The organism is Aeromonas sp. QDB62 (assembly GCF_027705695.1).
In the GTDB taxonomy this organism is placed as follows: Bacteria; Pseudomonadota; Gammaproteobacteria; order Enterobacterales; family Aeromonadaceae; genus Aeromonas; species Aeromonas allosaccharophila.
The window spans coordinates 3,942-54,886 of the sequence record NZ_JAPDCD010000034.1; the positions used below are offsets into that span (position 1 = coordinate 3,942).

The following is a 50,945-nucleotide window of genomic DNA, read 5'->3' on the forward strand; positions in this document are numbered from 1 at the left end:
CTGAGGGAAGCAAACGCCGCAGCGCACCCCGAACGTTCAGGACGCCTTTCCCAGAGGCTTGTGCGACTGCGCATAATGTCCAGTGTTTATGTTTAGCGCTGCCGGCCTGCTAACCTGCGAAGCAGCAGGACGCCCGAAGGGGCGTTGAATATAAACCGCATTATGCGCAGCCGTGCGTAACCCCCATAACCCCCACCAAACAGCACCAGATAGACGTAGCTCGCCTTTCTTCGGAGGGGTAGGGACGTACACGCCCTGGGGGATGCGCTTGCGCGCCCCGGGGGCGGGGACGGCCCGACCCTCGGGGTCGGCGAAGCCACGAACTCTAACTGTGGCTTGGACTCCGAGAGCCGGACGCATACTGGGGCTAAGTTTTTAGTCTTTTCAGATGGTTAGCATACAAAACGGGGCAGGGAAGTTACTCACGACTGGTTAGAACTCTTGTGTTCGCGTTCTATCGCGCTCACAGCTTCCTCCATCCGGTTATCCAGTAGCCAGTTCACTATGTCGGACATCTTAATGATCCGTCCGCACTTCACACTTGTCTCGATCGCTTTCCTTTCCAGCTTCAAGCGTCTAGGCCCGCTGATTCGTACCGTTGTGTCTTCGCGTTGCTTTTTCATCAATCCTCACCTGATTTGGCTTCTTTCACGCAAGTCTACCCTATGTGTGTGTTTTGTGATCCTTGTGCTTGCATACCGCATGCGAACCGTCTATCATTTTTTCCAGCGCATGCGCGCATCACATAAATAAATCAGGCACGGGACGCCAAAACATGTACGACTTCTGGGAAATCCACATTCCTTTTCACGACCGGTTCTGCACTGTGCAGCGCGTTGGCGCTGGTGCATCCGACATCGTTGGAATGGTGGATCTCGAAGAGTGCGGGCGCCGAGGCTTACAGCTGGGCTCTAGAAGAGTCGAATTTGCAATAGACGGAGAGGGAACGCTCCATGACCTGTACCATCCCTGGGAGTCTCTCCCTTCAAGCTTCACTGACGTTGCCTGTAAGCTCCACCAAGCTCACCTCAAGCGCAGTTGGCCTTGCATTGCTATCAAAGCATCACCGGCTAAATTGCTGCAGGGTCACAACGTCTACGGGCCAGACTGTGCTGCTACTGGCATCCTCGAATTACTCGCGTCATTTCGTAGAGCCCTTCCCGAAGTTGCCGATATGCTCGACTTCGGATCTGCTCACATTCGCCGCGTAGACGTTACCTACTCCATCAAGCTCCCAGACGCTGAGACCATGGCCAACTGTTTGAGTGCCATTGGCCAGCTGTCACACCGCCACCTCCGTGCCGCCAAAGAAGCTGACTACGAGTCAACCATTTACTTCAACCGCCGCTCCCAAGACCAGCAGGATGCTGGCCGTAGCAAGGTTCTGGTGGTTTACGCCAAGCACAACGAGATGATCCATCAGCTGGAGCGTTTGCAGACTGCAGCACGCAAAGAGAAGACCAGCCGGTATAACTCGGTCATCGCCGCTCTGGCCTCGCCAGAACTGCAGGACTTCGCTACCAATCGCCTGCGCTTTGAAGGCCGTGGGCTCACTCGCTGGTTTGAGCAAAAGCAGATCCCGCGCAACGTGTGGCAATTCCTCGCTTGGGTGGCTGAGTTCGAGAAGAAAGAGGGCATGACGTTCTGCGAGTGGGCATGGCGTGACATGTTCAGCGACATGATGGCCGCGCTCGGGGATAGCAAGGTTCAGCTGACCCAAGACAACAAGGTTCAGAAGCTCCTGCGCGACATGTATGGAAGATGTAAACAGATTTCAAACCCTGACGGGTCATTCACCGACAAATGGAACTACACCCGTGCTGACCGGCTGATGATGTTCTATCGCTCCCTGGCTACCGAAGGTTGGGACAAAACCAAGCGCCTGACCGCCTCCAGCTCGTTCTATGACTCTGTGAAGGCGTTGCTGGATGTGGGCATCACCAAGGCTCAACTGCAGAACCTGCGCAACAAGAAAACCGCCAAGCTCCTGCACCTCATCAAGATGGATTTCAGCGCCCAACGTCCTGCCGGATACGTGGAGCCCGTTGGCACGGTCATGGACACCGCTCGCGATATGGCGAGCATCGGCGCTCTGTGTGGCAAGGACTTCGTGCAGCACCTGGGCGAATCCCGTGAGCAACTGATAGCCAAGGAGGTGAGTAGCATTACTGGCCTGTCAGTTGAGTCTGCCGGTTACTGTGTGTCCCATCTGGTCGCCGGTCGGCCAATCCGCCTCAATGGTGACGTTCTCGGCGTTTACGGTGATCAGGTTCACCTTGCCGTGTTTGACGATGGCACGTTCGAGCTGGTTCGCGGCAACGTGAACACCTATCGCGCAGAGAACAACCTCCCTGAACCTGAGCAAGCGCCCGTCTATGACGATGACCAGTTGGCCGCCGACTTTGCCGACTACCTGGGCGCTCCGCGCAACACTGAATTTGATGTCCGGTCACATGCTGATGTGGAACATCGCAAGCTTTCCATCGTGCTCGATTCGCTCCGCTCCGAACTGGCCGATGCCGAACAAGACCACGAGAAAATCCCGCAGGCCATCGCGCTGCGTGAACGTATTCGCCACATCAAAGCACGGTTAGACCGGCTTTGGTACTGGGCACATCAGGCCACCGACTCACGGGGCCGCACTATCAAAAGCGAGGAAGAGATATGGCAGGCATGAACATGGTTGTGAACGCCCTTCAGGTGCGTTTTGGCTCAATGGATGAGCCGGGCAAAGAGGCCTTTGACTGGGCCAATATGCACGTTATCGAGGATGAGCTGCAGATTGATAACGGCTTTGCCGGTGTGAACATCGGTAAGCTCCCGCTCGATACCTCCAACGGCAACAAGCTGGCTAAGGATCTGCACGCAGCAGCTCGCGCCGGTGGTGTTCTGCCTGGCCTTATCGAAGTTCAGTTCGCCCCCCAGTTGGGCATGAAGCAGACCAAGCTGCTCGTGGTCGGCTGGAAGCCGGTGAGCCAATCCGCTCACGCCAAGGTGTAGTTTCACCGCTCCTTGCCCATGGTCGGGGCAGGGGGTTTAACCAACCCTATAGGGAGATAAGACCATGGAAAATCAAAATCAAGCTGTTGCTCTGCTCAAAAAAATCGGTGCCACTGCTGTTGTGGCTACTGCGTCCGTTCCTGCCTTCGCTGCTGAGGGTGACATCGATGTGTCAGCAGTTCTGGCCGTTATCACCAAGGTCGGTACTGCTGCCGGTTTGATTGGTGTCGCCGTTCTGGGGATCTTGGCGGCAATCAAGGGATACAAGATGGTCCGTGCGGCCATGTAATAGCTCGGGGGTGTTGTATGTCATTTCAGTACAAAGGCGTCTGTTATAACACCCCCGAGTCAACGTTGGCCGCCATGGCCGCCGACATGTCAGGGGTAGGAACCGACCAGAACGGCAATCCTACCCCTTACTTTACCCAGGTCGAAGGCTCCTCCCTCAAGACCATATCCAGTACCGGAACGGTCGTTGTATCTACTCCCCAGCTTGTGAACTGCCAGATGATTACCGCCTATCAGGCCGGTGCAATCTGCATTGCTATCGGTGTTGTCTGGGCTATCGCATGGGCCTATCGAACCCTGGCTTCTTCAATGCACGTAGGGGGTGATGTATGACGCCCGAGGCCGTATATGTGTCCATCGCTATGCTGGGCATGTTTTTTATATTCTTCACGTCGAGGTAAACATGGTTACCAAATATAAGGCCGCCGTGTTTATCATCGCGGCCATGTTTTCGTCTATTGCTAGTGCGGCTTATACCACTATGACCCTTGAAGGCGTTAAGCAAGTTAATGGTGTTTGGACTGCCGCTGGCGTTGTCGATAACATGGGTTTTGTTAAAACAACTGGGCAATTAACTGTTACAGGAAAATCCATTTCAACCGCTGTTTCTCTGCCTGTTGATAGAGTTGCATCATCTGCCATATTACGCTCAACCTCTAAACTCCTCGGCCCTGTTGCGTTGGCCGCTGCGGCTTATGATGTTTATAACTGGATAGAATCCAGTCCAGATATATCAGTTCAAGATAATTCGTGGGTCTCAACTGTTATTGACACCACTGCTAGTGCAAATTCTATTTCCCTTGTTTACAATTACAACCGTGGTGGTCAGCTTTGCACTTCTTGTTCCATGTCTACTGCCATTCAAATTATTCAGGACTCACAATATAGTAGTGGCGCCTATGTTTATCGTCCATTTTCAGTTACTTCAGTTGGCCCTGCTGTTTATGAGAAAAATTTCAATCACTATAAAGTTGTATCCTCTTGCGTAATGAATAGCTCCAATTCAAATTGTGTCATTACTTCTTATTATTTGGCTAATCCTTATCTTTCTGGTGTGAATTCCGCATTCGAAGCTCTTGGGCTTGCCACTCTTGCTGTAATTGCCAATGGATTCAATAATATTCCTTCTTTAAAGGGGCAGCCTATTCCAATTGGTGGCCTCCAGTTTCCTCCATTTTCTGAATGGTCATCGGACCCTTATTTTAAAGATGGCAACTGGTATAGAGACCGCATGGATATTTCCCCTGCGCCTACGCCAACTCAGCCAAATAGGGTGAAAATTGATTTTGGTCCCGTTAAAGTTCAGGGCGCTACTGACCCTAATGTTGTTCCAGATACTGGTACAGCTGGCGGTAATGGTACAGCTCCACAACCCGAGAAAGAGAAGCCTACCTTCTGCGAGGCTAACCCCATGTCGATAGCCTGTGCTGAGATGGGGGGGCTCAAGGAGGAGAAGCTAGAGGTCGAGGAACGGCCTGTTGATGTCTCCTATACCCCGTGGGGTTCCTCAACGTCACAATGCCCCGCTGATAAGATCATTCCTCTTTGGGAGGGTCAGTCTATCTCTATCTCTTATTCGCCGGTCTGCCAGTTCGCTAGCCTGCTGCGTCCGCTGGTTATTGCGCTTGCCTTCGTGGCCGCTGGCTTCATTGTTGCAGGAATCACTCGCAAGGGGGCTGAATCATGAATATCGCTGCGTGGCTGTTATCCATTGCTGGCCCGATAGTAACTCGGGTTCTTATTCAGTTGGGAGTTGGTGTTGTTAGCTATGCGGCTGTTGTGGTCGCTGTAAATACGCTTATATCCAGAGCGCGGGGGAATTATGATAACCTGCCATCTGATATATTGCAGGTGTTCGCAATCGCGGGTTTCAATGACGCCTTTGGCATTGTTGTAGCTGCCATCATGGCCCGTTTATCAATCCAAGTTTGGAAGAGGTTTCAAATAAAATGATTACTTTGATAACAGGTGTCCCAGGTGGCGGAAAAACTCTCTACGCCGTAGACCAAATATTGCAACCAGAGGCTAAGGCAGGCCGTCAACTTTACGTTGATGGTATTCCTGACTTGCTGATACCTCATGAAGTAGCCCCTGACATGCTCGACTGGCCAGACTGGGCTCCCCAAGGTGCTCATTTGGTCGTTGATGAGGCCCAACGTATTTGGCGGCCAGAGTCAGCGGGCAAAGCGCCGCATCGTTCCATTGCTGAGTTTGAAACTCACCGGCACCGCGGCCTTGATTTCACAATAATCACCCAACACCCGAACCTTATTCACGCGAATATCCGCCGCTTGGTTGGTCGCCATATTCACGTGCGTAGAACCGCCCTCGGCGTAATGGTCTACGAGTGGAGCGAATGCAAGGCGAGTCCCGATACCGCATTCAAAACAGCACTTACGAAATTAAAATGGAAGCATCCAAAGCGCTCCTTTGGTTTATATAAGAGCGCCAGTATTCACCAACAGGTGAAATTCAGAATCCCGAAGGCTGTTTGGTTTATTGTGGTGCCCATCCTGCTGTCGCCGTTGATAGGGTGGGGGATCTACAAGGTATTCAGTGATGGGTTTGCCCCGCCAGTACCAGGAGCGCCTGTTGCAGCAGCTGCTGCACCTCAAACCAGTTCACCGTTCGCAATGTCGTCAACTGGTGAGGCTGGGGCAGGGGTTCAGACCGTACCGGCCGCCCCAGTTCGTGAGGTGAGGGAGGTTGATATCAGGGAAACCTTCATCCCGAGAGTGCAGGGGGAGCCGAACACGGCACCGGCCTATGACCACCTGCGCAACGTGGTCACAATGCCCGTTGTGGCCGCCTGTATCGCTGATGCTGACCGCTGCATGTGCTACACGCAGCAGATGACCAAGGTTGATATGAGCGATGACCAGTGCCGCGAGCGTGTGGCCCGTGGCACCTTCGACCCATACCGCGAGCCCGAACCCAGTAAGACCGATACCAGGACGCCAGTTCAGCAAGTCGAGTCTTGATGTTATCTCTCACCAGATGCCGATAACCCCATTTATCGGCATCTTTTTTATTGAATAATGTTTACACAATTCAAAGATGCGCTATAATGAATCATGTAAACGGAATTCAAACCAACGGGGTGATCAGATGGCAACTGCAACAGTAAACTTCGACTACAAGTCAGGCATCTTGGAAGGGTATGCAACCCGTACCGGCAATGACTTCTCCTGGTTCAAGGGGGATTGCAAGGTTGACGTATCCTGTGACGGCACCGACCTTGGCGAACTGCCGGTTCCCGCTGGTGCTACAGCTGTCCAGGTGAAGAAGCTGATCAAGGAGAGCCGTTATGTCTAATCGTGGCGGTGCTCGTGATGGCGCAGGCCGCCCCAAAGGCGAAGAGACCGTGATGGTCAGGGTTCCCAAGGGATGCTTGGATCAAGTCCGCTCTTTGATTTCTGTATACAAGACTACGGGGGAGCCTCCTGTCTTTCATGCTGTCCAGGGTGATGCCCACAAGCAGGTTCATATCCCGTTTCCTGATGTTTCTTCCCCCAAGAAGATGGACAACTCATTTCAGCCACCTGCAGACGCTGGCCCGCTTCACCGCAAGGCTATTGCCGCCTGGTTCGTCTATTCCGATTCCATCATGGATCACCCCGCAGGTTTTGAGCTTCGTGATCGCTACTGGCAGATGGCCTTTGATGCTGACGAACTTGGCTATAACTATCTTTTCTGTCTGCAGCTCTTGGAGCGTCTTGTTGCTATGCCCAAGACTGCGGCTGATTGGCCTCTGCAGTGGTGCAACATCAGGGAGCTCCGCCAGTTCGCCAAGAATCTCTATAAATCCAATCCCCAATGGCATTGAGAGGACGATATTATGCCTACTGGTTTATCTCACTTGGTTTTTCATGGTGGCCCGCGTGATGGTGAGTCGTTTGATTTTCCTTCCATGCAGTGTCGTGATCAGCTTTCTTTCAGGTCTGAGGCTTATTTTGCTTTTGCCGGCGATGGCACTATTCAGATACGCAAGTCGGTCAGTCCTCAACTTCCAAGCAACTGGCTCTCTTACTGTCTCTACATCTACGTTAAACGCGGTCATGTTGGGGCGAATCTTGTTTACGATTTTCATATTATTGATACGGTAAATCGTTGTGAGGCAATGACTGCTAAAGGTCACTGGTGTAAAAACAGGTCTCTCCCTGATACGAACGTTTGCGGTACTCACGTTGGCTTCCCTTCATTCCTCGATTCTGACGAGCGGCCGTAGGCCATGGCGAGTATAAGGCGGCTCTCTGCGGCTGATTGTCGTGACGTAGGTGGGCCCGCCGAAACTTCTTTGGAGTGCGGCTGTGAGGCAGGCACAACTCCTTTCCCTGCAAAACCGGCTTTTGAGGCTTTCCGTCACTGAGGGAAGCAAACGCCGCAGCGCACCCCGAACGTTCAGGACGCCTTTCCCAGAGGCTTGTGCGACTGCGCATAATGTATATTATGTTAAATTACATATCTAGTTTCCTGTCACCACTTATTGAACTGTGTATAATGGCAACAATTGATCCTATCTTCGACCGGATGTCTTAAGTGGCTGAATTAACATCAGAACAATTAAAACCCGCTTTTGCGATTGAACAGTTCCCCAAGCTCAGTGAGCTTGAACCCATCCCCTTTGCTGCGCTGCAGCCCAGAGCCATTTCCGGCATCAAGCGTCTTGCCAGTTTTGATGGTGACTGTCCGGTCATGCTGCTCAACGGGTTCCCCGGCGCAGATTATGAAGGCGTTTGCCAGACACTGATTGCCGACTCCAATGGCAAGGATGGTGACCTGTTTGATCTCTGCTATACCGAGAATCTGAACAACCCCTTCAAACCTATCTGGCTGCGACTGCAACCGGGCACCGGCGTTGAATTCTGTGAAATGGTTGGCGAGCTGCTCAAGCTGTTGAGCCACCATCTCGACGCCGAGCGCATCGTGACCCGGATCATGCGCAAGCAGAACAATGATCCGAAGATCGATGATTTTCTCTCCGATCTGGCGGCTCACGTGGCATTGGGGCTGGAGTTCCAGCACCCCGTTCTGATCAACCTGCTGATCCATCACGAAGCGCAGGAAGCGCCGGTGATTTATGGCCGCGATCTCAACTGGGATACCCTGTTTGGCTCCATCAACTACCAGACCGAGCAAGGCTCTGTCTATGCCAACCAGCACCTGCTGGAGCCTGGCTTGCTGCGCGAAGCCAACGGCGGCTACCTCATTTTGCAACTGGACGAACTGCTGGATCAGCCGCACCTCTGGTTCAAGCTGAAAAATGCCATGCAAAAAGGCGAACTGGACTGGAATGCCTATCAGGAAGGAAAAACCCTGACCCCCTTCTTCGCGCCTGAAGCGACCCCCATCAAGCTCAAGCTGATCCTGGTGGGTGACCGACTCGACGTGGCAGAGTTCCAGATGCTGGATCGCGATATGTCCGAGCGTATCTTCCTGCGCGCCGATCTGGTCTCAGAAGTGAATATTGAAGAGGATCTACAGGAGTTTTTGCAGTATCTGGCCTGGGTTCGCCAGCGCTGGAACCTGCTGGACTTCACGCCTGCCGCCCTCGCCGCCCTTTGCCGTCATGCCAGCCGCCTGTGTGACCATCAGGAGTGGCTGTCGCTCTCCGAAGTGCAGTTGGCCGCCATCATGCGGATGTCTGACAGTCTGGCCCGGGAGCTGGGATCCGAGGTGGTGACCGACGAGCATATTCGTGGCGCACTGGAGGAGCAGGATTACCGCCTCAACTATCTGGTTGAGCAGTCCGATCAGGGCGTCATCGACGGCCAGATCCTGCTGCAAACCGATGGCGAAGAGATCGGCCAGATCAACGGCCTGTCGGTCATTCAGGTCTCCGGTCACCCTTATGACTTCGGTGAACCGGTGCGCCTCACCGCAACCGTCCACCTCGGCGATGGCGATGTGGCGGATATCGAGCGCAAAGCGGAGCTGGCCGGTCATATCCACGCCAAGGCGATGATGATTATCCACGGCTATCTCTCCAACAAATTTGGTGCAGAGAACCCCTCCCCCCTGTCGGCCAATCTGGTGTTCGAGCAGTCTTACCACGAGATTGATGGTGACAGCGCCTCTTTGACCGGTTTGTGTGCCCTGCTCTCTGCCCTCGCCCGCCAGCCCATCTATCAGCACTTTGCGGTGACCGGTGCGGTCGATCAGTTTGGCAATGTGCAGGCGGTGGGTGGCGTCAACGAGAAGATTGAAGGCTTCTTCCGGGTGTGTAAAATCCACGGCATCACCGGCAAGCAAGGGATCATTCTGCCGGGAACCAACATCCAGCAGCTCAATCTTTCTGACGAAGTGATTGAGGCTGTTGCCGCAGGCCAGTTCCACATCCACCCGGTGGATCATGTGGAAGAGGCCATCGAGTTGCTGACCGGCTGCGTGGCCGGTGAGCCTGATATGCCCGATACCCTGTTTGGCCGTATTCAGGATCGGTTGGACGAGTTGAACGGCTCCACTGCCAAAGTCGGACTGCTGCGAGCCCTGCTGGGGCGCCTGTTTGGCCGCTGATGAAGTGATCGGAGTTGTTTAGCGAACAACTGTAAGCTAAATTGGCCCGGCTTTGACCCATTTGAAGGAAATACCGCGTGACCGTAGACAATACCACCATGGAAGCCCGCCTTTCCCTGTGCGAACAGGGCAAGAACTCTTTTACCCGTGAAGAGCTGCTGGCTTGCAGCCGTGGCGAACTGTTTGGTGAGGGTAACAGTCAGCTGCCTGCCCCCAACATGTTGATGATGGACCGCATCGTCAAGATCAATGACAACGGCGGCGAGCACGGCAAGGGCGAGATCCTGGCTGAGCTCGACATTACTCCGGATCTCTGGTTCTTCGATTGCCACTTCCCGGGTGACCCTGTGATGCCAGGCTGTCTCGGTCTGGACGCCATGTGGCAGCTGGTTGGGTTCTTCCTGGGCTGGAAAGGCGGCCCCGGCAAGGGTCGTGCGCTGGGCGTGGGTGAAGTGAAATTCACCGGTCAGATCCTGCCGACTGCCAAGAAAGTGACCTACAAGATCACCTTCAAGCGCGTCATCAACCGCAAGCTGGTGATGGGGATTGCTGATGGCGTGGTCGAAGTTGACGGCCGTCCGATCTACAGCGCCACCGATCTGAAAGTGGGCCTGTTCAAAGATACCACCGCATTCTGATCTGTCTGATTAGTGGTAAAACAGCATTAACGCAAAGGGGCCACAACGGCCCCTTTCCTTTTGTAATGAGTGATGAAGTACCTGCTACTTCATGAAGAGGCCTGAGCCCCGCCCTTCCATGGCGTCACGCCAACCACCAAGCCAATGCCCACGGGCATCCAGGCATTGATACGGACACGCTTCTTTCTGTTTGCCGACCACGCCAGCCTGATAACCACGAGCACGAGCTCTTTCCAGACGGTCCCGCTTCTGTCTCTTCATCATCTACGACCCTCTTCGTGGAACAAAAAAAGCGACCAATTCTGCATCGGTCGCTTTCATCTTTACTCCTGCGAGTGCACCCGGTCAAACAAAAACTTTCACCCTAACCGGGCTATGTGACACAAGGCACTGAACTAGATTAAGTTTTAATTACAGGGAACTTACTCCTGATTTTTGAGTCCTTCCAACTCTTCCCAGCGAGCAAATGCCTGCTCCAGCGCGGCTTCGGCGGCATTGAGCGCATCCAGTTTCGGCTGGGTTTGCTCGGCTGACAGGGAGAAGAACCCGGGCTGGTTGATCTCGCTTTGCAGCGCATCCAGTTCGGATTCCAGCTGCTCGAGACGAGCGGGCAACCCTTCCAGCTCAAGCTGCAGCTTGTAGGAGAGCTTCTTGCTCTTCTTCGGCGTTTCGGGCGCGGCGGCAACGACCGGCTCGGGCGCCTTGACCGCTACACTCTTGGCCTGTTGCTGAACGCTCTGCTGTTCGCGAGTCGCCATCATATCGGCATAACCGCCCACATAATCGCTGATGCGGCCATCCCCTTCAAACAGCCAGCAACCGGTCACGGTGTTGTCGATAAAGCGACGATCGTGACTGACCAGTAGCAGGGTACCGGGGTAGTCGGCGAGCAGCTCTTCCAGCAGCTCCAGGGTTTCAACATCCAGATCGTTGGTCGGTTCATCGAGGATTAGCAAGTTGCTGGGCTTGAGGAACAGCTTGGCCAGCAGCAGACGGTTCTTCTCACCGCCGGAGAGCGCCTTGACCGGCGTACGGGCCCGCTTGGGCTCGAACAGGAAGTCCTGCAGGTAACCGAGGATATGACGGGAGCGGCCACGCACCATCACCTCCTGCTTGCCCTCCCCCACGTTGTCCACCACGGTCTGCTCGGGATCGAGCTGTTCGCGGTACTGATCGAAGTAGGCTACCTCCAGATTAGTGCCCCCCTTGACGGTGCCACGGGTTGGCTCAAGCTGACCCAGCAACAGCTTGATCAGGGTCGATTTGCCGCAACCATTGGGGCCGACCAGCGCAATTTTGTCGCCGCGCAGCACTTGCAGATCCAGCCCCTTGAACAGGGTGCGATCACCAAAGTCCAGCCCCAGCCCTTCGGTCTCGAACACCAGCTTGCCGGAGCGATTGACTTCGTCCAGTTGCAACTTGGCCTTGCCCTGCAGCTCGCGGCGCTGGGAGCGCTCCATGCGCATCGCCTCAAGGGCGCGTACCCGACCTTCGTTACGGGTACGGCGCGCCTTGATGCCCTGACGCACCCACACCTCTTCCTGTGCCAGCTTGCGGTCGAACTCGGCATTTTTCAGCTCTTCGACCCGCAGCCACTCCTCTTTCCCCTGCAGGTACTCGTCGTAGTTGCCCGGCCAGGAGGTGATGGCGCCGCGATCGAGATCGATGATCCGGGTCGCCAGCTTGTGGATGAACTCCCGATCGTGAGAGATAAAGACGATGGCGCCGCGAAAATCCTTGAGGAAATCTTCCAGCCAGTTGATGGCTTCGATGTCCAGGTGGTTGGTCGGTTCATCGAGCAGCAACAAGTCGGGATCGCAGGCCAGCGCACGGGCCAGCGCCACTTTACGCAGCCAGCCGCCGGAGAGACTGTCGAGGGTCACATCGGGATCAAGCCCCAGCAGGGTCAACACCTGACTGATGCGGGTCTCGAACTGCCAGCCGTTCTGATAGTCGAGCTGCTCTTGCAACTCGCTCATCTTGCGAATGTTGGCATCTGAGGGATCATGCGCCAGCTCCATGGAGATGTGGTGATACTGTTTGAGCAACTCACCCACCCCCGCCAGCCCTTCGGCAGCATAGTCAAACACCGTCAGCTCGCTGGAGGCCGGAGGATCCTGCTCAAGGCGGGTCACTTTCAAATCTTGTTGCAGCACCAGACGTCCGTCGTCCAGCGGCAGTTCACTGGCGATGACCTTCATCAGGGTGGACTTGCCCGCCCCGTTGCGCCCCACCAGACAGAGGCGCTCGCCGCGCTCGATGGTCAGTTCGGCATTGTCGAGCAGCGGGAAATCACTGAACGACAGACAGGCGCCGTGCAATGTTAAAAGAGCCATGTTTGTTCCTTATTTCATATGAAAAAAACGGGCAGCAGACTGGGTCTGCCCCCGTTTTATCGTCAAATCACGCTCACCCCTGACGGGTGGCCCAGCCCTTGAGCTCGGCCAGCGTGAAGGGCCAGCCGAGCTCGCGGCCCGCCTCGTCACGCAGTACCGGAATACGTACCCGATAGGCCGCCAGCCACTGCTCATCATCCATGATGTCGCACTGGCGGGTGGTGGCGGCAAGGCCGGCCTCCTCCACCAGCGCCCAGGCCTGCTCACAGAGGTGGCAACCGTCGGTGTGAAACAGGGTCAGCATCACGCCTCGCCTTGCTCCGGCGCATGGGTGATGATCCAGCAGTTGTGGATGTGCTGGTTGCGCTCGAAATCCTTCGGTCGCGTCTTCTGGGTGATGTTCTGGGCCTTGAGACCGATAGCCTCGAGACCGGCCAGATCCATCTTGAAGTGACGCTTGTTATTGGAGAAGACCAGGGTGCCATCGGCCGCCAGCAAGCGCTTCAGGTGCTGCATCAACAGCAGGTGATCGCGCTGTACGTCGAAACTCTCGTCCATCCGCTTGGAGTTGGAGAAGGTGGGCGGATCGATAAAGATGAGATCGTACTGATCATCGGCTTCAGACAACCACTTCAGGCAGTCAGCCTGGACAAACTTGTGCTGACGGCCCACCAGCGAGTTGAGACGCATGTTGTCCTGCGCCCAGTTCAGGTAGGTGTGGGACATGTCGACCGTGGTGGTCTCGCTGGCACCGCCAAGACCTGCGTGCACGGTGGCACTACCGGTGTAGGCAAACAGGTTCAGGAAGCGCTTGCCCTTGGCCATCTGACCCAGCATGCGGCGAGTCTGACGGTGATCGAGGAACAGACCGGTATCCAGATAGTCGTAGAGGTTGACCCACAGACGGGCACCGTACTCCTGCACTTCCATCCGGTGCTGCTCTTCGGAGAGCTTCTGATACTGCTGTTTGCCTTCCTGACGCTCACGCACCTTCAGGATCACCTTCTCGCCGTCCATGCCGGTCACCTTGATGGCGGCCTGAACCATATCGAGCAGACGCTGACGGGTCTTCTGAGCGGGAATGTCCTTGGGCGCGGCATACTCCTGCACCACCAGATAGTCCTGATAGCGGTCGATGGCGGCGTTGTATTCCGGCAAGTCGGCATCATAGAGGCGATAGCAATCGATGCCCTCTTTGTTGGCCCACTTCTCGAGGGTTTTCAGATTCTTGCGCAGACGGTTGGCAAAGTCCTGAGCGACCTCTTTTTGGGAGGCCACGGAGTCCAGTGCGATCTGGTAGTTGCGCAGCTGACACTCGAGGGCACCGTTGAACAGGCGATATTGCTTGTCGGCGCGCAGGCGCAGACAGCTGAGCAGTTCGGGGGATGCGGAAAGAATGGAGACTCTCCAACCCTGGAAGCTACGACGTAGAGCATCGCCGAGGGCCTGATGTACTTCCAGCAGCGCCGGAAACTCGCCAAGACGCTCGCCATAGGGCGGGTTGGAGATAAGCATGCCGACTTGGCGGGCCTCCCCTTGACCTTCTTCCCCTTCAACAGGGGCCGGCATCGGCAACGGGTTTTCCAACGCGGTGACATCGGCCTGCTTGAAGGTGATGAGATGGGCCACACCGGCCGCTTTGGCGTTGTCGCGCGCTTTGAGCAGCACGCGCTGATCGGCATCACAGCCAAACAGTTTCACTTCGCAACGTTGCATGCCGCGTTTGGCGCGTACTTGCGCTTCCATCATCAGGCTCTGCCACAGCTCGCTATCGTGCTGCAGCCAGCGATCGAAACCGAAGCGCTCGCGGCGCAGCGCCGGCGCCATGTCGGCAGCGATAAAGGCCGCTTCAATCAGCAAGGTACCGGAGCCGCACATGGGGTCCATCATGGGCTCACCGGCCCAGCCGCTACGGGCAATCATGGCGCAGGCCAGGTTCTCTTTGAGCGGTGCTTCACCTGTGCCCTGACGATAGAAACGCTGGTGCAGCGCCGGGCCTGACAAGTCCAGCGTGATATTGGCCTTGCCTTTGCCCAGGTGCGCCATGATGCGAATATCCGGCGACTTCTTGTCCACGTCAGGACGCACGTGACCGCGCTTGGTGAAGCGGTCGACGATAGCATCCTTGATCTTCAGCGCGCCATATTGGGTATTGCGAATGGCGGGGTTGGTACCGGTAAAGTCCACCGCGATGGTAGAGGTACCGGAGAAGTGCTCTTCCCAGGGAATGGTGTGGGCGCCCAGATAGAGATCCAGATCGTCGTTCATCTGGAATTCGGACAGCACCAGCACGATGCGGGAGGCAAAACGGCTCCACAGGCAGGCCTTGTAGCCAATCGCCAGTTCGCCTTTGAAGTGGACGCCAGCCACGGTCTCACGGACCTGCTCTGCGCCCAGGGTGGTCAGCTCGTCGGCCAACAGGTTTTCCAGCCCCTTGGGGCAGGTTGCAAAAAATTCTTTCATCACGCTCACGGGGAACCCATAAAAATAGTGCCGCATTATACCTCATCAGGCGGGCTGGAGCATGCAAAAGTCGGCGGAAACAGCAGGATGGAAACAGATTAATAGGGGGCGATAAAGGTAAAAGACCCCATGATCACCTGATGGCGATATCATGGGGCCAGACATCATTTAACGAATCACTTCATGCGAGCCTTGAAACGGGGATTGCTTTTGCAAATCACGAACAATTTGCCCCGGCGACACACTAACTGACAATCGGGATGACGTGCCCGTGCGGATTTGAGTGAACAGACGACCTGCATTCAGGACTCCTTCTTGCTAGAAAATGCGCCAAAGCGCTTGTTGAAACGGGCCACACTCCCCTCGCTCGATACCTGCTTCTGCTTGCCGGTATAGAACGAGTGCGACTGGCTGGAAACATCGAGCGACACATAGGGATACTCCTTCCCGTCTTGCCACGTGTAGCGGCGATCGCTCTTGATGGTTGACCCGACCAGGAAAAAGGTATCTGCCGCCGTGTCATGGAACAGCACCAAACGATAATCCGGGTGAATATGAGGCTTCATGGCAACTCCATTTTGTTATGTTATAACAAACAATGTATGAGAATGCCTCTCGTTTCAATATGAAGGGATGCAACATAGACAAACACCCATTGTGATAGCGCGGGAGCGATAACGCAGCCTTTCCCCTTCGTTCATTGGACTCATTTTTAAAACATCCACATAGATCAAGTTATTGGACAACAATTAGTGGGCTAGAGAAATGTCATCCGGATACCATCATCGCGTATGAATGAGCAGGAATATGACTAAAACCATCCTCGTTGTGGACGATTCTGCCAGCATCAGAGCCACCATCACCATGACGTTGCAAAGCGCAGGCTTTGCAGTGATTGAAGCCGATGATGGCAACGCGGCCCTTGGCCAGCTGGAGCGCCAGCGCGTACATCTCATTATTTCGGATCTCAACATGCCAGGCATGGATGGCATGACCCTGCTCAGACAAGTCAAGAAACAGCCAGCGACCCGTTACCTACCCTTCATCATGCTGACTACCGAGAACTCGGCAGAGATCAGGCTGGAGGGGTTCAATGCGGGGGCGCGCATCTGGCTGACCAAGCCGTTTGAACCACTCAAGCTGATCGATGATGTCTATAAGGTGATGCAACCATGACACAGGGGCACCAAGATGAGTTTCGAGCTTGATATTCTGCATGCTCCCCCGACAGCCACACTTACGGGGGAGCTCACCATCATGACCCTCGGCGAGCTGCAGGACGATCTCTTCAGCCTGCTCAACTTTGCCATCGTCGTGCTGGATGTCAGCCAGCTGGAAGCGCTGGATGGTTGTGGTGCCCAATTGCTCGCGCTCTTGCAGCAGGAGGCCAATCAGCAGAACAAGAGTCTGCGGATCCGCGCAGGTGAAGAGAGCGTGGCAGAACAGGCTGGTACCCTGCTGCGGGAAATGCTGCCCGGCATCGATCAGACCGCCACCCTGGTGCAAGAGATCGCGTCGGCCTCTCGCGAACAACGAGCCAGCGTCTCGCAAATCAATATCGCGGTCACTCAGATCAGCGATGGCATGCAGGCCTCTGCGGCCTCCGCCGAGGAGCTGAGTTCCACCTCGGAAGAGCTCAGCTCCACCGCTCTGCAGCTACAAGAGTTGATGCAACAGTTTACCCTGAGGGGGGGCAATATTCGTCAGCCACAGCCGTTCCACGGGTCACACTATGTGGCCCAATCTATTCGCCCGAAAAAGAGCGTTCTGAGCCAGTATTCACACCTGCACCACGACGAGGATCTGGAGCGGGAAGTCGATGATGGCAAGTTCACCAACTACTAGGAGCTGGCATATGCGTGTAAAACTTGCTCCTGAGACCACGACTTCCCACTTCCACTGCGTAACCTTCATGCTGGGGGGGGAATTGTATGGTGTTGATATCAGCTGTATCCGTGAAATCATCGAGTTCGAGGGGATGACCCCGATGCCCATGATGCCGCGCTTCGTCAGGGGGATCATCAATCTGCGGGGCGCCGTAGTTCCGGTGATCGATCTCTCTATCCGGTTTGGCCGGGCCCAGACCGAGCTAACAACGACCACCTGTGTGGCGATACTGTCGCTAGCCAACAGCAATGGCGAAGATCAGGAGATCGGCATGCTGCTCGATGCCGTGTGCGAAGTGCTGGAGATCGCCACCGACACCATAGAGCCTGCCCCGACCTTTGGCGCCCATATCAGAGGTGATTTTATTCAGGGGGTGGTAACGATTGCACAGCAGTTCGCCATTTTGCTCGATATGCACAAGGCCCTCTCGATTGCTGAACTGAGTGCCATGGCAGAAGCGACCACCAGCAAGCTGTTCAATATCGAGCAAGCGGGATGCTAGTGACATCAGTTACACAGGAACAGGGGCCGGTGCTGAGCCAAAAGGAATTCGATCTGTTCCAGCGCTTTATTCTGGCAACCGCTGGCATCGACCTTGCTCCCTGTAAGCGGGCGCTGGTGCAATCCAGACTGGCCAAGCGGCTGCGCGCCCTCAATCTCGTCAGCTACTACAGCTATTGGGAACGGATCAATCAACCCTCTGAAGCCAATGAGCGGCAAATTGCGATCAATCTGCTCTCGACCAATGAAACCTATTTTTTTCGGGAATCACAGCACTTCAACTGGCTAAAACACCATGCGCAGCAGTTGCTTGCCAACCGCCACCAGCCGCTTCGCATCTGGTCTGCCGCCTGTTCCACCGGTGAGGAGGCTTACTCTGCGGCCATGGTACTGGCCGAACAGCTCGGCATTAACGAACGCTGGCGGATCTATGGGACCGACATCAACACCCGGGTCATTCCCTTTGCACAGCGCGCTATCTATGCTGCTGAGCGGGCTCAACACGTCCCTCCCCACTTGTGGCTACGTTATTTTCAGCGGGGCCATGATGAATACGCTGGCAAGATCCGGGTCAGACCGGAACTGGCCAGAAAGGTCTCCTTTTCAAACCTCAATCTGCTCACCTGTAGTGACTTTGTTGAGCGGGATTTTGACGTCATTTTTTTACGCAATGTGCTCATCTATTTCAATGAAGCAACCAAAGCGCGCGTGCTGTCACAGTTGTGCGACCTGCTCAAACCCGGTGGCTATCTGCTGGTAGGCCACTCGGAGATCATCCGCCAACAGGATCTGCCTCTGGAACAGGAAGCACCTTCCCGTTATCGCTGTCAGGACCGACTGGCCAAGGATAATGTATGACGATACGGGTATTGATCGTGGATGACTCGGCCCTGGTGCGGGAGGTCCTGACCCAGATGCTGGGCAAATCTCCCGATATCGAAGTGATTGGCGCTGCGTTTGACCCTATTTTTGCCATGCAACAGATGAAGAAATGCTGGCCGGACGTGATCGTTCTCGACATCGAAATGCCAAGGATGGATGGCCTTACCTTTCTGAGAAAAATCATGAGCGAGCGCCCGACCCCGGTCATTATTTGCTCTTCTCTGACCGAAGAGGGGGCCGCTGTCACGCTAGATGCCCTCGCCGCTGGCGCCATCTCCATCATCACCAAACCAGCCGTCGGCATTAAAAACTTCCTGCAACAATCGGCCAGCGAGCTGATCCAGGAGATCCGCATGGTGGCTAACGCCAAGCTGCGTAACCTGCTGCCAGCCAACCAGCCAGCGAGCTTCGTGCCTATCCCAAAACGCACCGCAGATGCTGTGCTCTGTGCCCCGGAAGAACGGATAAAATTCAACACCACCGAGCGGATCATCGCCCTTGGCACCTCGACCGGCGGCACCCAGGCACTGGAGTATCTGCTGACCCGACTGCCAACCAACTGCCCGGGCCTGGCCATCGTGCAACACATGCCCGCCAGATTTACCGCCTCGTTTGCCGAGCGGCTCAACAGTCTGTCCCTGATTGAAGTCAAGGAGGCTGTCACGGGCGATCGCCTGCTCCCAGGGGTTGCCCTCATTGCGCCGGGCGGCAAACATCTGCTGATCCTGCGCAGTGGTGCCCAATATCTGGCGGAAGTGAAAGAGGGGCCGCCCGTTTCCCGCCATTGCCCCTCGGTAGATGTGCTGTTTCGCTCGGTGGCGTACCGGCGCTCGCACCATTGCCCAGGATGAAGCCAGCTGTGTGGTATTTGGCATGCCAAAAGAGGCGATCGCCCTCGGCGGGGTCGACGAAGTCATGTCGCTGACACAGATCGCCCAGACACTCGCTCGCCCGGATTGATGAGGGATTAACTATGTCATTAGTGCAATGGCAGGGCCGCAGTGCCCTGGTGGTCGATGATTTTCACACCCAGCAGTATGAGGTGACTTGCCTGCTGCAGGCGCTGGGTTTCGGCCAGATCCATCTCGCCAGCGATGGTCAGGATGCGCTGGACAAATTGCAGCAAATTGACCACGTAGACCTGCTGCTCACCGACCTCAACATGCCCGGCATGGATGGGGTTGAACTCATTAGCCAGCTGGAAAAAAACACTCACTATCAGATGTTTATCGCAGTTATGAGCGCCGTCGATAGGGATGTACTGGACGTGATCCACTCCATCGCCGATGCCGGTACGCTGGAGGTGATCGGCGTGCTGGCCAAGCCGATCAGGCAGCAGGAACTGCACAATATGCTGCAACATTGCGACCCCATGAAGCACCGCAAAAACAACAACTGGATGCAACTCAGCTTTACCGCCGAGGATGTACAGCAGGCTCTGGAAGAACAGCTGTTGGTTCCCTTTCTGCAGCCCAAGGTCACCATGATGGATGCAACGCTCTATGGCTTCGAAGCACTGGTTCGCTGGCATCACCCGGAACACGGGGTACTGCCACCCATCTGCTTTGTCCATCATCTGGAACAGGGGCAACTGGCGCTGGACTTTTTCTATGCGTTTTTACATGCCACCTGCCGTGGCCTCAATAGCCTGACTACCCTGCCCTCGCCACTCAGTTGCTCGATTAATATGCCGGTCACCCTGCTGACCACCGATAAATTGGTCGAGAACATGGTCGAGAACATGGTCGAGAACATGGTCGAGATTGTCCAGGAACACCAGTTGCCCTGCAGCGCCATTATTATCGAAGTGACTGAAACAACCTTTATGTCAAACCTGGCTATATCTCTGGGGACGCTGGCGCGACTGCGGTTACGGGGATTTGGTGTCGCCATGGATGATTATGGGACCGGCTATTCCTCCATGAAGCAGTTATCTCGCTGCCCCTTTACCGAGATCAAGATTGATAAAGAGTTTGTTCACGACGCCCATACCAGTCCCAAGAAGTTGGCTATATTGACCTCTGCACTGGTCATGAGCCAAAAGCTGGGGCTCAAGACAGTGGCCGAAGGGGTTGAGAGCGAAGAGGATTGGCAGCAACTCACTCTACTGGGGTGTGAACTGGCACAAGGATATTATATCAGCCGGCCCCTGCCGCTGGATCAAATTGAAAACTGGTTTGCCGAATGGCAGAACAGATCAACACTACCGGACAGACCATATTGAATATGTCGCCTAACCAAGGGGAATGTGGTCTGTTCAACAAGCCTGATCGGTTCACGCTCAATTGGTTCAAGTTCCGCTTTTTCAAGTAACATCGGTTTCAGCACCATCCAGTCTGAAAATTGTGAGTGACAGAGGTTGTGGCGGGAACACTATCCCGCCACTTTTTTGCCGCATTTATTAAGAAGAAGGCGTGTCAATCTTTTCGAAAAGCGGTAGGAGATGACAAACAGAGGGAAAATCAACAGAACGTGTGAGGCATATGTCAACCCAAGGAGGTGAGCATCCCCAACGATAGCGGCAAGCGGGTTAACAGAATACGGACTTAACTGACCTGACGATATTGCTCAGTCACGGTAACACGCGGTTTCATCCGGTTATTCATCACCTTGATCACCCCGAAACGCGGCAAGGTTTTGCTGGTAGTCAATACCAGATCGGCAGTGAGGTTCAAACAGACGCTGGCCTGCTCCCCGGCCTCAATGACCATAAATTCGCCGTTGCCATGGGGTGTATTCATCCAGACCAGATCACCGTTTTGCGGGATCACCAGCGGATGTTGTTCACCAAAAAACCAGCTTTGCGGCATCAGGGGTTTATAAAAGCGACTGACCGCGATGGCGTTGAGCACCAGTTGCACTTGATGGGGAATACTCCACTCAAGTTCGGCTGCTTTATCCATCAATTGATAATAGAGGGCGGCATCATCGACACAAAAAGGCTGGGTCGCAAACGAGCTGGGCACCAATTGTCGCCCTTTATACTCGGTGGCAAATAACATGTTATCAGACAGGTCCAACATCAGACGGTCACTCTGGGCATCATAGTGCCATTGCCAGCTATCGGTCGGTTGGATAAACATGTTGGAGCCCTTAATTGAATTTCGTCTGTTGACTTTATTCCATGTCGATAAAATCAGCAACGTCAAATAAAGGGCTCCACCCTATTTCTTATATATTGGTCACGATCTCTTTGACCAGACCCGGTCCTTTATAAATAAAACCGCTATAAATTTGTACCAGACTGGCACCGGCGGCCAATTTTTCACGGGCGGCCATGGCACTATCAATACCACCCACACCGATAATAGGCAGGGCACCATTTAGCGCCTTGGCCAGATGACGGATCACCTCGGTACTCTTGTGTTGCAGCGGACGACCACTCAGGCCACCGGCTTCACCGGCATGGGGCATGTCATAGATCATCTCGCGCTCGAGGGTAGTATTGGTGGCGATAACACCATCAATGCCATTACGCACCAGCGAAGCAGCCACCTGATCTATTTCTTCAAGGCTTAAATCCGGGGCAATTTTAACCGCCAGCGGCACATACTTTTTATATTGGGCGGCCAGCTCCTGCTGACGCACCTTGAGGGCGGCCAGCAACTCATCCAGCGCATCTCCATATTGCAGCGAACGCAAACCCGGGGTGTTGGGGGAAGAGATATTGACGGCAATATAACCGGCGTGATCATAAACCTTGTCCATGCAGATCAGGTAATCATCCTTGCCCTGTTCGATGGGGGTATCTTTGTTCTTGCCGATATTAATGCCGATGACCCCCTGATATTTGGCCTCTTTCACCTTGGCCACCAGATGATCCACCCCCTTGTTGTTAAATCCCATCCGGTTGATGATCCCCTCTGCCGGAATAACCCGGAACAGACGAGGCTTGTCATTGCCGCTTTGGGGTCTGGGGGTGACGGTACCGACCTCGATAAAGCCAAATCCCATGGCGCCCAGCGCGTCAATGCACTCACCATCTTTATCCAGACCGGCCGCCAATCCCAGCGGATTGGCAAAAGAAAGCCCCATAACAGTGACGGGGCGTTTCGGCAAATTCTGGCGGAAGAAACAATCGAGTGGCGTACCGAGAAGGCGGGGCAAATATTTCATGGAGAGATCGTGCGCCTGTTCCGGATTGAGCTTGAACAGGAAATGCCTGGCGATGGGGTACAACATCTTTGCTCCTTAAAGAAAGCCCCGGCAACTGGCCGGGGCTTTGGGTGTAATGTCGGTATCTTGCCTTAATCTGGCAATTAAAGTGCCCGACAATTCAACTGGAGCAGGTTCAACTCTCGCAAGGCCACCGAGAACTTGGCGAACTCGTGAGTGCTGGTGGTCTTGAAGTCGGCCAACATGTGGGTCCAACGGGACAAGAGTTGCTCATGCTCCGAAATCCAGTCGGCCAGTATGGTAGCGCATTCTCCCTCTCCTTTGCACCCTTCCAGTACCACAGAAGTGAGACTGCGTTGCTGCCAGTCCAGATCTTCGCGGAAGGAAGCCCGCGCCATCGCCTGCCAGTGGTTACCGACCGGCTGATGGTTGATCTGGTCGAGGAACCAGTGCAGATCCAGTTTGGCCCCGAGACGATAATAGACATTGGCGACGCGCAGGATGTCAGTCTTGTGCTCTGCGGCAATCTGCGCCAGATCCAGACTGGAGAAGAGGCTGCTCATATGGGCGACCTGACGGGCAATGGCCTCCGGCACCTGTTTCTCCATCCACTTGGTAACAGCCTGACGATGCTCTGCCACTTCGCTCTCATCCATCACCTCGTAGAGGTGAGTGCCCAGGGTTTCAAACGCCGGACGGAAGAAGGCGATGTTCTCACTGATGCTCCAGCTGCGATTGCGGGCGCGCAGGAACCAACGGGTGGCACGACGCACGATGCGGCGGCTGTAGAACATCAGCTCGAGCTGGGTCTCTGCCCCCACCAGGTTGTCGCACCCTTCGATGTCCCGCCACAGCTGATTCATGCCAAACACCTCGCGGGCCATGGCAAAGCAGCAGGCCACTTCCGCCACCGAGGCACCGGTCTCGTCCTTCATCCGGCTGGCGAAGTTGAGCCCCATGTCGTTGACCAGCATGTTGGCCACCCGGGTAGCGATGATCTCGGAGCGCAATGGGTGATCGGCCAGCTGGGCACCAAACTGCTGCTGCAGCTTGGCCGGGAAGCTGGTGACCAGCATGTTGGCGAGGAAGGGCTCGTCGGTCACTTCCGGGCAGTTGAGCTGCTCTTTCAGTACCATCTTGCCGTAAGCAACCAGCACAGCCAGTTCAGGTCGGGTCAGCCCCTGCCCTGCTGCCATCCGCTCGGAGAGCTCCTCGTCAGAGGGCAGGAACTCCAGCGCACGGTCCAGCTTGCCTTCCCGCTCCAGCCCCTGAATAAAGCGCTGCTGCTCTTTGAGTTGTTCAGCACCGCGGAAGCTGGTGACCGAGATGGACTGGGACTGACGATAGGCGTTGGTGATCACGATCTGCGCCACGTCGTCGGTCATCTCGTAGAGCATCTGGTTGCGCTGCTTGAGGGTCAGATCGCCAGCTGCCACCAATTGGTTCAGCAGGATTTTGATGTTCACTTCGTTATCGGAGCAGTCCACACCGCCCACGTTGTCAGTAAAATCGGTGTTGATGCGGCCGCCCTGGCTGGCATACTCCACCCGACCGAGCTGGGTAAAGCCGAGGTTGCCCCCCTCGCCCACGATACGGGCCCGCAGATCGCGACCATTGACCCGCAATGCGTCATTGCTGCGATCGCCCACTTCCCCATCGCTCTCGCGAGCGCTCTTCACGTAGGTGCCGATGCCGCCGTTCCACAGCAGATCAACGTTGAGGCAGAGCAGCGCCTTGATCAGCTCGTTCGGGGCCATGCTGGCCTTGTCGGTGCCGAGCAGGGTCTGCATCTCGGGGCTCAGCTTGATGGACTTGGCGGAGCGCAGGAAGATGCCGCCCCCTTGTGATATCAGCTCGCGGTTGTAGTCATCCCAGCTGGAACCCGGCAGATCGAACAGGCGCTGGCGCTCGACAAAGCTCTTGGCTGCATCCGGATTGGGGTCAACGAAGATATGCATGTGGTTGAAGGCGCCCACCAGCCGGGTGTGCTCCGAGAGCAGCATACCGTTGCCGAACACGTCCCCCGCCATGTCGCCAATCCCGACACAGGTAAAATCAGTGGTCTGGCAGTTGACGCCGATCTCGCGAAAATGCCGCTTGACCGACTCCCAGGCGCCACGGGCGGTGATGCCCATCTTCTTGTGGTCGTAACCGACCGAGCCGCCGGAAGCAAACGCATCACCGAGCCAGTGGCCGTATTCGAGGCTGATCTCGTTGGCGATGTCGGAGAAGGTCGCCGTGCCCTTGTCGGCGGCAACCACCAGGTAGTAGTCATCCTCGTCGTGACGCACCACGGATGTCGGCGGGATCACCTCGCCGCCGATGATGTTGTCGGTCACATCGAGCAGGCCGCGAATAAACAGGCGGTAGCAGGCCTTGCCCTCCTCCTGGATGACGGCGCGGGTTGCCCCTGCCGGCATCTGCTTGCAGTAGAAACCGCCCTTGGCCCCCACCGGTACAATGACGGTGTTCTTCACCTGCTGGGCTTTCACCAGACCCAGCACCTCGGTGCGGAAGTCCTCTTTGCGATCGGACCAGCGCAGGCCGCCACGGGCCACCTTGCCCCAGCGCAGATGCACCCCTTCCACCCTCGGCGAGTAGACGAAGATCTCGAACTTGGGCAGTGGCAGCGGCATGTCGGTGATGCTGGAGGGCGCCAGTTTGAAGGATATGTAGGGCTTGATGTTGCCCGCTTTGTCCAGCTGGTAGTAGTTGGTGCGCAGGGTAGCGTCGATCATCTCTACATAGCGGCGAATGATGCGATCGTCATCTAGGTTGGCCACCTGATCCAGCTTGGCGGCAAGCGCCTCGTGCAGCTTGGCTTCTGCCTTGGCGTCCTGTTTGCCAGCCGGATCCAGGCGCTGTTCGAACAGGGTAAACAGCAGCTGGGCAATATCGGGGTAACGGGTGAGGGTCTCTTCGATATAGGACTGACTGAAGGAGACACCGGTCTGGCGCATGTATTTGGCATAGGCGCGCAGCACCGACACCTGACGGCCAGTGAGGCCCGCCCCCAGTACCAGTCGGTTGAAGCCGTCATCTTCCAGCTGCTTGTTCCAGATCGCGGCAAACGCCTGCTGGAAGCGCTGCTGGCTCTGGGCCAGATCAAAGGGCTGCTCGCCGTGCAGCAGCATGGAGAAGTCGAGGATCCAGAACAGATCGCCGCTCGGGGTGCGAACCTGATACGGGGTCTCGCCAATCACCCGCAGTCCCATGTTCTCCAGCATCGGCAGCACGTCTGAGAGGTGAATGGGTTCGGTGCGATGGAACAGCTTGAGGCGGACCCGACGATCGTTTTCCTCCTCCTGTGCGCGGTAGAACAGCATGCCGAGCGGCTCTGCTTCACTCAGGTTATCGAGCGCCATGATGTCGGCCACGGCAGAGCCCGGCAGCACATCTTCCTTGTAAGCGCGCGGGAAGGCAGTGCTGAAACGGCGACGCAGTTCGTTGCCGCGGGCTTCACCGTAGTGAGAGAGCAGCACGGAGTCGAGTCGGTCATCCCAGCTGCGGGCCGCTTCAATCAGGTTGTTCTGTACTTCGTTCACATCCACATCCACGTTGTTGTTGTTGACCCGCACTATGTAGTGGGTCCGCGCCAGCACGCCCTCGGTGAAGTAGACGTTGAACTCCACCTCTTCGTTGCTGCCAAAATAGTTCTGCAAAATTTGCTGGGTCTTGATCCGCAGCGCGGTGTTGTAGCGCTCCTTGGTGACATAGACCATGCAGGAGAAGAAGCGACCGTAGACATCACGGCGCACGAACAGTCGCAGCATGTCCCGCTCCTGCATCTCCAGCACGCCGAGACCGGTGGCCAGCAGCTCCTCTTCGCGGGCCTGGATCAGCTCGTCGCGGGGATAGGTTTCCAATACGTTGAGCAGCGCCTTGTAGGCGTGGGAACCCTTCTCGTGACCGGAGGCGGCCATGATGCGCTCGAGGCGATGACTGATGAGCGGGATCTGGGTCGCGCTGGTGTTGTAGATGGAAGAGGCGTAGAGGCCGATGAAGCAATCTTCCCCCACCACCTTGCCATGCTCGTCAAAGCGCTTGATGCCGATGTAATCCACATAGGCCGGGCGGTGAACCCGGGACTTGCTGTTGGATTTGGTGAGGATCAGCAGATCAGAACTCAGGGCAGCGTGACGGGCGCTGGCTGGCATGTTGCCAAGACGCTGGCCCACCTCCTTGATGGAGTTCTTCATCAGACCCAGACTGGAGCTCGCTTGCGGCAGGATCTCGTGATCCCCCTCCACCGCCTTGACGTCGTAACGGCGATAGCCCATCAGGGTGAAGTTGTGGGCAGCCACCCATTTGAGGAAGGCGACGCAGGAGGCTACCTCCTCCTTGCTGGCCGGACTCTTGCGCTTGGGCAGTTCGTCGATGATCTCATTGAGCTTGGCCAGCATCGGTTGCCAATCGCCGACCGCCAACGCCACTTCACCGGCCACCGAGTTGAGCTCGGCAGCCAGCGCAGCCATCTGCTCCTCGCTGGTCAGGTGATCGATCTCGATAAGGAATGCCGTTTCAACCGAGGTCTGCCCGTCGGTGTTATCGAGCGCCAGAATGGCGTCAATCTTGCCATCCGCGCCACGAATGAGATGCAGCGGTTGGTGCAGCATCATGTGGGCGGTGATATTGAGCCGCTTGAGCGCCATCCGGATGGAGTCCACCAGGAAGGGCGAGTCCTGCAGGATCACCTCGACAATCGTATGGGGGGACTGCCAGCCGTGACGGGTCAGCTCGGGGTTGTAGACCCGGATATAGGGGTCGGTGCCGGTACGCTGATTGAGGGCATTCCACAGGCTCAGGGCCGCGCCGTAGAGATCGCTGTCATTGCGATCGTGCAGATCGGAGCTCGCCATGTTGCCGTAGAACTTGGCAACGAAGCGCTCGACCAGAGAGGCACTGTTTTTGGGCAACTTCTGATGGATCAGGCTGAGAACGTTTTCGAGCAGAACTGAGGTAGGGGCGTCTTTCAATGCCATTTTTATATTCCTTATCGGACGACATTAACCACCGACGCAGAGGCAACCACCCTGGTTACCCGCTGGTGCAGAGTTGTTGCGAAGTGTAATGGCTTGGATAAGGGAAGGCGAGGAAAGGTGATAACGAGATGTTAAAAACAAGGTGCAGATCACGGCTTAAACTGTGAAAAATTTTGCAAATAACCAAAAATACAGAAATTCCCACTACCTTTGTGCCAGTTTACCGGATAGATAGTGACTCAAAGCAGATAAACAGTCGGTAATCTGTTCACTTTTTGTTAATTTATGCGTTCGAGACTGATAAAGCGGTAATCATCCTGGGTTTTCAGCCGAAAGTAGCCATGTACACCATTGATGGCGACAAAGGGCCGTATTTTTTCTATGCCAAGTTCCAGGGTCAGCCCCTGTTCGCTGCGCACCACCAGCCGTCTGGCATGGCCCTGATACATCAGCATCACCTCATCGCTATTCAATGAGAGCCGAAAAGTAAACTGCTTCACGCTTGCTCCTGATCACACTGCAAATCACCCAATGAGGGGCAGGCGCGTTCAACGCCCCTGCCCCGTCGACACTTACTGCTGCAGCGCCTTGCTTACCTTCTCGAACAGATCCCGTGCCAGCCCTTCAAGGTTGGCCAGACGGGTCAGCTCGGCGCGGATAAGGGCCTTACGGGCTTCATCCAGTCGCTTGAACTGGATAAGCGGGGTAATGAGGCGGGAGGCCACCTGCGGATTGACCTCGTTGAGCTCGATCAGCAGATCGGTCAGGAAGCGGTAACCGCTGCCATCCACCGCATGGAACTGCACCTGATTGCTCATGGCGAAACTGCCGATCAGCGCCCGCAGCCGGTTCGGGTTGCGAATGCTGAAGGTGGGGTGATTCATCGCCTGTTTCACTTCGCTAAGCACATCGGCAGCCGGTTTGCTGCCAATCAGCCGCAGCCAGTTGTCCAGCACCAGTCCATCCTTGGCCCACTTGCCCTCGAAATCGGCCAGCAGCGCGGCGCGACATGGCAACAGATAGCCGTTGGCCACCTGCAGCGCCGCTAGGGTATCGGTCATGTTGTCGGCGGTTGCATACTGCTCGCGCACCATCGCATCGGCATGCTCCGCATCCAGTGCCGCCAGATAGCCGAGCACTACCCCTTTGAGGGCTCGCTTGGCCATGTCGGCGGGTACCACCTGATAACCGCTCAGACGCAGACTCTGATAGGTTGCCGCCAAGCGCGCACCAAAGGCCTCGGCAAGACGGATGTGGATCGCGTCGCGCACCTGATGGATGGCGTCGATATCGGCCACCTCGAACAGCTCGGCCAGGGTCGCCTCACCGGGCAGCGCCAGGATCTCCGCCTTGAGGGCCAAATCCAGTTCACTGTCGTCCAGAATGGCGACGAAGGCGGCCAGCAGGGTTTGGGAGAGCTCAACCCCCTGCCCGTGCTGGACCCGCGCTACCCCTTCGATGACTGCCTTGTTGATCAGCATCTGGGCGGCATCCCAGCGGGCAAACTCGTTGCGAGCAAAGCGCATCAGGAAGGCGAGCGCTTCATCGCTGTAGTCATAGTGCAGTTTGACCGGGGCGGAGAAGTCCCGCAGCAGGGAGGGAACCGGCTTGACCGGCACCTGATCGAACTCGAAGGTCTGCTTCGCTTCCAGCACATCGAGCACGTTGCCGATAGCCTTGCCCTGATATTGCAGCGCAATGACGGCACCTTGCTCGTCATAGAGCTCGATGTCGAAGGGGATATGCAGCGGCAGCTTCTGCGGCTGCTCCTGGGTCGGCGGGGTGTGCTGGCTTACATGGAGGCGATAGATACCGCTGGCGGCATCGTACTCGTCGGTCACCGTCAGCTCGGGCGTGCCGGACTGGCTGTACCAGCGGCGGAAACGGCAGAGATCGACACCGGAAGCATCCTCCATCGCCTGCACGAAATCATCGCAGGTGGCGGCCGAGCCGTCGTGACGCTCGAAGTAGAGACGCATACCGGCCTGGAAGGCAGCTTCCCCCAGCAGGGTGTGCATCATGCGGATCACTTCCGACCCCTTCTCATAAACGGTCAGGGTGTAGAAGTTGTTCATCTCGATCACCACATCCGGGCGGATCGGGTGCGCCATGGGGCCGGCATCTTCGGCAAACTGCGGACCACGGACGGTACGCACGTTGTTGATGCGGTTGACGCCACGTGAGCCCAGATCGGAGGAGAACTCCTGATCCCGGAATACCGTCAGCCCCTCTTTCAGGCTGAGCTGGAACCAGTCGCGGCAGGTGACGCGGTTGCCGGTCCAGTTGTGGAAATATTCGTGACCGATCACCCTTTCGATACCGTGGTAATCGCTGTCGGTGGCGGTGGCCGAGTTGGCCAGCACGAACTTGGAGTTGAAGATGTTGAGTCCCTTGTTCTCCATGGCGCCCATGTTGAAGAAGTCCACCGCGACGATCATGTAGATGTCGAGATCATACTCGAGACCGAAACGCTGCTCGTCCCAGCGCATGGAGTTGATGAGACTCTCCATGGCAAAACCGGCTCTGTCCAGGTTGCCCTTGTCGACGAAGATCTCGAGGGCCACCTTGCGGCCGCTTTTGGTGGTGTAGTGGCTGCGTTCCACATCGAAATCACCGGCCACCAGCGCAAACAGGTAGCTCGGTTTGGGGAAAGGATCCTGCCACTGTACGAAATGACGGCCGCCATCCAGATCACCGCTATCGACCTTGTTGCCGTTGGAGAGCAGGAAGGGGAACTGGGCTTTGTCGGCGGTAATGCGGGTGCTGTAACGCGCCAGAATGTCGGGGCGGTCCAGATAGTAGGTAATGCGGCGGAACCCTTCCGCTTCACACTGGGTGCAGTAGGCATCGCCAGACTTGTAAAGCCCTTCCAGCGCAGTGTTGGCGGCCGGATCCAGCAGGGTGACGATGGTCAGCACACATTCGGCAGGCAGGTTGAACAGGGTCAGGCTGCTCTCGCCTTGCTCGTAGTGGTCACAGGGAATGCCATCGATGGCAACGCTCTTGAGGGTCAGCTGCTCGCCATCGAGTACCAGCGGCGCATTGTGCTCACCGTTGCGGCGAATGCGGGTGATGGCGGTGACCAGGGTCAGCGGCTCCTGCAGTTGGAAATCGAGGTCGATGGTGTCGATCCAGTAGAGCGGCGCCTGATAATCCTGGCGATATTTGGCCGTCATGGCCTGGGAGTGATCGGTCATTATTGTCTGCTTCCACGCTTGTTAAAGGCGAGAAAGAGGCTGTCACAACCAACTGGCGGGGTCAAACAATTTGCATTACGTCAGATACGCCAGACAAAAAGAAAGGGCGACCGAAGTCGCCCTTGTGCATTATTGGTCGCCTTGTCAGCTGCGTTTGCTGACCTTGGCCAGATCCGCCGTGATATTGGCCGCTTCGATGAGATACTCATCGGGCGCTTCAAAATCAGCGGGCAGTTCATCCAGACTCTTCACCGCCGGCTTGCCAAGACGTGCCAGACGCTCGTTGGTACGTTTGAGCGCTTTCTCATCCTGTTTCGCCTGCTCTGCAACACGCTCCGCCTCGTTGAGGGAGACCGACTTCTTGTCTTTCTCCTCCTTGTAGTCGGCGATGTCCTGCATCACATAGGCAAACTCGGGATCCTTGGCGATCCGGGCATCGTGAGCCGACTGCAACTTGGGCAGCAGGCTGGCGAAGTTGCCGAGTTTCTCGTAGTTGGCGGAGGCAATCTTGTCCCACGGCAACGCATTGAACTCACGGCTCTCGCCCGTCTCTTCCGGGGCAACCGGTGTCGGGAAGCTGATATCCGGCGCAACGCCCTTGTTCTGGGTGCTGCCACCGTCGATCCGGTAGAACTTGGCGATGGTGTACTGCACGTGACCCAGCGGCTGCTCGTAGAAGTCATAGACCTTGGCGAGGCTGCGATGCTGCTGCACCGTCCCCTTGCCGAACGAGTTTTCACCCAGGATCAGGGCGCGGCCATAATCCTGCATGGCGGCAGCGAAGATCTCGGAGGCCGAGGCACTGTAGCGGTCGATCATCACCGACATGGGGCCGCCGTAGTAGACGTTGCCATCATCATCACCATTGACCGTGATACGGCCCATGTGATCACGAATTTGCACCACGGGACCGCTGGCAAAGAAGAGACCGCTCAGAGCCGAGGCTTCGGTCAGGGCGCCACCGCCGTTACCGCGCAGATCGATGATCAGACCATCGATCTTCTGCTTGTTCAGGCTGGAGAGCTCCTTGATCACGTCGTCGTGCAGATTGACGTAGAAACTCGGGATCTCGATGACGCCAATCTTCTTGCCTTCGGCGTTAATCACCTTGGACTTGGCGGCACGGTCTTCGAGGCGAACCTTGTCGCGGGTCAACTCGATCTGCTCGGTCTTGGCGGTTGCGCCCTTGCCGCGCTGGATCTCCAGCTTGACCTTGCTCCCCTTGGGCCCCTTGATGAGCTCGACCACGTCATCAAGACGCCAGCCGATCACATCGACAATTTTGCCATCTTCCTGCCCTACCCCGGTGATCTTGTCATCGGGCTTGAGGTGGTTGGATTTGGCAGCCGGGCCACCGGGCACCAGCGAACGGATGACGGTAAAGTCATCTTCCGCCTGCAACACGGCACCGATCCCCTCCAGCGAGAGGTTCATCTCGGTGTTGAAACGATCGGCACTGCGCGGTGAGAGATAACTGGTGTGCGGTTCGATGGCGCGAGCAAAGGAGTTCATGAAGAGCTGGAAGACATCCTCGCTCTCGGTCTGGGACATCCGCTTGATGGCGTTGTTGTAACGCTTGCCAAGCAGCTCCTTGATCTCGGGCCACTCCTTGCCACTGAGCTTGAGGCTCAGGGCATCGAACTTGACCCGCTGACGCCACAGCTCGTTGAGCTCTGCTTCATCTTTGGGCCAAGCCGCCCCTTCCCGATCAAACACATAGTTGTCGGTCTGGGTAAAATCGAAAGGAGTATCAAGCAGTTTGAGGGCGTATTCGAACCGCTCATAACGCCGCTGCTGACTCAGGTTGAACATCTCGTAGGCGGGTGCCAGACGGCCTCTTTCGAGGTCGGTGTCAAAACCGTTACGATACTTTTCAAAACGGCTGATATCAGAGGCCAAAAACAGGTTGCGGCTGTAGTCCAGATTCTCCAGATATTTATCGAAAATCACGGAGGAAAAGGCATCGTCCAGCTTGAACTGTTTGTAGTGCGAGCGGGTAAACAGATTGGTAATTCGCTTGCTGGCCGTAGCATGTTGGCTCTCTTGAGCCAACACAGGCAAATCACTCTCCTTGAGCACCGGCTCGATGGCCTGTGCAAGCCCGGCAAGCGCCAGGCTACAGGCAACGAGGGAAAAACGAATTACGCCATGCTTCAACATTTGTCTCCTTAGAGAACCAAGTGCTCTGATTTGACCCGCACCATCATGCCGGTCTGCAGTTGGACCTGTACATCGTCCTTGGTTACTTCCTTGATGGTTGCCGGAACCGGGAATTTACCCATAACGACGCGCACATCCTGGCCCACTTTCAGCGTAGCGGCATCCACTTTAACAAGCGGAGCTTCAGCGACCGGTGCCTTGGCGGCAGCTTTCGGCTTGGCAGCTACATCAGCTTTCTCGGTTTTGCGCACAGCAGGACGACGGGGCTTCTTGGCCTTCTCATCCTTCTCTTTGGTATTGGTACGACGGCTGGCGAATACGCGCTCTTTGCTCTCTTTCAGAGCTTGCTTGGCGTGCTCGATGTGCTCTTCGGTCAGCAGTTCGCCCGGGTTGCCGTCCAGATCAACGCGAGCCTGGCCAGCTTTGAGGCCGTGCAGGTAGCGCCAGCTGGAGGTGTATTGACGCAGTGCGGAACGCAGCATGGTCTTGGAGACTCTGGCATCGTCAGCAAGACGCTCGGCCAAATCCTGGAAGATGCCAATCTTGAGCGGCTTGGCCTCTCCTTCAGCAACGAAGCAGGCCGGGAATTTCTCGACCAGGTAGGCAACGATCTCTTTACTGTTCTTCAGCTTCTCAGTGTTTTCCATGTATAACCTTGGCTTTCATATAAACGCACGGGCACGTCCCGAGCACAACAAAGGCCCCATTATAGAGAGCTTGGGGCCTTTTGCGAACCATCTAGCAATGACTTAGAGCATGCTTTCCAAAATTTGCACCGTTTCTTCGAGGCCAATCCGGTCTTCCTGGTCGAAACGGTTAAAAATCGGACTGTCGATATCGAGCACCCCGATGATCTCGCCACCACGGCGCACCGGGATCACGATTTCCGAGTTGCTCGCGCCATCGCAAGCGATGTGACCGTCAAACTGGTGGACATCGTCAATGAGCTGGGTTCTCCCCTCTGCCACTGCCGTACCACACACCCCGCGGCCGACCGGGATCCGCACGCAGGCCGGTTTGCCTTGAAACGGCCCCAATACCAGGGTCTCGCCCTGCAACAGATAAAAACCGACCCAGTTGATCTCCGTCAGCTCCTGATTCAGCAGCGCAGACAAGTTGGCCAGATTGGCAATCAGATCGGTTTCCCCCTCCAGCAGCGCCTTTGCTTGCTGGTTGAGGGTGCGATAAAACGGTTGTTTTTCAATCATGATTAAATGAACTTCACTCCCTGATGGTTTGGGGAAGGTAACGCCTGGCCGGGAAATTTCAAATATTTTTTCCACTCCCCACCTCTTGCACCGTTATTCCCGGGCAACGGAAAGCGCCAATTGCTGGCGTTGACCATTACTCCACTCGATATTTAACAACCAGATCATGACGGGTGACGTACAGCTCCCCACCTGGGTCACCCCCTGCCACTGTCCGTCTATTTGTTCAAAGCTCACCGGAATGGTGCCCATAAACATATCTTTGCCTTCGAGCGTTGCTTTCACCGGCTTGATGGCTGGATCACCACCGGTAATAGCGATGGCAAAGTCATGTTCGGCGCGCAGCGGGAAATCCTTGATGGCCACAGTGAGCGGCTTGTCACCGATCAGCGCGCTGCAAGGGGTGTGGGAAAGATCACAAATCTGATCTTTTTTCTGGTCAGCAGAGACGCTGTTATCAGCCGAAAACCAGGTGCGGTAGGCAATCAGCGCCAGCAACAACGCCAGCACCAGTGCGAGGTGCAAAACTTTACGTGCGGTAAGTCTCTCTTTCATCAAAAACAGCCCGATTAAGATGCAATTAAAATAGTTTTTTGTGATCTCGAACAAGGTAAAAAACCGCCATAACGAGACCGGACGGAGCCAAATATATCACTGTTTATACTGTTATTTTACCTGTCAGTTCAGTATCATTCCCATGAAGTTTTCATTTAGCCATCTTTTGCTTTTCCTTTCGTTAACAGATGTTAACAACTGGTCGGCGGTGGCTGATGAAGCCAGTCCGGTTCTCCGGATACAAAACCAAACAACAGCAGCATCGGAAGCGGAATATAACGATGAGCCATACAACTAACCATCCTGAGTACAACTACACCGTTGTTCGCCAGTTTACCGTCATGACGATTGTCTGGGGAATTGTCGGCATGTCGGTTGGCGTACTGATCGCAGCCCAGTTGATCTGGCCTGCTCTCAACTTCGAGACTCCGTGGCTGACTTACAGTCGTCTGCGGCCCCTTCATACCAACGCAGTGATCTTCGCCTTCGGCGTCAGTGCACTGATGGCCACCTCGTTCTACGTGGTGCAGCGCACCTGTCAAACCAGACTGTTTGGTGGCCCGCTGGCAACCTTCGTCTTCTGGGGCTGGCAAGCGATCATCCTCTCTGCCGCCATCTCTCTGCCGCTGGGTTACACCTCCGCCAAAGAGTATGCCGAGCTGGAGTGGCCGATTGATATCGCCATCACTGTGGTATGGGTTGCCTATGCCATCGTCTTCTTCGGCACTCTGATGAAGCGCACCACCTCCCACATCTATGTGGCGAACTGGTTCTTCGGCGCCTTCATCATCACAGTCGCGGTGCTGCACATCGTCAACAACATGGAAGTGCCGCTCTCGGGCATGAAGTCCTACTCCATGTACTCCGGCGCCATGGACGCCATGGTGCAGTGGTGGTATGGCCACAACGCGGTAGGCTTCCTGCTGACCGCCGGCTTCCTGGGGATGATGTACTACTTCGTGCCCAAGCAGGCCGGTCGTCCGGTTTACTCCTATCGCCTCTCCATCGTGCACTTCTGGGCGCTGATCTCCCTCTATATCTGGGCCGGTCCGCACCACCTGCACTACACCGCACTGCCTGACTGGGCTCAGTCGCTGGGCATGGTGATGTCCCTGATCCTGTTCGTGCCCTCCTGGGGCGGCATGATCAACGGCATCATGACCCTCTCCGGAGCGTGGCACAAACTGCGTTATGACCCCATCCTGCGATTCCTGATCGTCTCCCTCTCTTTCTACGGCATGTCGACCTTCGAAGGCCCGATGATGGCGATCAAAACCGTCAACGCCCTCTCCCACTACACCGACTGGACCGTTGGTCACGTTCACTCCGGTGCGCTGGGCTGGGTTGCCATGGTCTCCATCGGTGCGGTCTATCACCTGATCCCGAACCTGTTCGGCCAGGGCCGGATGTACAGCATCAAGCTGATCAACGTTCACTTCTGGCTGGCGACCGTGGGCACCGTGCTCTACATCGTTGCCATGTGGATTTCCGGCGTGATGCAGGGCCTGATGTGGCGTGCAGTCAACGAAGACGGCACCCTGACCTACAGCTTCGTTGAAGCGCTGCAGGCATCCTATCCCTTCTATTTCGTGCGCTTCCTGGGAGGCTGCTTCTTCGTCACCGGCATGTTGCTGCTGGCTTACAACGCCTATCGCACCATCACTGCGCCCAAAGGTTCTCTGGAACCTATCGCCCAGCCAGCCTGATTGAAGAGGTCAACCCATGAGCAACAATAACCGTCACGAAATATTTGAAAAAAGCGTACCCATGCTGGTGGTCGGCATCATCTTCGCCATCAGTCTGGGGGGCCTGGTTGAAATCACCCCGCTGTTCTTCCAGAAGCAAACCACCGAGCCGGTGGAGGGCCTCAAGCCCTACACCGCTCTGCAGATGGAAGGGCGCGACATCTTCATCCGCGAAGGCTGCACCAACTGCCACAGCCAGATGATCCGTCCGTTCCGTGCCGAGACCGAGCGTTACGGTCACTACTCGGTCGCTGGCGAGAGCGTCTGGGAGCACCCCTTCCTGTGGGGCTCCAAGCGTACTGGTCCGGATCTGGCCCGTGTTGGCGGTCGTTACTCCGATGCCTGGCACCACGCTCACCTGATCAATCCGCGCGATGTGGTACCGGAGTCCAACATGCCCGGTTACCCCTGGCTTGACACCAACGTGCTGACCGGCGAGATGACAGCCAAGAAACTGGCGCTGTTCCGCGATCACTTCGGTGTGCCGTATACCGACGCCGATATTCAGGGTGCCGGGGAAGCGGTCAAAGGCAAGACCGAGCTTGAAGCACTCATCGCTTACCTCCAGTCACTGGGCCATGCCCTGAAATAAGGAGTCTCAAGATGGATTACGGCACATTTCGCGGTCTGTACACCCTGCTGTTGATGGCCATCATGATTGGCATCATCGTCTGGGCTTACAGCAAACGCCGCAAGACCTCTTTCGACGAGGCTGCCAACCTGGTTTTTGCCGATGATGAGCAACCCGGTGCTGATAAAAAGAACGCAGGAGCGAAACAATAATGAGCACTCTGTTTAGCATTTTTGTGACTGTCATCAGTCTGGGAACCATCCTCGGCTGCTTCTTGCTGCTGATGTGGTGCCGCAAGGACAAGATGGGTGTTGAAGAAGGTAAATCGATGGGCCACTCCTTCGATGGCATCGAGGAGATCAACAACCCGCTGCCGAAGTGGTGGACTTACATGTTCCTCTTCTTCATCGTCACCGGTCTGGTCTATCTGGTCGCCTTCCCGGGTCTGGGTAACTGGAAAGGTGTGCTGGGCTGGCAGAGCTCCAACCAGGATGTGCGCTCGCTGGCAGAGTCCAAAGCGGCGACCGCATCGGCCAAGGCCGAAGGTCGCGCGGTGGAGTATGACCGCGAGGTTGCCAAGGCTGACGAGATCTACGGCGCCAAGTTCCGTGAACTCACCTATGAAGCGGACGGCAAAACCTATCGTGCCATCACCGAGATCGCCAAGGATCCGGAAGCCCTGAAAGTGGGTCAGCGTCTGTTCCTGCAGAACTGTTCCCAGTGCCACGGCTCCGATGCCCGCGGTGGCCGCGGCTTCCCGAACCTGACCGACAGCGAATGGCAATGGGGCGGTCAGCCGGAGAACATCAAGACCACCATCATGGGCGGTCGCCAGGGGATCATGGCTGCCTGGGGTGAAATCCTCGGCAAAGATGGCGTTCAGGAAGTGGCCTCCTATGTACTGAGCCTCTCCGGTCGCAAGGTCGATCTGGTTGAAGCGAAGAAAGGTGAAGCTCGCTTTGCCATCTGCGCAGCCTGCCACGGGGCCGATGCCAAGGGTGGTATTGCCGTCGGTGCACCAGATCTCACCAACAACACCTGGCTCTACGGTGGCTCCCGCGAAGTGGTGGTGCAGACCATCACCCACGGTCGTCACGGTGTGATGCCAGCCTGGAAAGACATTCTGGGTGAGGACAAGGTTCACCTGCTGGCCTCCTACGTTTACAGCCTGTCTCATCAACAGTCTGCCAAATAAGGTTCGCCCGTAACGTTGTAACATGTGATAAACACGTGATTACACAGCAAAAAGCCTCGACTCCTCGAGGCTTTTTGTTATCTTGTGTTGCGTAAAAACCATCTTCCACGTTAATCATTCGTTTCATGGCAGTAGCAATCATGACCCAACCTCTATCCAAACCGTGGTATCGCCAATTCTGGCCCTGGTTTATCATCGCCCTCCCCACTGCCGCCGTTGTCGGCAGCATCACCACCGCCATCATTGCCAGCCAGGATGGGGTCAATCTGGTGGCCGAGGACTATTACAAACAAGGGAAAGAGATCAATCAGGACTTGAGCAAGTTTGACCGCTCCGAAGCGCTCAATATCCGCTTTGGGCTGGAGGTTGACGGCAACGAGCTGACTCTCAAAGCCATCAGCGGCGACATTCCCGCCGGGCAAGCCCTCTATCTCTCGCTGTTCCACCCGACGTTGGCAGGTCAGGACAGCGAACACATGATCACCGCCGATGCGAGCGGCACCTATCGTCTCCATTTCGACAAGCCGCTGGTCGGCAAGTGGCACATTCGGGTCGATGCCTTCGATCACCAGTGGCGATTGCAAGAGACCGTCCAGCTGCCCACCCTGGCCCCTGTCGAACTCGACCCGAAGGGACGCTAAGCCATGATCGGCTTTTCTCATTATGGCGAGCTGGTTCTCGCCAGCCCCCCCGCAGCTCGCATCCTGCATTCAGGGGGCCATAAACCATGACCCCGTGCTTTCACTGTGGCGAGCCGGTGCCCGCCAATAGTGGCTATTCCCTCGAGATAAAGGGGATTGTTCGCCCCATGTGCTGCCCCGGTTGTCAGGCGGTGGCGGAAACCATCATGGAGTGCGGCCTCGCCAGTTACTACGATCACCGCACCGCCCCCGGCACCAAGGGGGATCTGGTGCCCGAGGAGCTGGCCGCCCTCACCCACTACGACCTGGCCGAGATCCAGCAGGAGTTTGTCACCGAAAGTGGCACCCTTCGTGAAATCCAGCTGACGGTCGAGGGGCTCACCTGCGCTGCCTGTGCCTGGCTTATTGAACGCCACCTGATGACCCTGAGCGGCCTGCGCTATATCAACGTCAACACCACCACCCACCGGGCCCGTATCAAATGGGATCCGGACCAGCTCTCCCTGAGTGACATCCTCAAGGGATTCGCCCAAATTGGCTATCGCGCCTACCCGTTCCAGACCCATCAACAGGAGGCGCTTTACGCCAAAGAGGTGCGCAGCTATATGTTCCGGCTGGCATTGGCAGGCCTGGGCTCGATGCAGGTGATGATGTGCGCCGTGGCCCTCTACATGGACCTCTTCATCAGTGTTGAAGATGAGTTCATGGTCTACTTCAAGTGGATAAGCCTGCTGCTCTCCACCCCCATCATGATCTACTCAGCCCAGCCCTTTTATGTGGGTGCCTGGCGCAGTCTGAAGCAGGGTCACCTGTCGATGGATGTGTCGGTGTCGCTGGCGCTGATCGGGGCTTTTATCGCCTCCATGTGGGCCACTGTGCTCAATACCGGTGAGGTCTATTACGACTCCATCACCATGTTCGTCTTCTTCCTGCTGCTGGGGCGCTTTCTCGAATTGCGGGCTCGGCGCAAGGCGTCTGAGTCGAGCTCCAACCTGGCGCGGCTGGTGCCCATCATGGCGACCCGCATCGATGATGAAGGGGAACATGAGGTAGCGGCCAAAACCTTGCAGGTCGGCGATCGGGTACGGGTGCTGGCCGGTGCCACCTTGCCGGCTGACGGCATCATTGTCGAAGGACAAGCCAGCCTCAACGAATCCATGCTGACCGGCGAACAGCTGCCCCTGCTCAAACAGCCCGGCGATCAGGTCTATGCCGGCACCATCAACACGGATGCGCCGCTGCAGATCCGGGTCAGCCACCGCATCGAAGAGTCGCGGATCGCCCAGATCATGCGGCTGCAGGATCACGCCCTCGACGACAAACCGGCCATCGCCCAGATGGCGGATCAGCTGTCGCGCCACTTTATTCTGGTACTGCTGATCATTGCCGCCGCGGTCTGGACCTTCTGGCACTTCCATCAACCGGATCAGGCGTTCTGGGTCACCCTCGCCGTGCTGGTTGCCACCTGCCCTTGCGCCCTGTCGCTGGCTACCCCGACGGCGCTGACCTCGGCCACCGCCAATCTGACTCGCAACGGCATTTTGCTGCGCCGCGGTCATGTGCTGGACGTGCTGACCAAGGCCAACCGGATCGTGATGGACAAGACCGGCACCCTGACCACAGGCAACGTCAGCCTGACGCAGACTCAGGCGTTGGCCGACCTTGACGAGGCGCACTGCCTCGCCATCGCCCGGGCCATGGAGGCGCAATCCGAACACCCCATTGCCCGCGCTTTCCGGTTGCCCGCCGACAACATCACAGTGCTGCCATCCGCCCGCGAGATCACCCCGGTCATCGGTCATGGCATCACGGCGCTGGTGGATGGCGTACGCTACCGCATCGGCAGTGCCCGCTGGCTTGGGCTGGATCCGGCGCAAGAGCACGGCCGCGGTCTGGCTATCTATCTGGCCGACGAGCAGCAGCTATTGGCGCGCTTCAATCTGGAAGATACCCTGCGCCCCGACGCCAAGGCGTTGATCGCGGCATTCAAGGCGGCCGGTCTGCAAACCACGGTGCTGACTGGTGACAGCTCCCTGCAGGCAGATGAGATTGCCCGCGAGCTGGGAGTGAATGAGCTGGTCAAGGGGGTCTCACCCGATGGCAAGCTGGCCTATCTCAAGGCTCGTGAAGCCCAAGGGGATATCAGCATCATGGTGGGCGATGGCATCAACGACGCCCCGGTACTGGCCGGGGCTCACGCCTCGTTCGCCATGGCTGGTGGCACCGATCTGGCGAAAAACAGCGCCGATGCCATCCTGCTGGCCGATGACTTGAGCCGACTGCTTGAGGCCAGAGTGCTGGCAATGCGTACCCGCAAGATCATCATCGAGAACTTCGCCTGGTCCATCGGTTACAACCTGCTGGTGTTGCCGCTGGCGGCCTGCGGCTGGCTCCCCCCTTATCTGGCGGCGGCAGGCATGTCGCTCAGCTCGCTCATCGTGGTGACCAACTCCATGCGTCTCAACCGATGAGGCCGGTGGCGGAAAATAGCTGAAAATGTGGCCTGCCTCCGATGCAGGCCACATTTCTAACTGATAGCGGCTGGCCCCCTGCCCGAACAGGGTTACCATAGGGGACACTTGCCAAGGATGAACGCCAAGGTACCTCTCATGAATATAATTTTTGTCCTGATCCCCATCGCCATCCTGTTTGTGATCATCGCCGGGGTCGTCTTCTTCTGGGCCATTCGCTCCGAGCAGTTTGAAGATCTCGACCGGCAGGGCTCCAACATCCTGTTTGACGAAGAGCAACCCGCCCGCAAACCCGCAAAGCCTGCTGACAATGACCCACAACCTTGATCTGGCCGGGGCCCTGCTGGTAGGACTGGCAGGCTCTGCCCACTGTATCGGGATGTGCGGTGGCGTCTCCGCTGCGCTCTCAATGGCGATCCCCGCCAACAAGCAGCACTTCTGGGGGCGGCTCGCCTATCTGCTCAACTACAACCTCGGCCGGATCCTGAGCTATGTCATTGCAGGCGCCTTGGCTGGCGGGCTGCTGGCGACCACCAGCGAACTGGGCGCTGGCAAACACGCCATCGCCGGACTGCGCCTGGTGGCGGCACTGCTGATGATTGCGCTTGGCCTCTATCTGGCGGGCTGGTGGCACGGGATCTTGCTGCTGGAGCGGCTCGGTGCCAGGCTTTGGCCCCGTATCAAACCGCTGGCGGGCAAGTTTCTTCCCTTCACCTCACCGCTGCAGGCACTACCGTTTGGCATGGTGTGGGGGTGGCTGCCCTGCGGGCTGGTCTACTCCATGCTGACCTGGAGCGCGGCGGCGGGGTCGGCCAGTGGCGGAGCGCTGATCATGCTCTTTTTTGGCCTCGGTACCCTGCCCACCTTGTTTGCGTTGGGGGGGCTTGCCGATCGCCTGAGATACTGGCTCACCCTGCGCAGTTTGCGCCTTGGCGGTGCCCTGCTGCTCATTTTGTTCGGGGTGCATACCCTGTGGATTGGGATTGCTTCCTTTTGAAACCCTATCCAAAACGGATGAGTTGATGGTAAACTTGTTTGATATAAATCAATTATTCGTATGAGCCTATGATCCCGGAAAAGAAACCTGGCAGACGTATCCAGAGCGGTGGCTGTGCAATTCATTGCCAGGATTGCAGTATCAGTCAGCTCTGTATTCCCTTCACTCTGAACGACAACGAGCTTGATCAGCTGGACAGCATCATCGAGCGCAAAAAGCCGATCCAGAAGGGTGAAGAGCTGTTCAAGGCTGGCGACGAGTTCAAATCGCTCTATGCCATCCGTTCCGGGACCATCAAGTCTTACACCATCACCGAGCAAGGGGATGAGCAGATCACCGCGTTCCACCTCGCTGGCGATCTGGTTGGTTTCGATGCCATCCACAAACAGGCACACCCCTCCTTCGCCCAAGCGCTGGAAACCGCCATGGTGTGCGAGATCCCGTTTGAAGTGCTCGACGACCTCTCCGGCAAGATGCCCAAGCTGCGTCAGCAGATCATGCGTCTGATGAGCAACGAAATCATGGGCGATCAGGAGATGATCCTGTTGCTCTCCAAGAAAAATGCCGAAGAGCGCCTCGCCGCCTTCCTGCACAATCTGTCGGTACGCTTCTCCGAGCGTGGCTTCTCCGCCAAGGAGTTCCGTCTCTCCATGACCCGTGGCGATATCGGCAACTATCTGGGGCTGACCGTCGAGACCATCAGTCGTCTGCTCGGCCGTTTCCAGAAGTCCGGTCTTATCAGCGTCAAAGGCAAATACATTACCGTGCTGGATCAGGTCGCCCTTGGCATGATGGCCGGTGCAACCCGACCAGCCTGTGGCTAAGCACACGTCTTAAACCCCGCTTTCTCTGCCGGATCCTTTCCTCTGGAATGTGATCCGGTACGTTCCCGTTACCCTCCTCCTGCGCTAAGCTGTAATAGCTAACATTCTGCTGTCATTGGACTTTTCCAAGGAGGAGAAGATGGTCAAATATCAGAATATTCTGGTGGTTATCAATCCAGAAGAGGAGCGTCAAATCGCCCTCGAACGGGCAGTCAAAGTCGCCGAGCTGGACGAAAACGCCCATCTGACCCTGCTGCTCACCATCTATGACTTCTCGTATGAAATGACCGCCATGCTCTCGGTGGACGAGCGGCAAGAGATGCGCGACGGCGTCATTTCACAGCGACGTGAGTGGCTGGACGAAATCCTGACCCCCTATCGGGCACAGGGGATCGCCTGCGAGGTGAAGGTGGTCTGGCACAATCGCCCCTTCGAATGCGTCATTCAGGAGGTGCTGGAGCAGCACCACGATCTGGTGGTCAAGGCCACCCACCATCACAGCTTCCTGCAAACTTTCATCTTTACCCCCACCGACTGGCATCTGCTGCGCAAATGCCCCTGTCCGGTGCTGCTGGTCAAGGAGGGTCACTGGCAACGGGGCGGCAACATCATCGCCGCCATCAACTGCTCAAGCGACGATCCGGATCAGAAACTGCTCAACGAACGGATCACCCAGGAAGGGAGCGATATCGCAGAGCTGCTGGGCTCCAACCTCTATCTGGTCAACACCTACCCGGGCACCCCGGTCAACGTGGCCATCGAGCTGCCGGAGTTTGACCCCAACGCCTACAACGAAGCGATCCGCAAACACCACGAAAGCCTGCTGCTGAGCCATGCCGACAAGTTCGGGATTGGTCATCTCTGGACCCGGGTAGCTGAAGGGCTACCGGAAGAGGTGTTGCCGGACATGGCCGAAGAGCTCAAGGCGACATTGATGATCATGGGCTGTGTCGGCCGTACCGGGCTTTCTGCTGCTTTACTCGGCAATACCGCCGAACATGTTATTGACCGCCTCTCCTGCGACATCCTGATCCTCAAACCGGCGGACTACAGCTGCCCGGTCGACAGTCGTCGCAAACAATCATAAGGTGCCTGGCACCTTGCCCTCCCCCGGGACATGGCTATAATAACGCGCTTATTTGTGTCCCGGGTTTTACGAGCATGCTAGAAGAGCTGAACGCCAAAGATAAATACAGTTTTAACAAACTGCAGAAGCGCCTGCGGCGCAACGTGGGTCAGGCCATTGCCGACTTCAACATGATTGAAGAGGGCGACAAGGTCATGGTCTGCCTCTCCGGCGGCAAGGACAGCTTCGGTATGCTCGACATACTGATGAGCCTCAAAGCCAGCGCCCCCATCCATTTCGATCTGGTTGCCGTCAACCTGGATCAGAAGCAGCCCGGCTTCCCCGAGCATGTGCTGCCTGAATACCTCGCCTCGCTCGGCATCGAGTACAAGATCGTCGAGGAAGATACCTACTCCATCGTCAAGGAGAAGGTACCGGAAGGCAAAACCACCTGCTCCCTCTGCTCACGACTGCGCCGCGGTATTCTCTATCGCACCGCCCAGGAGTTGGGTTGCACCAAGATTGCCCTTGGCCACCACCGCGACGACATCCTCGAGACCCTGTTCCTCAACATGTTCTACGGTGGCAAGCTCAAGTCCATGCCGCCCAAGCTGGTGAGCGATGATGGCAAGAACGTGGTGATCCGCCCGCTGGCCTACTGCAAAGAGAAGGATCTGATCCGCTACGCCGAGGTCAAAGCCTTCCCCATCATCCCGTGCAACCTGTGCGGCTCGCAGGAGAACCTGCAACGTCAGGCCATCAAGCAGATGATGCAGGATTGGGATCGCCGCTTCCCGGGTCGTATCGAAACCATGTTCACCGCCATTCAGGACGTGATCCCGAGCCACCTGCTCGATCACAAGCTGTTTGACTTCAAGAGCATCAACCGCGACTCCGGCATCATCGATGGCGGCGACAAGGCGTTTGATCCGCCCGAGATGCCAAAGGCGCCGCTGCTGGACATCGATGAGATGGACATGCTGGATGTGATTGAAGTGCGCTAAGCCGCTGTCACATGGCAAACGCCACGCAATAAAAAAGGAGCGATAATCGCTCCTTTTTTGCTTTCTTGATTGGCCTGTCACTGCGGTGACAGCGCCACCGGCCTCACCCCTTGTGCAGCCAGGGGGTCAACCGCAGCACCTCACCCTGCAGGCGCAGTTGCCCTGCGGCGAACGCAGCAAGCTGCTCATTGCTCAACAGCAGATGGCCTTCCTGCCAGGGCAGCGCCTCCTGACGGTCGCCATCAATCAGATAAGCGGTGCCGCTCTGCTCCACCAGGGTAATGCGTACCCCTTCCATCTTCGGCAAGAAGTGCTTGCCGAGCATGCCCGCCATCTTGTCGAGCAGCGATTGCATCTGCTGCTGACGGGCCGCCAGCTCCGCCAGCGGCAGCTCGGGCCCGTTCGGTGCATCGGCCATCACCTGTACCGCCATATCACAGCTGGCATGTGGCTCTTTGAGCGTGACCTGCACCATCCCTTTGTCGAGGTTGAGATCATCATCAAACGGCAGGCGCAGTTCGCTATCGACCGTCACCTCGCCCGCGACCTCCTTGTCCTGCGTCGATACCCGCGCAGCGACCAGGCCGCAGCGCTGACCATTTTGCGGATCGGTCAGATAAAACCCCAGTCTGGCGTGACCAAACTCCCCTTTGGCAAAGGTCTTCATCTGGCTGTAGAAGGTGCTGTATTGCAGATCCAGCACCGGCTCAGCCAGCGCCAGCCCTGGCAGCAAGAGACTGGCCAGCAGGCTCTGGCGCACAGCCTTGGTCACTCCATATCGACGGGTCATTCAACATCCTTTTGCATCATGCATTGAAATGGTTGGGGCCTTCTGTCACCTCATTAACCTCTACTGCCACACCACAGAGATCCCGATAGAGGATCCCCTTGCAGTTGAAATAGAGCGGTGCCACCCAGATAAGCCCCAACCCCATCGGGATCAGAGCCAGGAAGAAGAGCGCGGTCATCACGCCGTGGAACAGCACAATGCTGGGCCAGCCGCGCGCAAAGAGCTTGAGAGAGACCAGAATGGCCTGGGGCGGCGTCAGACCGCGCTCCAGAACCAGCGGTACGGTAAAGAGCAGCCCCATGCCGATCAGCGCCGAGGGAATGAAAGAGAGTACGGCGGGCAACCCCACCAAATCGAACAGCGGACCAAACAGGCTGGTGAGCAGACTGCCAAGCAGGCTCAACATGCCGAGGCGCACAAAATGGCGGAAGAAGTCGAACACCTGGTTGGCCCGGGCACGCACCCCGACCGACTGCTGCAACCCCAGCATATCGAGGGAGCTGGTCATGGGGGCCATCACCACCGTCATCAGCAGGCTCAGCACCATGGCCACATTCATCTGGTTGTCGTCCCCCAGATAGGGCAACAGCAGCACATTGCTGAGCAGGATCCAGATCGCCGTCACTCCGACAATCGCCAGCAGCAGGCCAAATCCGGTACGGCGGGTCTGTTGCCATCCCTCCTGGATGACCCCTTTCAGATCAAGGCGGTAGCCCTGGTTCAGAGACTGCTCAAGGGAGCCGCCAATACGCATTTTATTACTCAATTGACTATCCAATATCGAAAACGACCAAATCAGGTGGCACATTATAGCGATTTGGTCTGCTATTCGTAGCCGTTTTTCCTGTCCACTCCCGGCTAATTCGGGCCAAAAAGCCTTTGATTTCATGGATTGGCTGCATAGAATGCGGCCCTCTTTCAACACGATGGCCACTGGCTGGGGTGAGACTGGCGGATGATGAACAATCCACAGGTAATTGTCGCGCTGAACAAGATCAGCAAAAAATACGATGGCAAGGTGATCCTGAGTGACCTTGACCTGGAAATCTATGATGGTGAATTTCTTACCCTGCTGGGCCCCTCCGGCTGCGGCAAGACGACCCTGCTGCGCCTGCTGGCCGGGCTCGAATCGGTCGATGGTGGCACCATCCATCTGGCCGGTGACGAGATCACCCATATCCCCGCCGAACACAGGCACATCAACACCGTGTTCCAGAGCTATGCGCTCTTCCCCCATATGACGGTGTTTGAAAACGTCGCCTTTGGCCTTCAGATGCAAAAGGTGCCTGCCAGCGAGATCCGCCAGCGGGTCGAGGAGACCCTCGCCATGGTGCAGCTCACCGAGCTGGCCAACCGCCGCCCGGACCAGCTCTCCGGCGGCCAGCAGCAACGGGTCGCCATCGCCCGCGCCGTGGTCAACAAGCCCCGCCTGCTGCTGCTCGACGAATCCCTCTCGGCGCTCGACTACAAGCTGCGCAAGCAGATGCAGAGCGAGCTCAAGGCGCTGCAACGTCGCCTTGGCATCACCTTTGTCTTCGTTACCCATGATCAGGAAGAGGCGCTCACCATGTCTGATCGCATCCTGGTGATGGAGGGGGGCAAGATCATCCAGCGCGGCACCCCGCGCGATATCTACGAATCGCCAGCTAATCTGTTCGTGGCCCGCTTTATCGGCGAGATCAACGTGATGGATGGCAAGCTGATCAGCCAGCGCGAGCCCGGTATCTGGCAGGCGGAGGTAGAGGGGCGCGAATGCCTGCTCCATACCACCTTGCCGTTCCAGCCAGACGAGAAGGTGCTGGTGCTGCTGCGCCCGGAAGATCTGCGCATTCTCGATCAGGATGCCGATCAGAGCGGCGCGCTGCGGGGCAATATCCGCGAGCGTAACTACAAGGGGGCGACGCTGGATTCGGTGATCGAGCTCGAAAGTGGCAAACAGCTGCTTATCTCCGAGTTCTTCGACGAGGATGACCCCGATTTTGACTACCGTCTGGGTCAGGAGGTGGCGATCCACTGGGTTGACAGCTGGGAGGTGGTGCTGCCCTATGAGCCTCACTAATCTGCGGGTAGCGCACAGCTTTGCCCACAATGGCTTTCGCAACACGGCCATCGCGCTGATCCTGGGCTGGCTGACGCTGTTTGTCTTCCTGCCCAACCTGATGATCATCGGCGTCAGCTTCCTGACCCGCGATGAATCCGAGCTTATCGCGCCACTCTTTACCCTGAGCAACTATGGCCGCCTGCTGGACCCCCTCTATTTCGAGGTGCTGCTCCACTCCCTCTGGCTGGCGCTGCTCGCCACAAGCATCAGCTTGCTGGTGGGCTACCCCTTTGCCTGGCTGCTGGCCCATCTTCCAACACGCATCCGCCCGCTGCTGCTGTTTCTGGTGGTGGTGCCGTTCTGGACCAACTCCCTGATCCGTACCTATGCGCTCAAGGTGCTGCTCGGCACCCGGGGGCTGATCAATGGCTGGCTGCTGGATCTGGGGCTTATCGAGCGACCGCTGCAGATGATGTATACCGAGGTGGCCGTCATCATCGGACTGGTCTATGTGCTGCTCCCCTTTATGGTGCTGCCGCTCTACTCCAGCATCGAGAATCTGGATGGCCGTTTGCTGGAGGCGGCGCGGGATCTCGGCGCCAACGGCTGGCAGCGGCTGGTGCGGATCATCTTGCCCCTCACCCTGCCCGGCGTCATCGCCGGTTGTCTGCTGGTGTTCCTGCCCGCCATGGGGATGTTTTACGTCTCCGACTTGCTGGGGGGCGCCAAGCACCTGCTGATCGGCAACCTGATCAAGACCCAGTTCCTCAACAGCCGTGACTGGCCCTTTGGCGCCGCCATCAGCGTGATGCTGACGGTGCTGATGGCGCTGTTGGTCTACTGCTACTGGCGGGCGGGCAAGCTGCTCAGCAAGAAGGGGGAGCTGGCATGATGCGCGCACTGAAAGCTCTGTTCCTGCTGCTGGTGTTTGGCTATCTCTATGTGCCCATCGGGGTGCTGATCGCCAACTCCTTCAACCTGTCGAAATATGGCATCGACTGGCGCGGCTTTACCTTGGGCTGGTATGAGAAGCTGTTTGCCAGCGCCAGTCTGATGCAGGCGGCCCAGCACTCCCTGACTATTGCCGCCCTCACCGCCACCGCAGCCACCCTGATCGGCACCCTCACCGCCGTGGCGCTGTTTCGCTATCGCTTTCGCGGCAAGCAGTACGTGAGCGGCATGCTGTTCGTGGTGATGATGTCCCCCGATATCGTGATGGCCATTTCGCTGCTGACCCTGTTTGTAGTGACCGGCATTGCGCTGGGCTTCTGGTCGCTGCTGATCGCCCACATCACCTTCTGTCTGCCGTTCGTGGTGATCACTGTCTACTCGCGGCTGTGCGGTTTTGATGTGCGGATGCTGGAGGCAGCGCGGGATCTGGGGGCTGGCGAGTGGATCATCCTGCGCCGCATCATACTGCCGCTGGCCCTGCCAGCGGTGATGGCGGGCTGGCTGCTCTCCTTTACCCTGTCGCTGGACGACGTGGTGGTGAGCTCCTTTGTTACCGGCCCGGCCTACGAGATCCTGCCGCTCAAGATCTACTCCATGGTCAAGGTGGGGGTCTCCCCCGAGGTCAACGCCCTGGCCACCCTGATGCTGGTCGCCTCCCTCGGGATGGTGCTGCTAGCGCAACTGTTACTGCGCAAACGGCAGGGTTAACCCTGCCCGTTTCGTCCCCGCCACCTTTGGCGAACTCTGTCACGGTGGGCCGCAAGGCCCCATAACCCCAAGGAGTTGTTGATGACAATCCAACACCAGGCTGGCGCCCTGCTGGCAGCCGCCCTCACCCTCACCACCCCGCTGCTGAGCCAGAACGCTCACGCGGCCGACGACAAGGTGGTCTACTTCTACAACTGGTCGGAATATGTGCCGGACGGCCTGCTGGAGCAGTTCCAGCAAGAGACAGGCATCAAGGTGATCTACTCCACCTACGAAGCCAACGAGACCCTCTACGCCAAGCTGAAAACCCATGGCGATGGCTATGACGTGGTAGTGCCCAGCACCTACTTCATCTCGAAAATGGCCAAAGAGGGAATGCTGCAGCCGCTGGATCGCGCCCAGCTGCCCAACTTCAAGCACCTCGACCCTACCCTGCTCAACCACGAGTACGACCCGGACAACCGCTACTCCATCCCCTATATCTGGGGCGCAACCGGGATCGGCACCAACACCGACATCATCGAGCAGCCGGTGACCAGCTGGAAGCAGCTCTGGGCACCGGAGTGGAAAGAGAGCCTGCTGCTGATGGACGATGCCCGCGAGGTGTTCCATATCGCGCTGGTGCAGCTGGGCTACAGCCCCAACACCCAAGACAAGGCGCAAATTGCCGAAGCGTTCGAATACCTGAAAAAGCTGATGCCCAACGTCAAGGCGTTCAACTCCGACAACCCGGCCGACCCCTTTATCGCCGGTGAGGTCAATATCGGCATGTTGTGGAACGGATCGGCCTACGGCGCCCAGCGCGAATACCCCTCCATCCAGATGACCTACCCCGAAGAAGGCGCCGTGCTCTGGATGGACAACCTCGCCATTCCGGCCAAGGCCAAGCATGTGAAAGAGGCGCACGCCCTGATCAACTTCCTGATGCGCCCCGATGTGGCCGCCAAGGTGGCCGAGGCAATTGGCTACCCCACCCCGGTCAAGGATGCCATTCCCCTGCTCACCCCGGCGTTTCGCAACAACCCCATGGTCTTCCCGAGCGACGAGATCAAACGCAAGGGGGAGTTCCAGTCCGATGTGGGGGATGCCTCCCGACTCTACGAGCAGTACTTCCTGCAGCTTAAAGCCATGGTGGCCTCAGAGATCCCCTCATTTTTAGAGACTCAAATAATTCCAAGTGTGCGGGTATATAAGCGGTGTTGCTTCAGGTAG

49 protein-coding genes and 1 pseudogene are annotated in these 50,945 nt (G+C 56.9%); 33 read left to right on the forward strand and 17 right to left on the reverse strand.

Features of this window, described 5'->3' with window-relative positions; genetic code table 11:
• Positions 1-775: 775 nt before the first annotated feature.
• The 12 genes from OKC27_RS16240 (at position 776) to fabA (ending at position 10,442) form a co-directional block, all read left to right on the forward strand.
• On the forward strand, positions 776-2,677 hold the full coding sequence (locus OKC27_RS16240) for a phage/plasmid replication protein, II/X family (protein ID WP_270806472.1): 1,902 nt from the start codon (positions 776-778) through the stop codon (positions 2,675-2,677).
• Positions 2,665-3,000 carry a hypothetical protein gene (locus tag OKC27_RS16245; protein ID WP_108613433.1) on the forward strand — a complete coding sequence of 112 codons (336 nt, stop codon included), beginning with the start codon at positions 2,665-2,667 and terminating at the stop codon, positions 2,998-3,000. The genes OKC27_RS16240 and OKC27_RS16245 overlap by 13 nt, the downstream gene beginning before the upstream one ends.
• Positions 3,001-3,064: 64 nt before the next feature.
• A complete protein-coding gene (locus OKC27_RS16250; RefSeq protein WP_270806473.1) occupies positions 3,065-3,289 on the forward strand; it encodes a major capsid protein in 225 nt (74 codons plus the stop codon).
• Positions 3,290-3,306: 17 nt separating this feature from the next.
• Positions 3,307-3,621: a hypothetical protein gene (locus tag OKC27_RS16255; RefSeq protein ID WP_270806474.1), complete on the forward strand. Its 315-nt coding sequence runs from the start codon at positions 3,307-3,309 to the stop codon at positions 3,619-3,621.
• Between the two features lie 70 nt (positions 3,622-3,691).
• Positions 3,692-4,975 carry a virulence factor TspB C-terminal domain-related protein gene (locus tag OKC27_RS16260; RefSeq protein ID WP_270806475.1) on the forward strand — a complete coding sequence of 428 codons (1,284 nt, stop codon included), beginning with the start codon at positions 3,692-3,694 and terminating at the stop codon, positions 4,973-4,975.
• Positions 4,972-5,241: a DUF2523 domain-containing protein gene (locus OKC27_RS16265; RefSeq protein ID WP_270806476.1), complete on the forward strand. Its 270-nt coding sequence runs from the start codon at positions 4,972-4,974 to the stop codon at positions 5,239-5,241. Before OKC27_RS16260 ends, OKC27_RS16265 begins: the two co-directional genes overlap by 4 nt.
• The gene (locus OKC27_RS16270) at positions 5,238-6,269 is read left to right on the forward strand and encodes a zonular occludens toxin domain-containing protein (protein ID WP_270806477.1); all 1,032 of its coding nucleotides are present in this window, start codon (positions 5,238-5,240) and stop codon (positions 6,267-6,269) included. Before OKC27_RS16265 ends, OKC27_RS16270 begins: the two co-directional genes overlap by 4 nt.
• 127 nt (positions 6,270-6,396) lie before the next feature.
• Entirely contained in the window at positions 6,397-6,603 is a 207-nt protein-coding gene (locus OKC27_RS16275; RefSeq protein WP_139473303.1) for a hypothetical protein, read from the forward strand.
• Positions 6,596-7,114, forward strand: a complete 519-nt coding sequence (locus OKC27_RS16280; protein WP_270806478.1) for a hypothetical protein — start codon at positions 6,596-6,598, stop codon at positions 7,112-7,114. The genes OKC27_RS16275 and OKC27_RS16280 overlap by 8 nt, the downstream gene beginning before the upstream one ends.
• Positions 7,115-7,126: 12 nt before the next feature.
• Positions 7,127-7,516: a hypothetical protein gene (locus OKC27_RS16285; protein WP_270806479.1), complete on the forward strand. Its 390-nt coding sequence runs from the start codon at positions 7,127-7,129 to the stop codon at positions 7,514-7,516.
• A gap of 311 nt (positions 7,517-7,827) precedes the next feature.
• Positions 7,828-9,804 (forward strand): Lon protease family protein, encoded by a 1,977-nt coding sequence (locus OKC27_RS16290; protein ID WP_042062374.1) that lies wholly within the window; start codon positions 7,828-7,830, stop codon positions 9,802-9,804.
• Between the two features lie 77 nt (positions 9,805-9,881).
• Complete coding sequence (fabA, locus tag OKC27_RS16295; RefSeq protein ID WP_005336586.1) at positions 9,882-10,442, forward strand: 3-hydroxyacyl-[acyl-carrier-protein] dehydratase FabA; 561 nt, start codon at positions 9,882-9,884, stop codon at positions 10,440-10,442.
• Positions 10,443-10,526: 84 nt separating this feature from the next.
• Here fabA and rmf read toward each other — a convergent pair whose 3' ends face one another.
• The 6 genes from rmf to OKC27_RS16325 all read right to left on the reverse strand — a co-directional run bounded on the left by rmf (position 10,527) and on the right by OKC27_RS16325 (position 15,807).
• Positions 10,527-10,706, reverse strand: coding sequence for a ribosome modulation factor (gene rmf / locus OKC27_RS16300; RefSeq protein WP_005315693.1), 180 nt, complete (start codon positions 10,704-10,706; stop codon positions 10,527-10,529).
• 158 nt (positions 10,707-10,864) lie between these two features.
• Entirely contained in the window at positions 10,865-12,778 is a 1,914-nt protein-coding gene (gene uup / locus OKC27_RS16305; protein ID WP_270806480.1) for an ATP-binding cassette ATPase Uup, read from the reverse strand.
• A 73-nt stretch (positions 12,779-12,851) separates the two neighbouring features.
• The gene (locus OKC27_RS16310; RefSeq protein WP_213391408.1) at positions 12,852-13,082 is read right to left on the reverse strand and encodes a glutaredoxin family protein; all 231 of its coding nucleotides are present in this window, start codon (positions 13,080-13,082) and stop codon (positions 12,852-12,854) included.
• Entirely contained in the window at positions 13,082-15,277 is a 2,196-nt protein-coding gene (gene rlmKL / locus OKC27_RS16315) for a bifunctional 23S rRNA (guanine(2069)-N(7))-methyltransferase RlmK/23S rRNA (guanine(2445)-N(2))-methyltransferase RlmL (protein WP_270806481.1), read from the reverse strand. The genes OKC27_RS16310 and rlmKL overlap by 1 nt, the downstream gene beginning before the upstream one ends.
• Positions 15,278-15,417: 140 nt before the next feature.
• Positions 15,418-15,543 carry a type B 50S ribosomal protein L36 gene (gene ykgO / locus OKC27_RS16320; RefSeq protein WP_270806482.1) on the reverse strand — a complete coding sequence of 42 codons (126 nt, stop codon included), beginning with the start codon at positions 15,541-15,543 and terminating at the stop codon, positions 15,418-15,420.
• Positions 15,544-15,807, reverse strand: a complete 264-nt coding sequence (locus tag OKC27_RS16325; RefSeq protein WP_058052575.1) for a type B 50S ribosomal protein L31 — start codon at positions 15,805-15,807, stop codon at positions 15,544-15,546.
• A gap of 241 nt (positions 15,808-16,048) precedes the next feature.
• Between OKC27_RS16325 and OKC27_RS16330 the strand changes: the two genes are divergently transcribed.
• The 6 genes and pseudogenes from OKC27_RS16330 to OKC27_RS16355 all read left to right on the forward strand — a co-directional run bounded on the left by OKC27_RS16330 (position 16,049) and on the right by OKC27_RS16355 (position 20,735).
• Positions 16,049-16,417, forward strand: a complete 369-nt coding sequence (locus tag OKC27_RS16330) for a response regulator (protein WP_058052576.1) — start codon at positions 16,049-16,051, stop codon at positions 16,415-16,417.
• A gap of 15 nt (positions 16,418-16,432) precedes the next feature.
• Positions 16,433-17,086: an STAS domain-containing protein gene (locus tag OKC27_RS16335; RefSeq protein ID WP_270806483.1), complete on the forward strand. Its 654-nt coding sequence runs from the start codon at positions 16,433-16,435 to the stop codon at positions 17,084-17,086.
• A gap of 10 nt (positions 17,087-17,096) precedes the next feature.
• A complete protein-coding gene (locus tag OKC27_RS16340; protein ID WP_270806484.1) occupies positions 17,097-17,630 on the forward strand; it encodes a chemotaxis protein CheW in 534 nt (177 codons plus the stop codon).
• 29 nt (positions 17,631-17,659) lie between these two features.
• Positions 17,660-18,487: a CheR family methyltransferase gene (locus tag OKC27_RS16345; RefSeq protein WP_270806485.1), complete on the forward strand. Its 828-nt coding sequence runs from the start codon at positions 17,660-17,662 to the stop codon at positions 18,485-18,487.
• A pseudogene (locus OKC27_RS16350) lies at positions 18,484-19,471 on the forward strand (protein-glutamate methylesterase/protein-glutamine glutaminase). Before OKC27_RS16345 ends, OKC27_RS16350 begins: the two are co-directional and overlap by 4 nt.
• A gap of 13 nt (positions 19,472-19,484) precedes the next feature.
• A complete protein-coding gene (locus OKC27_RS16355; RefSeq protein WP_270806486.1) occupies positions 19,485-20,735 on the forward strand; it encodes an EAL domain-containing response regulator in 1,251 nt (416 codons plus the stop codon).
• A 322-nt stretch (positions 20,736-21,057) separates the two neighbouring features.
• Here OKC27_RS16355 and OKC27_RS16360 read toward each other — a convergent pair whose 3' ends face one another.
• The 9 genes from OKC27_RS16360 to OKC27_RS16400 all read right to left on the reverse strand — a co-directional run bounded on the left by OKC27_RS16360 (position 21,058) and on the right by OKC27_RS16400 (position 34,729).
• A complete protein-coding gene (locus OKC27_RS16360) occupies positions 21,058-21,594 on the reverse strand; it encodes a cell division protein ZapC (RefSeq protein ID WP_058052582.1) in 537 nt (178 codons plus the stop codon).
• Between the two features lie 88 nt (positions 21,595-21,682).
• Positions 21,683-22,693 carry a quinone-dependent dihydroorotate dehydrogenase gene (gene pyrD, locus OKC27_RS16365; protein ID WP_270806487.1) on the reverse strand — a complete coding sequence of 337 codons (1,011 nt, stop codon included), beginning with the start codon at positions 22,691-22,693 and terminating at the stop codon, positions 21,683-21,685.
• Positions 22,694-22,770: 77 nt separating this feature from the next.
• A complete protein-coding gene (locus tag OKC27_RS16370; RefSeq protein WP_270806488.1) occupies positions 22,771-27,609 on the reverse strand; it encodes an NAD-glutamate dehydrogenase in 4,839 nt (1,612 codons plus the stop codon).
• A gap of 278 nt (positions 27,610-27,887) precedes the next feature.
• Positions 27,888-28,109, reverse strand: coding sequence for a DUF2835 family protein (locus tag OKC27_RS16375; RefSeq protein ID WP_005351919.1), 222 nt, complete (start codon positions 28,107-28,109; stop codon positions 27,888-27,890).
• A 72-nt stretch (positions 28,110-28,181) separates the two neighbouring features.
• On the reverse strand, positions 28,182-30,806 hold the full coding sequence (gene pepN / locus OKC27_RS16380; RefSeq protein WP_270806489.1) for an aminopeptidase N: 2,625 nt from the start codon (positions 30,804-30,806) through the stop codon (positions 28,182-28,184).
• A 144-nt stretch (positions 30,807-30,950) separates the two neighbouring features.
• A complete protein-coding gene (prc, locus tag OKC27_RS16385) occupies positions 30,951-32,966 on the reverse strand; it encodes a carboxy terminal-processing peptidase (protein ID WP_042062350.1) in 2,016 nt (671 codons plus the stop codon).
• An 8-nt stretch (positions 32,967-32,974) separates the two neighbouring features.
• Positions 32,975-33,613, reverse strand: a complete 639-nt coding sequence (gene proQ / locus OKC27_RS16390; protein ID WP_042062349.1) for an RNA chaperone ProQ — start codon at positions 33,611-33,613, stop codon at positions 32,975-32,977.
• 102 nt (positions 33,614-33,715) lie between these two features.
• On the reverse strand, positions 33,716-34,174 hold the full coding sequence (locus tag OKC27_RS16395; protein ID WP_042062348.1) for a GAF domain-containing protein: 459 nt from the start codon (positions 34,172-34,174) through the stop codon (positions 33,716-33,718).
• A 93-nt stretch (positions 34,175-34,267) separates the two neighbouring features.
• Positions 34,268-34,729 carry a hypothetical protein gene (locus OKC27_RS16400; RefSeq protein ID WP_270806494.1) on the reverse strand — a complete coding sequence of 154 codons (462 nt, stop codon included), beginning with the start codon at positions 34,727-34,729 and terminating at the stop codon, positions 34,268-34,270.
• 281 nt (positions 34,730-35,010) lie between these two features.
• Here OKC27_RS16400 and ccoN point away from each other — a divergent pair, with 281 nt between their 5' ends.
• The 11 genes from ccoN to ttcA all read left to right on the forward strand — a co-directional run bounded on the left by ccoN (position 35,011) and on the right by ttcA (position 45,243).
• Entirely contained in the window at positions 35,011-36,435 is a 1,425-nt protein-coding gene (ccoN, locus tag OKC27_RS16405; protein ID WP_042062346.1) for a cytochrome-c oxidase, cbb3-type subunit I, read from the forward strand.
• 16 nt (positions 36,436-36,451) lie between these two features.
• Positions 36,452-37,066, forward strand: coding sequence for a cytochrome-c oxidase, cbb3-type subunit II (gene ccoO / locus OKC27_RS16410; RefSeq protein WP_042062345.1), 615 nt, complete (start codon positions 36,452-36,454; stop codon positions 37,064-37,066).
• 11 nt (positions 37,067-37,077) lie between these two features.
• Positions 37,078-37,257: a CcoQ/FixQ family Cbb3-type cytochrome c oxidase assembly chaperone gene (locus OKC27_RS16415; protein WP_005336620.1), complete on the forward strand. Its 180-nt coding sequence runs from the start codon at positions 37,078-37,080 to the stop codon at positions 37,255-37,257.
• Entirely contained in the window at positions 37,257-38,240 is a 984-nt protein-coding gene (ccoP, locus tag OKC27_RS16420; RefSeq protein WP_042062344.1) for a cytochrome-c oxidase, cbb3-type subunit III, read from the forward strand. Before OKC27_RS16415 ends, ccoP begins: the two co-directional genes overlap by 1 nt.
• Before the next feature lie 140 nt (positions 38,241-38,380).
• The gene (locus tag OKC27_RS16425; RefSeq protein ID WP_182971002.1) at positions 38,381-38,881 is read left to right on the forward strand and encodes a FixH family protein; all 501 of its coding nucleotides are present in this window, start codon (positions 38,381-38,383) and stop codon (positions 38,879-38,881) included.
• 86 nt (positions 38,882-38,967) lie between these two features.
• Complete coding sequence (locus tag OKC27_RS16430) at positions 38,968-41,352, forward strand: heavy metal translocating P-type ATPase (RefSeq protein ID WP_270806490.1); 2,385 nt, start codon at positions 38,968-38,970, stop codon at positions 41,350-41,352.
• Between the two features lie 138 nt (positions 41,353-41,490).
• Entirely contained in the window at positions 41,491-41,679 is a 189-nt protein-coding gene (ccoS, locus tag OKC27_RS16435) for a cbb3-type cytochrome oxidase assembly protein CcoS (protein WP_042062342.1), read from the forward strand.
• A complete protein-coding gene (locus OKC27_RS16440; RefSeq protein ID WP_197929989.1) occupies positions 41,663-42,349 on the forward strand; it encodes a sulfite exporter TauE/SafE family protein in 687 nt (228 codons plus the stop codon). The genes ccoS and OKC27_RS16440 overlap by 17 nt, the downstream gene beginning before the upstream one ends.
• A gap of 68 nt (positions 42,350-42,417) precedes the next feature.
• A complete protein-coding gene (locus OKC27_RS16445; protein WP_042062338.1) occupies positions 42,418-43,173 on the forward strand; it encodes an FNR family transcription factor in 756 nt (251 codons plus the stop codon).
• 139 nt (positions 43,174-43,312) lie between these two features.
• The gene (uspE, locus tag OKC27_RS16450) at positions 43,313-44,260 is read left to right on the forward strand and encodes a universal stress protein UspE (protein WP_111808199.1); all 948 of its coding nucleotides are present in this window, start codon (positions 43,313-43,315) and stop codon (positions 44,258-44,260) included.
• A gap of 74 nt (positions 44,261-44,334) precedes the next feature.
• Positions 44,335-45,243, forward strand: a complete 909-nt coding sequence (gene ttcA, locus OKC27_RS16455; RefSeq protein ID WP_042062333.1) for a tRNA 2-thiocytidine(32) synthetase TtcA — start codon at positions 44,335-44,337, stop codon at positions 45,241-45,243.
• A 103-nt stretch (positions 45,244-45,346) separates the two neighbouring features.
• On the opposite strand, the gene OKC27_RS16460 is transcribed toward ttcA, so the two are convergent.
• Positions 45,347-46,033 (reverse strand): DUF2987 domain-containing protein, encoded by a 687-nt coding sequence (locus OKC27_RS16460; RefSeq protein ID WP_270806491.1) that lies wholly within the window; start codon positions 46,031-46,033, stop codon positions 45,347-45,349.
• Positions 46,034-46,049: 16 nt separating this feature from the next.
• Entirely contained in the window at positions 46,050-46,787 is a 738-nt protein-coding gene (locus tag OKC27_RS16465) for a hypothetical protein (RefSeq protein WP_075113594.1), read from the reverse strand.
• Positions 46,788-46,988: 201 nt separating this feature from the next.
• Here OKC27_RS16465 and potA point away from each other — a divergent pair, with 201 nt between their 5' ends.
• The 4 genes from potA to OKC27_RS16485 all read left to right on the forward strand — a co-directional run bounded on the left by potA (position 46,989) and on the right by OKC27_RS16485 (position 50,945).
• Positions 46,989-48,092: a spermidine/putrescine ABC transporter ATP-binding protein PotA gene (gene potA, locus OKC27_RS16470; RefSeq protein WP_197929982.1), complete on the forward strand. Its 1,104-nt coding sequence runs from the start codon at positions 46,989-46,991 to the stop codon at positions 48,090-48,092.
• Positions 48,079-48,966, forward strand: coding sequence for a spermidine/putrescine ABC transporter permease PotB (gene potB / locus OKC27_RS16475; RefSeq protein WP_270806492.1), 888 nt, complete (start codon positions 48,079-48,081; stop codon positions 48,964-48,966). The genes potA and potB overlap by 14 nt, the downstream gene beginning before the upstream one ends.
• Entirely contained in the window at positions 48,963-49,733 is a 771-nt protein-coding gene (gene potC / locus OKC27_RS16480) for a spermidine/putrescine ABC transporter permease PotC (protein ID WP_005336644.1), read from the forward strand. The genes potB and potC overlap by 4 nt, the downstream gene beginning before the upstream one ends.
• Before the next feature lie 81 nt (positions 49,734-49,814).
• A complete protein-coding gene (locus OKC27_RS16485) occupies positions 49,815-50,945 on the forward strand; it encodes an extracellular solute-binding protein (RefSeq protein WP_270806493.1) in 1,131 nt (376 codons plus the stop codon).

Coding starts and splice junctions, on each gene's coding strand:
- OKC27_RS16485 (WP_270806493.1), top strand. CDS start 49,815: ATGACAATCCAACACCAGGCTGGCGCCCTGCTGGCAGCCGCCCTCACC.
- OKC27_RS16330 (WP_058052576.1), top strand. CDS start 16,049: ATGACTAAAACCATCCTCGTTGTGGACGATTCTGCCAGCATCAGAGCC.
- OKC27_RS16465 (WP_075113594.1), bottom strand. CDS start 46,787: ATGCGTATTGGCGGCTCCCTTGAGCAGTCTCTGAACCAGGGCTACCGC.
- proQ (WP_042062349.1), bottom strand. CDS start 33,613: ATGGAAAACACTGAGAAGCTGAAGAACAGTAAAGAGATCGTTGCCTAC.
- OKC27_RS16250 (WP_270806473.1), top strand. CDS start 3,065: ATGGAAAATCAAAATCAAGCTGTTGCTCTGCTCAAAAAAATCGGTGCC.
- OKC27_RS16245 (WP_108613433.1), top strand. CDS start 2,665: ATGGCAGGCATGAACATGGTTGTGAACGCCCTTCAGGTGCGTTTTGGC.
- ccoP (WP_042062344.1), top strand. CDS start 37,257: ATGAGCACTCTGTTTAGCATTTTTGTGACTGTCATCAGTCTGGGAACC.
- ccoN (WP_042062346.1), top strand. CDS start 35,011: ATGAGCCATACAACTAACCATCCTGAGTACAACTACACCGTTGTTCGC.
- OKC27_RS16275 (WP_139473303.1), top strand. CDS start 6,397: ATGGCAACTGCAACAGTAAACTTCGACTACAAGTCAGGCATCTTGGAA.
- uup (WP_270806480.1), bottom strand. CDS start 12,778: ATGGCTCTTTTAACATTGCACGGCGCCTGTCTGTCGTTCAGTGATTTC.
- OKC27_RS16325 (WP_058052575.1), bottom strand. CDS start 15,807: ATGAAGCCTCATATTCACCCGGATTATCGTTTGGTGCTGTTCCATGAC.
- ccoO (WP_042062345.1), top strand. CDS start 36,452: ATGAGCAACAATAACCGTCACGAAATATTTGAAAAAAGCGTACCCATG.
- OKC27_RS16260 (WP_270806475.1), top strand. CDS start 3,692: ATGGTTACCAAATATAAGGCCGCCGTGTTTATCATCGCGGCCATGTTT.
- ykgO (WP_270806482.1), bottom strand. CDS start 15,543: ATGCAGGTCGTCTGTTCACTCAAATCCGCACGGGCACGTCATCCCGAT.
- uspE (WP_111808199.1), top strand. CDS start 43,313: ATGGTCAAATATCAGAATATTCTGGTGGTTATCAATCCAGAAGAGGAG.
- OKC27_RS16370 (WP_270806488.1), bottom strand. CDS start 27,609: ATGGCATTGAAAGACGCCCCTACCTCAGTTCTGCTCGAAAACGTTCTC.
- OKC27_RS16440 (WP_197929989.1), top strand. CDS start 41,663: ATGACCCACAACCTTGATCTGGCCGGGGCCCTGCTGGTAGGACTGGCA.
- pyrD (WP_270806487.1), bottom strand. CDS start 22,693: ATGTTGTACCCCATCGCCAGGCATTTCCTGTTCAAGCTCAATCCGGAA.
- OKC27_RS16360 (WP_058052582.1), bottom strand. CDS start 21,594: ATGTTTATCCAACCGACCGATAGCTGGCAATGGCACTATGATGCCCAG.
- OKC27_RS16285 (WP_270806479.1), top strand. CDS start 7,127: ATGCCTACTGGTTTATCTCACTTGGTTTTTCATGGTGGCCCGCGTGAT.
- OKC27_RS16340 (WP_270806484.1), top strand. CDS start 17,097: ATGCGTGTAAAACTTGCTCCTGAGACCACGACTTCCCACTTCCACTGC.
- OKC27_RS16425 (WP_182971002.1), top strand. CDS start 38,381: ATGACCCAACCTCTATCCAAACCGTGGTATCGCCAATTCTGGCCCTGG.
- OKC27_RS16280 (WP_270806478.1), top strand. CDS start 6,596: ATGTCTAATCGTGGCGGTGCTCGTGATGGCGCAGGCCGCCCCAAAGGC.
- OKC27_RS16355 (WP_270806486.1), top strand. CDS start 19,485: ATGTCATTAGTGCAATGGCAGGGCCGCAGTGCCCTGGTGGTCGATGAT.
- potC (WP_005336644.1), top strand. CDS start 48,963: ATGATGCGCGCACTGAAAGCTCTGTTCCTGCTGCTGGTGTTTGGCTAT.
- potA (WP_197929982.1), top strand. CDS start 46,989: ATGATGAACAATCCACAGGTAATTGTCGCGCTGAACAAGATCAGCAAA.
- OKC27_RS16270 (WP_270806477.1), top strand. CDS start 5,238: ATGATTACTTTGATAACAGGTGTCCCAGGTGGCGGAAAAACTCTCTAC.
- OKC27_RS16240 (WP_270806472.1), top strand. CDS start 776: ATGTACGACTTCTGGGAAATCCACATTCCTTTTCACGACCGGTTCTGC.
- OKC27_RS16335 (WP_270806483.1), top strand. CDS start 16,433: ATGAGTTTCGAGCTTGATATTCTGCATGCTCCCCCGACAGCCACACTT.
- rlmKL (WP_270806481.1), bottom strand. CDS start 15,277: ATGCGGCACTATTTTTATGGGTTCCCCGTGAGCGTGATGAAAGAATTT.
- OKC27_RS16415 (WP_005336620.1), top strand. CDS start 37,078: ATGGATTACGGCACATTTCGCGGTCTGTACACCCTGCTGTTGATGGCC.
- OKC27_RS16430 (WP_270806490.1), top strand. CDS start 38,968: ATGACCCCGTGCTTTCACTGTGGCGAGCCGGTGCCCGCCAATAGTGGC.
- OKC27_RS16395 (WP_042062348.1), bottom strand. CDS start 34,174: ATGATTGAAAAACAACCGTTTTATCGCACCCTCAACCAGCAAGCAAAG.
- OKC27_RS16310 (WP_213391408.1), bottom strand. CDS start 13,082: ATGCTGACCCTGTTTCACACCGACGGTTGCCACCTCTGTGAGCAGGCC.
- OKC27_RS16460 (WP_270806491.1), bottom strand. CDS start 46,033: ATGACCCGTCGATATGGAGTGACCAAGGCTGTGCGCCAGAGCCTGCTG.
- rmf (WP_005315693.1), bottom strand. CDS start 10,706: ATGATGAAGAGACAGAAGCGGGACCGTCTGGAAAGAGCTCGTGCTCGT.
- ttcA (WP_042062333.1), top strand. CDS start 44,335: ATGCTAGAAGAGCTGAACGCCAAAGATAAATACAGTTTTAACAAACTG.
- OKC27_RS16400 (WP_270806494.1), bottom strand. CDS start 34,729: ATGAAAGAGAGACTTACCGCACGTAAAGTTTTGCACCTCGCACTGGTG.
- ccoS (WP_042062342.1), top strand. CDS start 41,491: ATGAATATAATTTTTGTCCTGATCCCCATCGCCATCCTGTTTGTGATC.
- pepN (WP_270806489.1), bottom strand. CDS start 30,806: ATGACCGATCACTCCCAGGCCATGACGGCCAAATATCGCCAGGATTAT.
- potB (WP_270806492.1), top strand. CDS start 48,079: ATGAGCCTCACTAATCTGCGGGTAGCGCACAGCTTTGCCCACAATGGC.
- OKC27_RS16265 (WP_270806476.1), top strand. CDS start 4,972: ATGAATATCGCTGCGTGGCTGTTATCCATTGCTGGCCCGATAGTAACT.
- prc (WP_042062350.1), bottom strand. CDS start 32,966: ATGTTGAAGCATGGCGTAATTCGTTTTTCCCTCGTTGCCTGTAGCCTG.
- OKC27_RS16445 (WP_042062338.1), top strand. CDS start 42,418: ATGATCCCGGAAAAGAAACCTGGCAGACGTATCCAGAGCGGTGGCTGT.
- OKC27_RS16255 (WP_270806474.1), top strand. CDS start 3,307: ATGTCATTTCAGTACAAAGGCGTCTGTTATAACACCCCCGAGTCAACG.